General features: G+C 62.9%; 40 protein-coding genes and 1 tRNA gene (2 of these 41 cut by a window edge). 5 read left to right on the top strand and 36 right to left on the bottom strand.

Annotated elements, in window-relative coordinates; all coding sequences use genetic code 11:
• The 12 genes from MWL89_RS04750 to MWL89_RS04695 form a co-directional block, all read right to left on the bottom strand.
• Positions 1–381, bottom strand: partial view of a methylenetetrahydrofolate reductase gene (locus tag MWL89_RS04750; RefSeq protein ID WP_102378766.1) — the beginning only. 504 nt of this gene lie to the left of the window's left edge; the window shows 381 of its 885 coding nt (coding positions 1–381); its start codon is at positions 379–381; its stop codon lies beyond the left edge, outside the window.
• Between the two features lie 474 nt (positions 382–855).
• Positions 856–1,722 carry a TspO/MBR family protein gene (locus tag MWL89_RS04745; RefSeq protein ID WP_244411955.1) on the bottom strand — a complete coding sequence of 289 codons (867 nt, stop codon included), beginning with the start codon at positions 1,720–1,722 and terminating at the stop codon, positions 856–858.
• 261 nt (positions 1,723–1,983) lie between these two features.
• Positions 1,984–3,273, bottom strand: a complete 1,290-nt coding sequence (locus MWL89_RS04740) for a U32 family peptidase (RefSeq protein WP_244411954.1) — start codon at positions 3,271–3,273, stop codon at positions 1,984–1,986.
• Positions 3,274–3,296: 23 nt separating this feature from the next.
• Positions 3,297–4,790, bottom strand: coding sequence for a cysteine--tRNA ligase (gene cysS, locus MWL89_RS04735; protein ID WP_244411953.1), 1,494 nt, complete (start codon positions 4,788–4,790; stop codon positions 3,297–3,299).
• Complete coding sequence (gene cysE / locus MWL89_RS04730; RefSeq protein WP_102378769.1) at positions 4,787–5,509, bottom strand: serine O-acetyltransferase; 723 nt, start codon at positions 5,507–5,509, stop codon at positions 4,787–4,789. The genes cysS and cysE overlap by 4 nt, the downstream gene beginning before the upstream one ends.
• 83 nt (positions 5,510–5,592) lie before the next feature.
• The gene (gene ispF, locus MWL89_RS04725) at positions 5,593–6,111 is read right to left on the bottom strand and encodes a 2-C-methyl-D-erythritol 2,4-cyclodiphosphate synthase (RefSeq protein WP_102379587.1); all 519 of its coding nucleotides are present in this window, start codon (positions 6,109–6,111) and stop codon (positions 5,593–5,595) included.
• 116 nt (positions 6,112–6,227) lie between these two features.
• Positions 6,228–7,070, bottom strand: coding sequence for a 2-C-methyl-D-erythritol 4-phosphate cytidylyltransferase (gene ispD / locus MWL89_RS04720; RefSeq protein WP_244411952.1), 843 nt, complete (start codon positions 7,068–7,070; stop codon positions 6,228–6,230).
• A 92-nt stretch (positions 7,071–7,162) separates the two neighbouring features.
• Positions 7,163–9,727 carry an ATP-dependent Clp protease ATP-binding subunit gene (locus MWL89_RS04715; protein ID WP_102378771.1) on the bottom strand — a complete coding sequence of 855 codons (2,565 nt, stop codon included), beginning with the start codon at positions 9,725–9,727 and terminating at the stop codon, positions 7,163–7,165.
• Between the two features lie 141 nt (positions 9,728–9,868).
• Positions 9,869–11,383 carry a lysine--tRNA ligase gene (gene lysS / locus MWL89_RS04710; protein WP_303202869.1) on the bottom strand — a complete coding sequence of 505 codons (1,515 nt, stop codon included), beginning with the start codon at positions 11,381–11,383 and terminating at the stop codon, positions 9,869–9,871.
• 121 nt (positions 11,384–11,504) lie between these two features.
• Positions 11,505–11,975 carry a transcription elongation factor GreA gene (gene greA / locus MWL89_RS04705; protein ID WP_102378773.1) on the bottom strand — a complete coding sequence of 157 codons (471 nt, stop codon included), beginning with the start codon at positions 11,973–11,975 and terminating at the stop codon, positions 11,505–11,507.
• Positions 11,976–12,149: 174 nt separating this feature from the next.
• Complete coding sequence (gene tatA, locus MWL89_RS04700; protein WP_102378774.1) at positions 12,150–12,428, bottom strand: twin-arginine translocase TatA/TatE family subunit; 279 nt, start codon at positions 12,426–12,428, stop codon at positions 12,150–12,152.
• 120 nt (positions 12,429–12,548) lie between these two features.
• Positions 12,549–12,625: transfer RNA gene (locus MWL89_RS04695), tRNA-Pro, on the bottom strand.
• A gap of 604 nt (positions 12,626–13,229) precedes the next feature.
• On the opposite strand from MWL89_RS04695, the gene MWL89_RS04690 reads away from it, so the two are divergent.
• Positions 13,230–17,387, top strand: coding sequence for a hypothetical protein (locus MWL89_RS04690; protein ID WP_244411951.1), 4,158 nt, complete (start codon positions 13,230–13,232; stop codon positions 17,385–17,387).
• A gap of 132 nt (positions 17,388–17,519) precedes the next feature.
• Here MWL89_RS04690 and MWL89_RS04685 read toward each other — a convergent pair whose 3' ends face one another.
• The 16 genes from MWL89_RS04685 to MWL89_RS04610 form a co-directional block, all read right to left on the bottom strand.
• Positions 17,520–17,960, bottom strand: a complete 441-nt coding sequence (locus MWL89_RS04685; protein WP_102378777.1) for a PaaI family thioesterase — start codon at positions 17,958–17,960, stop codon at positions 17,520–17,522.
• Positions 17,961–17,976: 16 nt separating this feature from the next.
• A complete protein-coding gene (locus MWL89_RS04680) occupies positions 17,977–19,065 on the bottom strand; it encodes a coiled-coil domain-containing protein (protein ID WP_244411950.1) in 1,089 nt (362 codons plus the stop codon).
• Between the two features lie 275 nt (positions 19,066–19,340).
• Positions 19,341–20,441 (bottom strand): coiled-coil domain-containing protein, encoded by a 1,101-nt coding sequence (locus tag MWL89_RS04675; protein ID WP_244411949.1) that lies wholly within the window; start codon positions 20,439–20,441, stop codon positions 19,341–19,343.
• 112 nt (positions 20,442–20,553) lie between these two features.
• Entirely contained in the window at positions 20,554–23,661 is a 3,108-nt protein-coding gene (locus MWL89_RS04670; protein WP_244411948.1) for a bifunctional diguanylate cyclase/phosphodiesterase, read from the bottom strand.
• Positions 23,662–23,691: 30 nt separating this feature from the next.
• Positions 23,692–25,155: an extracellular solute-binding protein gene (locus MWL89_RS04665; RefSeq protein WP_244411947.1), complete on the bottom strand. Its 1,464-nt coding sequence runs from the start codon at positions 25,153–25,155 to the stop codon at positions 23,692–23,694.
• A gap of 225 nt (positions 25,156–25,380) precedes the next feature.
• Positions 25,381–26,535: an ATP-grasp domain-containing protein gene (locus MWL89_RS04660; protein ID WP_244411946.1), complete on the bottom strand. Its 1,155-nt coding sequence runs from the start codon at positions 26,533–26,535 to the stop codon at positions 25,381–25,383.
• A complete protein-coding gene (locus MWL89_RS04655) occupies positions 26,532–28,385 on the bottom strand; it encodes a lysylphosphatidylglycerol synthase transmembrane domain-containing protein (protein WP_244411945.1) in 1,854 nt (617 codons plus the stop codon). Before MWL89_RS04655 ends, MWL89_RS04660 begins: the two co-directional genes overlap by 4 nt.
• Before the next feature lie 210 nt (positions 28,386–28,595).
• Positions 28,596–29,387 carry a J domain-containing protein gene (locus MWL89_RS04650; protein WP_244411944.1) on the bottom strand — a complete coding sequence of 264 codons (792 nt, stop codon included), beginning with the start codon at positions 29,385–29,387 and terminating at the stop codon, positions 28,596–28,598.
• 504 nt (positions 29,388–29,891) lie between these two features.
• Positions 29,892–31,250 carry a hypothetical protein gene (locus MWL89_RS04645; RefSeq protein ID WP_180995097.1) on the bottom strand — a complete coding sequence of 453 codons (1,359 nt, stop codon included), beginning with the start codon at positions 31,248–31,250 and terminating at the stop codon, positions 29,892–29,894.
• 339 nt (positions 31,251–31,589) lie between these two features.
• Positions 31,590–33,164 carry a bifunctional phosphoribosylaminoimidazolecarboxamide formyltransferase/IMP cyclohydrolase gene (purH, locus tag MWL89_RS04640; protein ID WP_102378783.1) on the bottom strand — a complete coding sequence of 525 codons (1,575 nt, stop codon included), beginning with the start codon at positions 33,162–33,164 and terminating at the stop codon, positions 31,590–31,592.
• A gap of 1 nt (position 33,165) precedes the next feature.
• Complete coding sequence (locus tag MWL89_RS04635; RefSeq protein WP_244411943.1) at positions 33,166–34,158, bottom strand: XdhC family protein; 993 nt, start codon at positions 34,156–34,158, stop codon at positions 33,166–33,168.
• Positions 34,151–34,789: a phosphoribosylglycinamide formyltransferase gene (gene purN / locus MWL89_RS04630; RefSeq protein ID WP_102378785.1), complete on the bottom strand. Its 639-nt coding sequence runs from the start codon at positions 34,787–34,789 to the stop codon at positions 34,151–34,153. Before purN ends, MWL89_RS04635 begins: the two co-directional genes overlap by 8 nt.
• A gap of 47 nt (positions 34,790–34,836) precedes the next feature.
• On the bottom strand, positions 34,837–35,997 hold the full coding sequence (purM, locus tag MWL89_RS04625) for a phosphoribosylformylglycinamidine cyclo-ligase (protein WP_244411942.1): 1,161 nt from the start codon (positions 35,995–35,997) through the stop codon (positions 34,837–34,839).
• A 47-nt stretch (positions 35,998–36,044) separates the two neighbouring features.
• A complete protein-coding gene (purF, locus tag MWL89_RS04620) occupies positions 36,045–37,514 on the bottom strand; it encodes an amidophosphoribosyltransferase (protein ID WP_244411941.1) in 1,470 nt (489 codons plus the stop codon).
• A complete protein-coding gene (srtB, locus tag MWL89_RS04615; RefSeq protein ID WP_244411940.1) occupies positions 37,511–38,725 on the bottom strand; it encodes a class B sortase in 1,215 nt (404 codons plus the stop codon). Before srtB ends, purF begins: the two co-directional genes overlap by 4 nt.
• 361 nt (positions 38,726–39,086) lie before the next feature.
• Positions 39,087–40,838, bottom strand: coding sequence for a polyphosphate--AMP phosphotransferase (locus tag MWL89_RS04610; protein ID WP_341801931.1), 1,752 nt, complete (start codon positions 40,836–40,838; stop codon positions 39,087–39,089).
• A 132-nt stretch (positions 40,839–40,970) separates the two neighbouring features.
• On the opposite strand from MWL89_RS04610, the gene MWL89_RS04605 reads away from it, so the two are divergent.
• Both MWL89_RS04605 and ppk1 read left to right on the top strand, forming a co-directional pair.
• Positions 40,971–41,972, top strand: a complete 1,002-nt coding sequence (locus MWL89_RS04605; RefSeq protein WP_244411939.1) for a Ppx/GppA phosphatase family protein — start codon at positions 40,971–40,973, stop codon at positions 41,970–41,972.
• A gap of 68 nt (positions 41,973–42,040) precedes the next feature.
• Entirely contained in the window at positions 42,041–44,689 is a 2,649-nt protein-coding gene (gene ppk1 / locus MWL89_RS04600; RefSeq protein ID WP_425226285.1) for a polyphosphate kinase 1, read from the top strand.
• A 33-nt stretch (positions 44,690–44,722) separates the two neighbouring features.
• Here the strand turns inward: ppk1 and MWL89_RS04595 are convergent, their stop codons facing one another.
• Positions 44,723–45,484, bottom strand: a complete 762-nt coding sequence (locus MWL89_RS04595) for an IclR family transcriptional regulator (RefSeq protein ID WP_244411937.1) — start codon at positions 45,482–45,484, stop codon at positions 44,723–44,725.
• Positions 45,485–45,756: 272 nt separating this feature from the next.
• Here MWL89_RS04595 and MWL89_RS04590 point away from each other — a divergent pair, with 272 nt between their 5' ends.
• Positions 45,757–47,340: an FAD-dependent oxidoreductase gene (locus MWL89_RS04590; protein WP_244411936.1), complete on the top strand. Its 1,584-nt coding sequence runs from the start codon at positions 45,757–45,759 to the stop codon at positions 47,338–47,340.
• Positions 47,341–47,609: 269 nt separating this feature from the next.
• Positions 47,610–48,095, top strand: coding sequence for an HsmA family protein (locus MWL89_RS04585; RefSeq protein WP_244411935.1), 486 nt, complete (start codon positions 47,610–47,612; stop codon positions 48,093–48,095).
• On the opposite strand, the gene MWL89_RS04580 is transcribed toward MWL89_RS04585, so the two are convergent.
• The 7 genes from MWL89_RS04580 to MWL89_RS04550 form a co-directional block, all read right to left on the bottom strand.
• Complete coding sequence (locus tag MWL89_RS04580) at positions 48,092–48,799, bottom strand: ECF transporter S component (protein WP_244411934.1); 708 nt, start codon at positions 48,797–48,799, stop codon at positions 48,092–48,094. The two genes, MWL89_RS04585 and MWL89_RS04580, sit on opposite strands and share 4 nt — an antisense overlap.
• A 68-nt stretch (positions 48,800–48,867) precedes the next feature.
• Positions 48,868–49,077, bottom strand: a complete 210-nt coding sequence (locus tag MWL89_RS04575) for a hypothetical protein (protein ID WP_244411933.1) — start codon at positions 49,075–49,077, stop codon at positions 48,868–48,870.
• A 95-nt stretch (positions 49,078–49,172) separates the two neighbouring features.
• A complete protein-coding gene (locus tag MWL89_RS04570; protein WP_102378794.1) occupies positions 49,173–50,216 on the bottom strand; it encodes a TAT pathway signal sequence in 1,044 nt (347 codons plus the stop codon).
• Positions 50,217–50,426: 210 nt separating this feature from the next.
• Positions 50,427–52,004, bottom strand: coding sequence for a helix-turn-helix transcriptional regulator (locus MWL89_RS04565; protein WP_244411932.1), 1,578 nt, complete (start codon positions 52,002–52,004; stop codon positions 50,427–50,429).
• Between the two features lie 109 nt (positions 52,005–52,113).
• Positions 52,114–53,448: a phosphoglucosamine mutase gene (gene glmM / locus MWL89_RS04560; protein ID WP_244411931.1), complete on the bottom strand. Its 1,335-nt coding sequence runs from the start codon at positions 53,446–53,448 to the stop codon at positions 52,114–52,116.
• Positions 53,449–53,453: 5 nt separating this feature from the next.
• Complete coding sequence (locus MWL89_RS04555) at positions 53,454–53,948, bottom strand: phosphoribosyl-ATP pyrophosphatase (RefSeq protein WP_102378796.1); 495 nt, start codon at positions 53,946–53,948, stop codon at positions 53,454–53,456.
• Positions 53,949–53,998: 50 nt separating this feature from the next.
• Positions 53,999–57,671, bottom strand: partial view of a DNA-directed RNA polymerase subunit beta' gene (locus MWL89_RS04550; RefSeq protein WP_244411930.1) — the 3' portion only. The gene runs 746 nt beyond the window's last position; only the last 3,673 of its 4,419 coding nucleotides appear in the window; its start codon lies beyond the right edge, outside the window; its stop codon occupies positions 53,999–54,001.

The raw sequence follows: 57,671 nt of genomic DNA, 5'->3' as shown, positions 1-57,671 counted from the left end.
GATGATGTCTTTGGCGTAGAGGAAATCCTTCGCCTCGCTTCCCGCGACACGATCGCCGCGCAGGGCGAGAACGTTCTCGATCCCTTTCGCTTTCATATCGGCGATACGCTCGGCCAACATCGCTTCGGTCAAACCGATGCACGTGAGATGGGCCATAACGGGAACACCGAACTCCGCCTGGATCATATGGGCAACGTCGGCCGTCGCACTCGAGTTTCCGCTTCCCCCAGCCGAATACGTAACGCTGATGAAATCGGGCTCGAGCGCCGCAAGCTCGCGTGCCATCGTATGGGCGGCTTCGAGGGAGAGATCCCCTTTCGGCGGGAATATCTCGAACGATATGGGCTGAGTGCCCTGCGTGAATGTGTCTGCTATCTTCATGCGAGCATTATAGCAAGACGGATCGGCCGCCGAGCGAGGATGCTCGATTCAATCGAAACAATCTGACGAGCCTTGCTATCGACCCATGCCGCGATCTCGCATTGAGGCCCTGCACGGCGATCCCATCGAGCGGCCTCGCGGTGCCACCTGCGGGCAGAGCGGGGCTCCGGTCCGCTTCCGGTATCGGTCGCGCTCGAATCGTGGCAGAAAACGGAAGCTTTTCGTCACCATCCGGCGCCGCCCAGCAATTGCTTTCCAGGTCGTTTCGCTGAACTGGAACGAATCGGAACCCCCGCATCAACCCTGCGAGTGCTTCCGCATCGGGGGCTTCATGGCAACGAAAACCTGTCGTTTTCCGCCAAAACCCGCCGTTTCTCGCGCATCTACCCGAGGGGTCGTCCGCAGTTGCCCGGCGGGCGCCGTTCGCAGCCGGCGGTATCGATTGCGGAATCGACCCATGCCGCTGCGCGCGCCCTACTTGCGCGGCTGCAGCCGATACTTCTCCCACGGAAAGTAGACCGCAAGCGCGCCGAACCCAGCGAGCATGATGGTGAGCACGGCGATGGCGATGTTCGCGTTCATCAAATGCACGCCGATACCCACGACCGCCCACACGATCACTGCGCCGAACGCGTAATCGTCGTACGTGCGCTTCATGTACACGGCGAGCGCGAAGAACGCGATCGCAAGCACCAGCGTGCTCGCAGGCTGCAAGATCGACTGCTCGGCTCCCGTAAAGCGCGTGATCACGTGCGCGATATCGGCGACCGTAGCAACGCCGAGCCATGCGAAGTACAGCGAGATGGGAACCCTGTCCACCAGTCGGCTCGACTGGGTGTTGACCCGAACGTACAGCATCCCGACAACCGCAAGCAAAGCGGCGATCACGATGATCGAGGGCACGAACGCCTCGAAGTGCCACAGCGCAAGCCATGCGATGTTGAGCGCGCACGATACGGTGAAGAGAGAGGCGGTCTTCCCGATCTGCAACGAACCCAGAGGCTCGTCGTGCGAAGCATCGCCCGAATAGGCGACGAGCCAAACCGCGAGGGCGAGATAGATGACCGACCATATGGAGAACACGTAGCCCGCCGGCGTGAACCAAGCGAACACCTCGCCCGACACCTCGGCCGACGTGGTGCCCCCGAGAGCGAATACCTCGAATGCGGCGTTGCATGCAATCGTTACGACATACGCCGCCCACACGAGAGCGATGCTCGTTCGCGTCGTGCGTGCCCTGTTGATCCCGTAGCGGCCAGCGTCTCGCCACGTTCCTCCCGTGGCCTGCGCCACCGATTGTCTTCGCTGATGATATGCTGCGCTGCTCGCTGAATCGCCCATCGCTGCTCTCCCTTCTTTGCGGCAATACCTGATGCCGTCTCTCATGTTTAGGAAGAGTCTACCAATCGGAAGGGATCCGTCGGTCTCGATGGCGTAGCGGGTGGGTATCGGATCGGTTCGCAGGCAACCGATCTGTAACGGGTGCGCCGGGAAGCGATGGCTCGCGATCGCCGCAAGCGCCCATACTGCGGTAGCTCGCAAACGACGCGGTCGTCCCGAGGGTGCGGCAGCGTACCGAAGCGCGCACGCGATCCTCGTCAGCTACTTTCTCACGCGCAGTATATCCTTCGACTGCAGGGGAAACGGGCTCGCTATCACGTAGCGATCGGTTGCGCGGTCGGCTACGGAAACGGGCTCCGCGATCTCGGCCGCCGCTTCCGGCGAGGCGTCCGAACGAAACGATTCAAAGCCCGTTTGCGCAACGGACGCGAAAGCGGCCACGACATGCCGCACATCGGCGGCGACGAGCGTGCGCACGGGGCGCGCGGGCGAAAGCACTTCGAGCTCATCTCCCTCGAAGAAACGGTTCCGCAGGTCGATGCGCACATCGAACAAGCCGTCCTCTCGCTCGGTGCACGATTCGACGGTGCCCGCCAACGCGTGGGTCTGCGCGTACTCCGGACCGTACGGCGCCTGCTCGGCGGGTCCGTAGAAAAAACCCGTCGAATACGGGCGATGGCTCACCGCTTCGAGGTCGCGATCGAACGTAGCCGGATCGGCGCCGTCGAGCACTTGGCGATACGCGTTCACCACCGTAGCCACGTAATACGCCTTCTTCACCCGCCCCTCGATCTTGACCGAATCGACACCCGCTTCCGCAAGGTCGTCGAGATGATGGAGCATATTGAGGTCTTTCGAGCTCAGGATGAAGCTTCCGCCTTCGTCCTCCTCGATGGGGAAGCGCTCGTCGGGCCGCGTTTCCTCCACAAGCGAATACGCCCATCGGCATGGCTGGGTGCAGTGCCCTTTGTTAGCCGACCGGCTGTTGAGGTGATCGCTGATGAGGCAACGCCCCGATACGGCCATGCACATGGCGCCGTGCACGAACGCCTCGATCTCGAGCTCGTCCGGAACGGCTGAGCGCATGGCTGCGATATCGTCGACGCTCATCTCGCGGGCGCAGACGATGCGCTTCGCTCCGAGTTCGTGCCACAGAGTTGCCGCCTCCGCATTCATGCACGACGCCTGCGTGCTGATATGGATGGCAACCCCGGGCGCGTATCGCTGCGCAAGGCGCACAGCGCCGAGATCGCTCACGATGAACGCATCGACGCCCGACTCCGCAAGCGCCTCGAGGTAGGCGGGCAGCGCTGCGATGTCGTCGGCCGTCATCGCCGCATTGAGCGTCACGTACACCTTTACGCCCGCCGCATGCGCAAGCGCGACCGCGTCCGGCACGGCAGCCAATGCGAAGTTCGCAGCGCGCTGGCGCAGGCCGAACCGATCACAGGCGAGATACACCGCATCGGCCCCGAAGTGGATGGCGTATTCGAGCTGGTCGATGCCCCCCGCAGGGGCAAGCAGCTCGGGCTTTTTCCGAGAAGACGGCACGAGCGCCCGCTTACCGCACAGGTCTAGCCGAGCGAGACGCGCGCACCCTGCGGCGTATCCTCGATCGTGAACCCGAGCGAGCCGAGCCCGTCGCGCACCTTGTCGGCAAGCGCCCAGTTCTTTTCCTTGCGCGCATCGGCGCGGCATGCAAGCAGCGCATCGACCGCTTCGACGGGGCTCGCGCCGTCGTACGCGGCGAGTTCGCGAGCGAGATCAACGACCTCGACGGGATAATCCTTGCCCGCTTCATCTTCAACAAGCTCGATGCCGAACACGCCCATGAGCTCGACGATGGCGTCGTGCGCCTGGCGCAGCGCCGCCACATCGGTGAGCGAAACCGTCTTATCGCCGAGGTGCGCGTTGAGCTCGCCGACGAACGAGAATATCTCCCCGAGCGCGCCCGCCGTGTTGAAGTCGTCGTCCATAGCGAGGACGAACGCTGTGCGCAGCTCCCTTGTCTGGGTCATAATCGTACGGGTGTCGAGCGGCGAGGGCATGTCCTCGGCGTTCTCGACAACCCACTCGAGGTTCTTCACCGTGTTCATGATGCGGGACAGCGCCGCCTCGGCTTCGCCAATGCGCTCGTCGGAGAAATCGAGCGGACTGCGGTAGTGCGTTTGCAGCATCAGCATACGCAGCACAGCGGGTTTCGTGGTTTTGAGCACCTCGCGCAAAAGAAGGAAGTTTCCGAGCGACTTGCTCATCTTCTCGGAATTGATCTGCAGCATGCCCGAATGCAGCCAGTAGTTGGCGAAACGGCACCCGCAAGCGGCCTCGCTCTGAGCTCGCTCGTTCTCGTGGTGCGGGAACACGAGATCGGCGCCGCCGCCGTGGATGTCGAACGGAAGCCCGAGGTACTTGCGCGACATGGCCGAGCACTCGATGTGCCAGCCAGGACGGCCGTCTCCCCAGGGCGACGGCCACGAGGGCTCGCCGGGCTTGGCGGCTTTCCACAGCGCGAAGTCGAGCGGGTCGCGCTTGTGGTCCTCGAGACCAGCGGCGCATGCGCGCAGTTCGCGATGGCCCGATTCCATCTCGTCGACGTTGCGGTGCGACAGCTCGCCGTAGGCCGGGTACGAACGGACCGAGAAGTACACGTCGCCGTCGACGTCGTAGGCGTGACCGGTTTCGATGAGCTCGGACACGAGTCCTATCATCGCGTCGATCTCCTCGGTGGCTTTGGGCCTGATATCGGGATCGAGCACGCCCGCCGCTCGCATGTCTTCGATGAACGCCTCGGTGTACTGGGCCGCCACCTCAGATGCAGGCCTGCCCTCTTCGTTCGCCTTCGCGATGATCTTGTCGTCGACGTCGGTGATGTTCTGCACGAACGTCACGTCGAAACCGCGCCATATGAAGTAGCGGCGAATGATGTCGAACGCGATGAAGGTGCGGGCGTTGCCGATATGGATGTAGTTGTAGACGGTCGGGCCGCATACGTACATGCCGACTTTCCCGCGCTCGACCGATTCGAAACCCACCTTGCTCTTGGTTTGGGTGTTGTATACCTTGATCATGCTTTCTCTCCCAACCTTCGTTCCAACTCGTCGATGCGCGCGGCCAGTCGATCGAGCGCATGTTCATCCTGATCTTCGCGCAGTTCGCGCTCTAGCTCGTCAATGCGCTCGGATAGCCGCTCGCACTCCTCCGTCACCGGATCGGGCAAGCACTCGCGATGCTTCGCCGCATCCTTCTTTTCGGTTTCAACGCGCTTGCCGTCGCGCATGACGATCTTGCCCGGAATGCCGACGACCGTGCAGTTCGGCGGCACGTCGCGCACGACGACCGCTCCCCCGCCCACTTTCGAGTTATCCCCGATGGTGATGTTGCCGAGCACCGACGCCCCCACGCCCACGAGCACGTTGTTGCCGAGCGTGGGATGGCGCTTGCCGGTTTCGTTGCCGGTACCGCCGAGCGTCACGCCCTGGTACAGCGTCACGTCGTCGCCGATCACCGTGGTCTCGCCTATGATGACGCCCATGGCGTGGTCGATGAAGAACCTCCTCCCGATCACGGCGGCGGGATGGATCTCGACACCGGTCATGAAACGCGTGAACTGCGACGAGATGCGCGCAAGGCTTTTTGCGCCATGCGTCCACAGCCAGTGCTCCACCACGTGGGACCAGCGAGCGTGAAGGCCAGGATAAGTCAGCCAGATTACAAACGAGTTCTGAGCGGCAGGATCGCGCTCCTTCACCGCCAAGATATCTTCGCCTATGGTTTTGAATATGTTCATAGATCATCCGTCTTCCAGTCGAATGTGCATTGTAGCATTGCATGCGAAGCGCACATGCTCACGTGCGCAGATTGGTCGCAGTGCTAGCAACATCGACAGACGAGACAAACGGCGCGCGCCGAGATGCCCTCCTCGCGGCCTTCGAACCCAAGATGCTCGGTCGTCGTAGCTTTCACGCCCACCGATTCGACGGGAACGCCCATCGCGCGGCTGAGGTTTTCGCGCATCGCATCGCGATACGGCGAAAGCTTGGGAGCCTGCGCAGCGACCACGCTATCGACGTCGAGTATCTCATAGCCCCGCTCGCGCACAAATGCGGCCACGGCAGCGAGCAGCTTGAGGGAATCGGCGTCTTTGTACGCCGGATCGGTATCGGGGAAGAGCTTGCCGATATCGCCTCCGCGCACGGCCCCCAAAAGCGCGTCGGCGATGGCGTGGGCGAGCACGTCGGCATCGGAATGCCCGAGCAAACCCCGCTCGTGGGGAATATCGACGCCGCCCAAGATGAGCCTGCGGTTCTCGGCGAACGCATGCACATCGAAGCCGAGGCCGGTTTTCAGGCCGGCGAGTACGGCGGGAACCGTCGTGGCGGCTGCGGGAATACCCGCAGCCGGAGCCGCCGCTGCGTCGCCGGGCGCATCGGCGGGCAATGCCGCCCGGCCCGATACATCGGCAGCAAAACCCTGCGGCTTGCCCGCATCGTGTCGGTCGCCGTCGATCACTGCTCGGCATCCTTCATGTACAGGGCGCGAACGGCCGCGGCGAGCATGAGGTAGTCTTCGGGAACCGTGAGCTTGATGTTGTCGCGCTTGCCCTCGACGACGAGCACGCGCCCGCCGAGACGTTCGATGAGCGACGAATCGTCGGTGCCCATGAACCCGTCGGAAAGCGCCGATGCGTGCGCGCGGCGGTAGATGCCGGCACGGAATACCTGGGGCGTCTGCGCGTTCCAGAACACGCGGCGATCGGGGGTCCCCACGATAACGCCGTTCTCGACGACCTTCAGGGTGTCCACCGCGGGATGGGCCACCACGGCACCGTCGCAATCGATGTTGCCCTTGAGCACGTTGATGGCGTGCAGGATCAGATCGGGCGAGATGAGCGGGCGGGCGCCGTCGTGCAGCACCACGTATTCGAAATCATCGGGCACGCATTCGAGGCCCGAAAAAGCCGATTCCTGACGGCTCGGGCCCGACGGCGCAACCACGACGGGCGTGACGAAGGGGAACGGATCGACCGCGCGTTTGAGGTACTCGTCTTTGCGATCGTCGGGGCAGACGATGACGATGAGGCCTATATCTCCCACCGCATCGAACGCCTCGGCCGACCAGGTGAGGATGGGCTTGCCCGCTATCTCGACGAGCTGTTTGCCCCCCTCTTTCCCAAAGCGCTCCCCCGTGCCGCCGGCAAGGATGATGGCTGCCGTTTTCGGGTTCTCGTCGACCTTGCCCTCAAGACCCCCCATGCTCTGCGAAAGCGCGTCGAAATCAAGGTCGTCGAGCAGAAGCTCGGGCCTTTTCAGCACCTGAGGTGAGAACACGGGGTCGATGGTCTTCGCCATGTGGTTTCATACCCTTCTTCATCGGCGATGCGAGGAAGCCGTCGCGTTGCTGCGACGGCTTCCGCATGTTCGTTGCCTTGCCAAAACCTGCGTTAGTCTGCGGCGCCGCCCGACATCGAGCCGCCGCTCGAGACGCCCGCGTTGCCCAGATCGAAGTTCGTCAGGAGCAATTCGGTGTCCTTGGCTATGCTATCACGTTTGCGCGGTGCAGGTATAGAGCCGCTTCCCGCCGCAAACGTCAGTTCTCCGTCTTTGAAGTCGACGTCGATGACCGAACCGCTCGTCCACCGGCCCTCGAGTATCTGCTCGGAGATCGGATCTTCGAGCAGGCGCTGAATCGCACGGCGCAACGGGCGCGCGCCGAACGTCGCATCGGTGCCTTCTTTGGCTACGTGCTTGCTTGCGGCCTCGGTCAGGTTGATGGTCATGTTCTGCGAAATCAAGCGCTCGCGAAGCTCGGCGACCATGAGGTTCACGATCTCGGCGATCTCGGCTTCGGTCAGCGATTTGAACACGATGATCTCATCGATGCGGTTCAAGAACTCGGGCCTGAAGAGCTTCTTCATCTCGCTCATCACGCGACTCTTGATCTCCTTGTCGGACAGCCCCGTGTTCGCATCGCTCTGGAAACCGAGCGGCGTGGACTGCGCGATTTCGCGCGCACCGACGTTGGAGGTCATGATGATGATCGTATTGCGGAAATCGACCGTACGGCCCTGGGCGTCGGTCAGGCGCCCCTCTTCGAGGATCTGCAACAGGATGTTGAATACATCCGGATGCGCCTTCTCGATCTCGTCGAACAGCACGACCGAATACGGGCGCTGGCGCACCGCTTTGGTAAGCTGGCCGCCTTCGTCGAACCCGACGTAGCCCGGAGGCGACCCCACGAGCCTCGAAACCGAATGCTTCTCCATGTACTCGCTCATATCGAACGACAAAAGCGCGTCCTCGGAGTTGAACAGGAACTCGGCGAGCGCCTTTGAAAGCTCGGTCTTGCCCACGCCCGAAGGCCCGAGGAAGATGAACGAGCCGGCAGGGCGCTTCGGATCCTTCAGGCCCGAACGGCTACGGCGGATCGCCTTGGAGAGGGCGGTAACGGCCTCTTCCTGGCCGATGATGCGCTCGTGCAGCACGCTTTCCATGCGCAGGAGCTTCTCGGTCTCGGCTTCGGTGAGGTTCGATACCGGCACGCCCGTGGTCATGGAGATGACGTCGGCGATATCCTCGACCGTCACCTGGTTGATCGACTTCTGGGCGTCCTCTTCCCACTTCTTCTCCGCTTCGACGCGCTTGCTGCGCAGCTGCGACTCCTCGTCGCGCAGGCTTGCCGCGCGCTCGAAATCCTGCGAGGCGATGGCCTCGTCCTTCTCGGCGCGCAGGCGGCGGAGCTCGTCGTCGAGCTCGCGCAGCTCCTTCGGAAGCGTCATGTTGCGGATGCGCATGCGGGCGCCCGCCTCGTCGAGCACGTCGATGGCCTTATCGGGAAGGAAGCGGTCCTGGATGTAGCGGTCGGACAGCGCCACGGCCGCCTGCAGCGCCTCGTCGGTGAAGTGCACCTGATGATGCGCCTCGTAACGGTCGCGCAGGCCCTCCATGATGCGCAGCGCCTGCTCCTCGTTGGGTTCGCCGACGGTGATCGGCTGGAAGCGGCGTTCGAGCGCAGAATCCTTTTCGAGATGCTTGCGGTACTCGTCGATCGTCGTTGCGCCGATAACCTGGATTTCGCCGCGCGACAGCGGCGGCTTGAGGATGGCAGCCGCGTCGATGGACCCCTCGGCCGAACCCGCACCGATGAGCGTGTGGATCTCGTCGATGAACAGGATGACGTCGCCCTCGTCCTGGACTTCTTTGATGCACTTCTTCAGGCGCTCTTCGAACTCGCCGCGGTACTTGCTGCCTGCGACGAGCGCGGAGATGTCGAGCGTGACCAAACGCTTGTTGCGCAGGATGTCGGGAACCTGGTTGGAAACGATGAGCTGCGCCAGGCCCTCTGCCACGGCAGTCTTGCCCACGCCCGGTTCGCCGATCAGGAGCGGGTTGTTCTTCTGGCGGCGCGAAAGCACCTGCATGACGCGCTCGATTTCGCCCGCGCGTCCTATGACCGGATCGAGCTTGCCCTCGGTCGCCTTCTTGGTGAGATCGGTGCCGAACTCCTTGAGCATGCTGTCGGACGAGGTCGCCTGCGCCTCGAATGCGCCGCGGCCCGCATAGACCGGGCTCTGGCCCACGAGGTCGTTCAGCGCCGAGCGCACGTTGTCGCCCGTGACGCCCAGACGGCCGAGCACTTCGAGCGCGGTGCCGTCGCCCTCGCGCACGATGCCGAGCAGCAGGTGCTCGGTGGAGATGTAGCTCTGGCCCATCTGCATGGCCTCGCGCAGCGAATTCTCGAGTACGCGCTTAACGCGGGGCGTGAAGCTCAGATGACCCGATACGTCGGTGTCCTCGTCGATCGCAACGACCTGGCGGATGGCTTGGACGACGGCGTTGTACTCGACGCCCAAACGATCGAGCGCCTGGGCGGCAAGGCCGTCCTCCTCCTGTATCAAACCGAGCAGCAAGTGCTCGGTGCCCACGTAGGGCTGGTGCAAGGCACGGGCCTCATCCTGAGCCAGGACGAGGACCTTGCGGGCCTTGTCGGTGAATTTCTCAAAGCTCATACATGCCTCTATTCTCGCTAACTTTAGCTTTCCGCATAATATTAGCACTCAAGTCAAGTGAGTGCTAAAACGACACCTGGCCGTAACGCTCTCTCACAACTTCACCAAAAACCCGCCGTGCGCGTCCCGAAAACGGCCGCGCTACTTCGCCTCGTCGCGCATGTGCGGGAACAGCAGCACGTCGCGGATCGATGCCGAGTCGGTCAGCAGCATGACCAAACGGTCGATGCCGATGCCGACTCCGCCCGCGGGCGGCATGCCGTATTCCAGCGCACGCACGTAGTCGTCGTCGTAGCCCATCGCCTCGTCGTCGCCGGTCTCCTTGGCGGCAACCTGCGCCTGAAACCGTTCCGCCTGATCGACGGGGTCGTTCAGCTCGTTGAAAGCGTTTGCGTACTCGTGACCGCAGATGAAGAGCTCGAAGCGTTCGGTGAGGTTCTCGTTGTCGGGCTTCTTCTTGGCGAGCGGCGACACCTCGAGAGGATGGTCGATCACGAATGTGGGCTGGATGAGCTTGTCCTCGGCCGTCGCCTCGAATATCTCGGCGATGAGCTTGCCCTTGCCCCATGCCTCCTCGGCCTTCACACCGTACTTCTCGGCGATGCGCACAAGCTCGTCGCGCGACATGCCGAAGTCGACCTTCTCGCCCGACTCCTCTTCGATGAGCTGGATCATCGACTTGCGCGGCCACTCGCCCGACAGATCGATTTCATTGCCCTGGAACGTGATCTGCAACGTGCCGCATGCGGCCATGGCGGCCGCCTGGATGTAGCCCTGCGTGAGTTCCATCATGCCTTCGAGGTCGGAATACGCCTGATAGGCTTCCATAGTCGTGAATTCGGGGTTGTGGAAAGGATCCATCCCCTCGTTGCGGAACTGGCGTCCGATCTCGAACACCTTCTCGAAGCCGCCCACGAGCAGGCGCTTCAGATGCAGCTCGGTGGCGATGCGCAGGTAGAAGTCCTTGTCGAGCGCATTGTGGTGCGTGATGAAGGGCTTCGCGTTCGCCCCGCCGAGGATCGGGTGGAGGATCGGCGTCTCGACCTCGTAGAAGCCCTGCGACTCCATGTAGGAGCGGATGGCCGAAATGATTTTGAAGCGCGCTTCGAACGTCGAGCGCACCTCGGGGTTCATGACCAAATCGACATAGCGCTGGCGGTACCGGGTCTCCTTGTCGGCCAGCCCGTGGAACTTCTCGGGCAGGGGCCGAAGCGACTTCGACAGAAGCTCGAACGACTCGACGGCAACCGAAAGCTGCCCGCGCCTCGTGCGGATCATCGTTCCGCATGCGCCGATCCAATCGCCCACGTCGAGATCCTTGAGTTCGGCGTACGCTTCTTCGCCGAGCGTGTTGATGCGGCAGAACAGCTGGATGTCGGCCGTTGCGTCGCGCAGTTCGAGAAACATGATCTTTCCCTGATCGCGCTTAGCCATGATGCGGCCCGCGATCTGCACCTCGTCTTCGGTGGACTCGCCGTCGGGCAGCTCGGCGTACTTCGCATCGAGCTCGTCGATGTGGTGGCTGTAGGCAAACGCGTGGCCGTAGGGGTTCTTGCCAGCCGCGATCAGCGCCTCCCGCTTCGCGCGGCGAACCTCGATCGGGTCGTCCTCGATCTGGTCGATTCCTTCTTGGGCAGTACTCGTCGTCTCGCTCATGTGCTTCCTTCTCGTATCGTTCGAAAACGCAAACGGGCCCTCGATTCCCAGGGCCCGAAAGGTTCGGCTCCGCTCCTGCGAATCCGAAGTATGACGGCCCTCTTCTGTCGGGGCCGCGTTCTTAGTGGTCTATCTTGACGATCGTCATCACGATCTTCTTGCCGGTGGGGCCCTGCGTTTCCACCACATCGCCCTTCTTGTGGCCCAGAAGCGCCGAGCCGACGGGCGATTCGTTGGAAATCTTGCCCGCAGCGGCATCGCTCTCAGCGCCGCCCACGATCGTGAACACGCGCTCGCGGCCGTCCATGTCGACCGTCACACTCGAGCCGATGTTGACCTTGCTCGAACGCTTCGGAACGGTAACGACCGTAGCCTCGCTCAGGATGCGGCTGATCTCGGCGATGCGAGCCTCCATCATACCCTGTTCGTTTTTGGCGTCGTCGTATTCGGAATTCTCGGAGATATCGCCGAACTCGCGGGCAACCTTGATGCGCTCGCCGATCTCGGCGCGCTTCTCCGTCTCGAGGAAATGAAGCTCGGCCTCGAGCTTCTCTTTTCCTTCCTGCGTGAGGATAAAATCCTTGTCTGCCATACCATCACCTGTCTGTTACAAAAAACATGCACGCATGTCCTGCGTGCGCTTACGTGTATCGGCCCGCTCGGAAACCGAGTCCTCGCTTAAGCGGCGAACCTAGGGCTCGGTATATGACAACGCGGCACGTGCACATAGAGCGCACATGCCGCGCAACATACTCAATGTGTGGTGCTACTCGGCCTTCTTCTTTGCAGCCGGCTTCTTCGTCGTCGTAGTGGTCTTCTTCACCGTCTTCTTGACAGGCTGCTCTTCTTCAACCTCTTCGACTTCTTCTTCCTCTTCTTCGACCTCTTCGACGTCCTTATCGCCGCCGCCGATGCCTTCGCGGAGGTTTTTCACGGTCTTGCCGAGTGCACTGCCCAGCTTGGGGAGATTCTTGGGCCCGAAGATAAGCAGGATCACAACAAGGATGATCAACAGCTCGGGAACGCCCATTCCGAGAATTTTCATACAGTCCTCCACTCGTTGATGCGGGACGCACGACCCGCGCAATCTAACCACGTCAGATTACCACAATACACATAGATAAGGGATGCATCTTAATAAAAAAGAATACATCCCGAGTCTACATGGTCGGGATGACAGGATTTGAACCTGCGGCCTCTGCGTCCCGAACGCAGCGCTCTACCAAACTGAGCCACATCCCGATGCTGTTGTTGCAGCGGCAGTTATATTATCACAACCATTGAAAAAGAAAAGCCCAGATACCTAAAACTTATTGCGCTGCACGGCCCCGACCACAAGCGGCGCACCGCCGTCGCCGTATTGGAAGCGTTCGCGAAACGATTCCTCCCTTGACGGCTTTAGCCGAGAAAATCGCGTTCAACCAGCAACTTTCTTGAATACCGTAGACTAAACCCCCCGTTTACCTTATTATTATATGACCGAGTTGATTATATATTAAGGAAAAGCGATGAGACGAAATCTCCTGACAGCATGCCTGGCGACCGTCCTCGGCGCCTCTCTGTGCACCGCCCCCGCCTTCGGCACCCCTGCAAACGGCAGCGAAATCTCCACCCCCCCCCGAACCCCACGTCGCTAGAGGAGCCATCGCCTCAAACCGAATCGAACCCCGAAGAACCGATCGAACCCGAGCCCGATGAGCCGACGGCGTTCGACGGACCAGGGTCCGAGCTCCGAGACAACCCGTCCGCCGCAGACGATGACGGGCGCAGCGGCCTTGCTTTCCCCAATGCGGCAGGCGAGCCCCAGGATACGTCGAGTGCGACATCGGAGGATTCGGCGGATACCGTGCTCCTTATCGGGGACGGCCAGCCATACGCAGGCTTCGCCGAGGCGATCGAGGCCATTCCCTCGGCAGATGCGGGCGACGTCGTCTTCAAGGTGACAAGCGATCTGTACCAAGACTACCGCGAGTACCTTTCGCGCGCCATTGCCTTCGAACTGCCGGCCGACCGCGGCATAACGTCCTTCACGATCACATCCGATGCGACGGACACGGTTACCGTCGGCAACGCGGGCAACGGCTTCTACAGCATCCACCTCTACACCTGCGGTATCGCAACCACCATCGAAGCGCCCCTGAAGATGAACGCCTACATCTACGGGGGCGCGAACGGCACGCCCCTCTCGGCCGATACGCGCATTGCCGTTTGCGAAGGCGCTCACGTTTCGCGCATCTACGGCGGCAGCCTGAACGCCGATCTCGCCGGCAGCTCGACGATCGTCGTGGGGGGCACGGCGGATGCCGCATTCGGTGGATGTCGCGCATACGCGTCGGCCGACGGCCTACCGAGCGCCTCCGCCGTCATGAGCGGCTCTTCGAGCATCTCCGTCACCGAGACGGGAAGCGTCAAAGCGGTATACGGGGGCGGCGAGGCATGCTTTCCCGACAGCGGAGACGCGCCGCTTACGGCAACAGCCGACCTGAACGGCTCAACGTCAATTGCGATCGACGGTACTAACGATGAGGCGTACGGGGGAGGCAGCGCAGGCGCAGCCTCCATCGCGCTCGACAGGCTTTCCAACACGACAGCTGCGGCCAACGTTACCGGCGACTCCGCCATCGTCTTCGGGGCAAAGGCGCAGGCCTTCTCCTCTTCATCCTCGTTCAACAAGTTGAAGGTTTGGGGAGGAGGCCTCGCGACAGGGACGAAGCTCGACTCGAATCGCGCCACCGCCGATGTACTCGGCTGCGCGCGCATCACGGCGCTCGAGGACGACACGGCGGCCCTGGGCCAACCGAATGCGAAAGCATTCTCTCGCTTCTACGGCGGGGGTTGCGCACTTTACCGCAACGCACAGGCCAGCGTAGGATCAACCGAGATAAAAACGGCTCGCTGCGGGTGGGAATCGGCAGCAGGCATCATCGGGGGCGGCTATGCCGGCAACGGGGGCACTGCTGACGTTCTCGGCACGGCACGCGTCGAGGTGTTCGGCTTCGAAGGGCAGCGGTCGGGATACGAAAACGCAAACCTCATCGCAGGCGGCGGTCTTGCTGAGAGCAATGCGGACGACTGCGCCACATCTGCCAAAGCGGGCTCGACCGAAGTGGTCGTTCATGCGAGCGCGAACCTCGTGTCGGGCAGTTCGACGGGCATGAACATCGTCGGCGGCGGCATCGCAAAAGGCAATAAGTGCTCGGCCGATGTAATCGACGGCGCCCGCATCACCGTCGATTCCGACACCCTCGTCTCGCAGGGCATCGTAGGCGGGGGCATCGTCTGGGGCAGCGAATACGACGGTCGCCCGCAAGGAGCTCGCAACGCATCCGCCGATGTAGGTGCAACATCGATCAGCCTCGGAAGCGGCGCTACGGTAGGCGGCCTCTTTGTGGGCGGCGGGTACGCCTACAAAGAGGCACTCAACAGTACGGCGAACGTGCGGGACAATGTCGAGGCCACCATCGAAGACGGCTGCACGCTCAACGGCAACTTCACGGTTGGCGGCGGCATGGCGAATGCGGCGAACGACTGCGAAGCCGTTGTCGAAGGAAGCGTTGCGACCACTTTCGGTAGCAACGTTTCCACGAAATCGTTCGTGGGCGGCGGGTTGGCTTACAACAAAGCGAACAACTGCACGACGAGCGTTCGCGGATCGGTCGATACGGCGTTCGACGCGAATTACACTATGACGGCAGGCCAGTTCATCGGCGGCGGATACATCTTCTACAACGCTACCGACTGCACCTCTGCCGTGCAATCGGTTCGCACGGCCATGGGCGACAACGCAAACCTCACCGGGAAATGGATCGCCGCGGCGGGACGCATCGCCTCGAACTCGACGGGGGACGCCCGCACGGGAACCGACACCATCGGCAGAGCCGTCGCATTCGAGGCCGGAAGCGATTTCAGCGCGTACGTCTTCTCAGCGGGCGGATACATCGACGGCGCCATGTCGGGAGCAAGCACCGTGGAGGTTGGAGGCAACGTAGCAACATCGTTCGCCGGAGGCGACATCAAGTTCTATTACGGCGGTGCGTACCTGAGCGGCTCGAACGGCAACGGCGCCATCGACGGCAACGTGGAAAGCAGGTTCAACGGCTTTTCCTTCCCGTCGCAAGACGGCACCATGCCAAAAGCCGGATCGGACATCACGGGCGATGCGAAGATGGTTTTCGAAAATACGACGCTTGCCTCAGGCTACTCCGCATCATCCGCTTCGAATATCGGAGGCGACCAGATAGTCAACTTCCTCGGCACTTCCACGCTCAGCGACTTCGTCTACGCAGAGCACGACAGCGGCGTGCTGATCATCGAAATAGGCGACGACGAGGGCACGCCGACTACGGCCACGATGAGCGGCATCTACTCCCCCAACCATATCGGCGAAACGAACGTTCTCATCCACACGGACGCCACGCTTGTTCCGAACACAACTTCAGCCAACGACAGCGGCGCTCCGTACCACCTCATGGGCGTTTATGACATCGAGCTGGAAGAGGGCGGAAACCTGCTCACCTACAACGAGAACCCGACAACCATCTACGGCAGCTTGAGGGGGGCATCGTCGGCCGACGGGGAGCACGCGACGATCACCATGCCCGCTAGCGCCGCCCTCTCAAGCGACGAGCACGGCGCAGGCACCCTCGAGGGAAATCTGACGATACGGCCCACGGGCACCGTAGCAGACGGCATGGTGCTGCTCGATTTCGACGGGTCGAGCGACGGCACCGCTTCGCTCGACAGCGAAGCAGGCAAGACACGATACCTCGCCCCCGACAGAGAGACGCAGCCGGGACGCACGCGCTGGACCATCGCAACGGGCACCGCCGTCACGGTGAAGCAAGCCGATCACGGTAGAATCGATCCGGGGGAAGCATCCCTCGGCAAAGGGGAGCCCGTCACCTATACATTCACGCCCGAATACGGTTTCCGGGTTGAAAGCGTGCTGATCGACGGCGAGCCGATCGCCGATTCCGGCGTGACGGACGGCCGCACGGTCACCTATACGTTCACGCCGTCGGGCAGTACCTGCGAGGTATCCGCCGTATTCGCAGCTCTCGAGAAAGAAGACCTGCACGACGAGATCGCAAAGCTTCCCGACTCGTCCGGCAACCCCGTCACCGGAAAAGACGATAGGAACGCCATACTCGACGCCAAGCTCGATTACGAAGCGTACATCGAGGCCAACCCCGATACGCCCCTCGATCCCAACGTACTCGACAAGCTGCACGAAGCCCTGCTCCGGCTACCGGAAATCGAAGTGGAGATCGTCGTTGAGGCAGCAGTCGATGGAACCGTCGAAATACCTGAAGACTGCCTGCACCGCTTCGCGTACCAGCTCGACCGAGACGAAATCCAAGCGCTTCGCGACGGCAGCGTCGAACTCCTCAAGATACAGGCCGTCGTCGACGAAAACACGTCAGAGCCCCAAGCGGGCGAAGACGCCGCCCTATCCGCTGCGCTGGGCAGCGGCTGGGCCCTCGGCAAGCACTTCGATGTGAGCGTCACGAAGCTGGTGTACGGGAAGAAGAGCGACGCCGAGCCCCTGTCCAGCGAACCGCTGCACAACCTCGAAAAGGGCATCACCATGACGTTTTCCATCCCCCCTGAACTCGCTGCCCCCGAGGGGGTTGCGCGAACCTACGCCGTCGTGCGCGTCCACCAGGAAGACGACGGCGGCTGGGAGGCAACCGTGCTCGCGGACGAGAACGGGGCCGACCCCTCTTCGGTCACCATCACAAGCGACCGCTTCTCCCGCTATGCTATCGTCTATCGGGAAGATGCGGTTTCGAGCGATCCGATATGGCCCGGTAAGCCGATGTCACCCGGAAACCAGGGTGACCCGGCCACCGAACCCGCCTTCGAACCGAACGGGTCGCGCGGCAGCACGGGAAGCATCGCCGCCGTCGGCGACCGCACGCCCGCTTTCGGCATCACGGTCGTATGCGCCGGTGCGATCGCCTTGCTCGGTATCGCCCACCGCATACGAAAGCGCATTTCCTAGCGCTCGAAAACGACGTTGAGGGCAGAGGACCCCGCTTGCGTGCGCACGTTCGGCGCCAAGCGGGGTTCGTCGTTTCAGGAGACGGGCCAGTCCTCCGGGGCAAATACACGCACACGCTTGCGCAAATGCCGCCTACGCCCGCCCTGAGGCCTTGGCAGCCGCGCGCTCGCGATCCTTTTCGGCGAGGCGTTCGAGCGAGACGATCTTGGTCACCACAACGCCTTCCGAGAGGATATCGCCCTCGTCGTCATAGGCGGCCACCTTCCAGAACTGCTTCGACCCCTCGACGCGATCGAGTTCGGCAACTCCTGTCGCCGTACCGCTTTTTCCGCTTTTCCGATGGCGCACGTGCACGTCGATGCCGAAAGGCCGTTCGCGATCGAGGTCGGCGAGCTTCCCCGCCGCAGCGCTCGCGGCTGTTTCGAGCAGGGCGATGGTCGCTCCCCCGTGCAGGAACCCGTAGGGCTGGAGAACACGCGGGTCGATGGGCATAGTGGCAACCGCCCGGGCAGAAGAAAGCTCGGCATACTCGATGCCGAGCGTTGTGATGAACCCTGGATCCGCCGCTTCCATGGCGCTTCGAGCCAGCCTAGTAGCGAACGTAGATCATTCCGGGCTGAACGCCGCCGATCACGACGCCCTGACCGGGCGATGCCGCATGGATCATCTGGCCGCCGCCGATGTAGATGCCGCAATGCGCCTCGTTCACCGCGATATCGCCCGGCTGCGGCTCGTACACCTCCGGCCAGCCGAGGAAGGTGTAGGTGGAGCCGAGGCGCGAATAGCTGCCGGTCAGGCAGTAGCTCACGAAGCCGGAGCAGTCGAACTGCCCGGGTGCGCACGCGCCCGAAACGTACTGGCCGTTGCCCACGTAGCTGTAGGCGCGGTCGACGACCGCGTTGCCGGTCACCGCGTTGTAAGGGGGCTCGACGCCCGGATTGCCGGGGTTCGACGAGCCGCCGCTGCCGCCTCCCTGCGTCTGGTTCTGCGCGTTCTGCTCGATGGCCTCCTGTGCAGCCGCGGCACGCGCGACCTCCTGCGCGGCCTGCTCTTCGGCGAGCAGCGCAGCCGCTTCGGCGCTGAGGGAATCGTAGGTTTCCTGCATGGCCGTTGCCGCAACCTCGGCCTCTTCCTTGTGCGCGCGGGCCTCTTCGGCCTTCTCGGTCGCGAGGGCTTCCTGGCGGGCGTATTCGGCCTTCTCGTCCTCGACCTGGGAGCGCAGATCCTTGGTTTGCTGCACCATATCCGCATCGTTTTGGTTCATCCTGTTCAGGAGCTCCCAGTTGGTGGTGAACTCCTCGAACGTCGCCGATCCGAGCAGCAGATCGATGAACGTCAGGCCGCCGTTGCGGTACATGCTGTTCGCGCGGTCGCCGAGCCTGCCCTGCAGATCGGCTATTTCGGCGTTGAGTTCGTCGATGCGCGTCTGCGCATCTTCCATGCCCGCCTGGGCTGCGTCAACGTCGGCGAGAGCCTCCACGTAATCGTTGGATGCTTGGTTGAGGTTATCCTGCAGCGAATTGAGCGTAACGAGCGCTGTCTGCGCTTCGGCTTGCTTATCGGCCGCCGTCGGCTCGGCGAATGCGAGCGCGGGCATTCCGAGCGACACCGCAAGCGCTGCAGCGATTGCAAGCCTGAACGGACCCTTGAGACGACGATGCTCCCCTTGATTCCCCATACGACCTCCCGATCGGAAACTCTCGTTGAGAGATATGCTTTCGGTAGTGTACCAAAGCAGCGGCGATTCCATCCGACCGTCGCGTGAATGCCTACAGTAAGCCCACAGCAGCTTCATGCCGACGGGGCACGTCCGCACGCCCGTAGGCAACCGTCCCGCTCGGCTCGGGCATCCTGCGCACCGAGGCCGAGGCTCCAAAGAGAAAGCCCGCGTATGCGGGCTTTCGGTGTGCCGTATCGCCTGCCCCGTTCGCCGGGACGCGGGGGCGACGTGCTCTAGTAGCGGACGTAGATCATGCCGGGCTGCACGGAGCCGATGACGACGCCCTGGCCGGTGCCGGCCGCATGGATCATCTGGCCGCCGCCGATGTAGATGCCGGTATGGCCGGAGTTCACCGCCACATCGCCCGGCTGGGGATCGGATACTTGCGGCCAGCCGAGGAAGGTGTAGGTGGTGCCGAGGCGCGAATAGCTGCCGGTCAGGCAGTAGCTCACGAAGCCGGAGCAGTCGAACTGCCCGGGTGCGCACGCGCCCCACACGTACTCCGCGTTGCCCACGTAGCTGTAGGCCCGGTCGACGACCGCGTTGCCGGTCACCGCGTTGTAGGGGGGCTCGACGCCGCCGCCGGTGCTTCCGCCGGTACCGCCGCCGGTGTTCCCGCCGTTGTTGTTCTGGTTCGACTCGGCTGCGGCCTGTTCGATCGCGGCCTGCGCCGCAGCCGCGTCGGCGGCTTCCTGCGCAGCACGTTCCTGCTCGAGCAGTTCGGCCGCTTCGGCGCTCAGGGAATCGTAGGTCTCCTGCATGGTTGCAACGGTTGTTTCGGCCTCTTCTTTAATGCGCTTCGCCTCGTCGGTCTTCTCGGAGGCGATGGCCTCCTGGCGGGCGTATTCGGCCTTCTCGTCCTCGACCTGGGAGCGCAGATCCTTGGTTTGCTGCACCATATCCGCATCGTTTTGGTTCATCCTGTTCAGGAGCTCCCAGTTGGTGGTGAACTCCTCGAACGTCGCCGATCCGAGCAGCAGATCGATGAACGAAAGGTTGCCGCTGCGGTACATGCTGTTCGCGCGGTCGCCGAGCTTGCCTTGCAGCTCGGTTATCTGCTCGTTGGCCTCGTCGATGCGGGCCTGAGCGTCTTCCATGCTCGCCTGAGCTGCTTCGAGTTCGTCGAGCGCCGTGAAATAATCGTCCGATGCCTTGTTGAGGGTATCCTGCATCGCGTTCAGCGAAGCGAGCGCCGTCTCGGCCTCCGCCTGCTTATCGGCCGCCGTAGGTTCTGCGAACGCCATAGCGGGCGCTCCAAGCGATATCGCCAGAGCCGCCGCAAGAACCGTGAGAAACGCGCCCTTGACGCGACTTTGCGCTTTTTGCTCTCTCATACAACCTCCTGATTGAGCGTCTTTTCGTAGACACACTAGGCGGTAGCTTATCAAAGCACCGCCGAATCGGACCAAATTTGAACCCAATGCCTACAGTAAGTCCACAGAGGTTTCACGATCTCTCGTTAAGCCTTCTGATGACGTCTCCCATGCCGGCGTCCACATCGGAGGGTTCCGCCGAGGGCTTCCCGACCGCGAACCCCTGGATGTAATCGACTCCGAGCTCGATAACCGCAGCGAGCTCGGATTCAGTTTCCACGCCCTCGGCGATAACGGAAACGCTGCGGTCGTGAGCGTATCCGAGCAGAGACCTCAAGATGTCCTGGCGGTTCACGTCCGAATCGATGCCGCGAACGATCGACATGTCGATCTTGACGTAAGACGCCTCGAGCTCGAGCAGCGTCGCATCGCCGTTGTAGCCCGCACCGAAATCGTCGATAGCCAAACTCGCGCCCCAGCGCCGCGCCAGCGATTCTTTGTAGCCGAACAGCTCGCGTCCGAAATCGCCTTCGGTGATCTCGATCACCAAACGCTCGAGCAGCGGCCCGAACCGGCACTCGATATCCTGTTCGTCTTCGAGCGAAAGGCTCTGCGTGCCGATGCTGTTCACGAACAGCTTGGCGCCGGTTCCCGGATCGCGCTCGACGAATATCGAAAGCGCGCGGAAGAAGGTCATCTGCTCCACGCGGTAGAGCTTCGACTGCATACGCGCAAGATCGATGACGATGGCGGGCGATTCGAACGATTTCAGCAGGGGGCGCATGAGCGCCTCATACGCGAAAACAGCGCCGGTGCGCGCATCGACGATCGGCTGGAAGTAGTAGTCGACAAGCATCTCGTCGAGGAGCTTGTTCAGATCTTCGCGCTTGTCGAGCAGCGACGACTGGATGTCGTAGTGCTTTTTCTCGAAGAAGCACAGCTCGCCCTTGCGGTAGTGCTTTGCCGTGTACATGGCAAAATCGGCGAAATCGCGCAGTTCGTCGTACTCGACGGCATCGCGCGGGTACAGCGCCACGCCGATGGAGCCGCGCACCTTGAGCATGCGCCCATCGGGCGCCTCGATCACGGTTTCGCCCAAACGCCTCTTCAGCTCCCCGAACCGCGCGGTCGCCTCGGCCTCGTTTGAGCAGCTGCGGATGAACACGAGGAACTCGTCGCCCGAGACGCGGGAGCAGAAATCCCCGTCGCGCACGATCGACAGCAGCGCAGCGCCTGCAGCCTGGATGTACTGATCGCCCCAATCGTGCCCGAACGAATCGTTCATGAATTTCAGATTGTCGAGGTCGAGCATGCCCATCGCGGCGAACCGCAAGTTTCCTTCAGCAAAGATGCGCACGAGCTCCTGCTCGAACGCACGACGGTTCAAAAGCCCGGTCAGAATGTCATGATCGCGTTCGTGCTCGATGCGCCGCCTCGTACGGATCTCGTAAGTGACATCCTCCACGATGCCGACTGCGGTTCCCTCGTCCGCGTTTTCGGTCACCACGAACCGTAAAAAACGATCGCGATGCGGCAGGGCGATGATCTTCGCTCCCTGGGCATCGTCTTCCGAATACGGAGCATACGCCCGCATGAGCCGCTCGAAGCTCTCCGCGGGAAGGGTGCCGCGCGTAAGATCGCTTTGCCTGATGTCCTTGGGCGCATCGGGGAAATCGAATGCCCCGAGCGTTTCGAAGAACCGATCGGTGTAGGTGATCTCGAGCGTCTTGAGGTTGCATTCGAACGCGCCGACCGCATGGTCGGACAGCGCCATGATGCGCGACAACCGCTGCCCGGCCGCCGCAAGACCCGTCCCGAAGAAGCTGATGGAGTCGGCAAGTTCGTCGATCTCGCGCACGCCGGTTGCCCTGAACACGAACTTGTCGGCCTCGTCGGTCGAGCGGCCTTCCCCGACGCCGCGTACTTCATCCATAAGGCGGCGCAGACGCGACGAAGAGAACCACGCCGTCAGCACCGCGAGCAGGACGCCGGCCCCGAACGATGCTCCGAGAATGGCGAAAAGGTTCGATTCGAGCGACTCGGATGCGCGGAACAGCGTTCCTTCGGGCACGATCCCCATGAGGTACCACTGCTGCGAAGAAAACGGGGAATTCGAGTCGTAGAGCTTGATCATGCTCGCATCGGCAACAGCGGCCTCCCTGCCAACCGATTCGTCGGCAGACGCAACCAGATAGCCCCGATCGTCGGCGGAAACCGTCAACGATCCTCCCCCGACGTAGATGTTCTGCACGGCGCCGGTGGACGATACGACGTCGAGATCGAACGACTCCCCCGGCACCGCTTGCACATCGGACGAAACGAAACCCGACGACGCGTCGCCGACAACCAGAAGATAGGACCCTTGTCCCGCATCGTCGAGATCGCGGTACGGGAAGTACGTGGCAAGGCGGTTGACGCTCACTTCGACGCCGAATACGCCGAACACCCGCCCGCTGGCATCCTTGACGGGAATGCTGTAGGTGATCGAACGGTTGCCCGTGTCGCCGATATCGACGGGAAGCCCCCAGTAGCCCAAATCGTCGGCTGCCGCGTTGGGATATGCGCGAGCAGCCGCAAGCGGCTCGGTGAAGAAGGCCGAGCCGTCTTCACCCGACGGCATGGTAAGCGTTGCCTCCCACGAGCTTGCAAGCGCTATGTCGGTGCGCTTCGCCAGGCTGATCGGGCATGCGGCGAGCAGCAGATCGGAGTCGTTTTCGAGATTGACGTCGGGATTGGAATCGAGGACGTACAGTGCGCTGCGACTCGCCGCCTCGCCCTGGGAGCCGTCCTCGGCACTATCCGCCAAGACGAAGTACGCACCATCGATCTCCGAGCGCCTGACGAACGAGATCACGTCATCGGCCGCCCGGTCGATGATCTCAAGTGCCAGGGGGGAGGCGGCGCCGATATCGGATGCATCCGCCCCATGCTCCGAGAGCACCGCCGAAACGGTGTCGGCGAGTTTTTGCGCCGTCTCGCCCGTCTCGGACCAGCGCATCACCATATCGTTCTCGAGGTACCCCGCACGGCTGCTCACCCGTTCGGCAAACAGGTTGTAGGTGTCCTCCTCGAGCATGGTCAGGCTGTCGCTGCGCAGGATAACGAAGTAACAGACGATCGCCTGCACCACAAGCGCCACAACCAGCGGGGCAACAACGAGCGCACGAAACGAAATGCCTCGTTTCGAGAGGGGTTTCGGCGCCTTCGCCACGTCGCTTTGCTGTCGTTTCGGTTTACCCATGCGATCCTTCGGGGGCGATGAGCATGATCGCTATGCGCTCACCGTTGCCATAAGGTCTGCCGTAAACGATTCGAGCCATGCCTCGAAGTTCTCGTCGGTGTTCAGGCGCGCCACGGCCTCCTCGCGGCCCTCTCCCGCCGCGACCGCCTCGACGACAACGGCGCGATCGGCAGCCGCTTTGTCGGAAAGCGAGTTCTCGAGCACGACGCGGGCCTCGACGCCGCCTTCGAAGGGAGCGTTGGCGTACACGCCGTCAGAGACGGTTTGCAGCGTCGCTTCAAGGTTGATGAGATAGTTTTCGTGCGTTTCCTCCATCTCGTTTGCAGCAGCCGCGATATTCTCGTAAGTGCAGGCCTCTTTGGTTACGGGAATATAGCCCGCCTCGATGGAGAAGCTCGTGTTCTGCTCCTTCTCGGTCAGCCACTTGAGGAATTCGACGCAAGCGAGCTCGGTGCGCTCGTCGCTCTTCGTCACCACGAAGCCCGCTCCTTGCTGCGGAGCGCAGGCAACGCCTTCGGCGAAACGCGGTGCCTCGAGCGCACCGAATTCGATCGGATAGCTCGTCTGATCGTCGACGGTCACCTCGGAGGGAAAGTACACCACCGAAGAGGACGACCCGAGATAGCTCACCAAATCGCCGGTTTTTATGGCATCGGAACGATAGCGGCCTTCAGCCGAAAAGTACCCGTTGACGAAGGGTACGTAGTAGTTGTCCCACAGGGAGCGCATCGTGTCTTTGTCGATATCGGGCGTGCACACGCCGTCCTTCACCGCAAACAGCTCATGACCGAGCTGCTTGGAGCCGGTCAGCAGGTAGTTCGCGATCGAGTCGCGACCGAAGAACGGCTTGCCGTCGTCGGCTTCGGGCGTTTGGGCGTCGGTCCATTCGTAATAGCGCTGCGCGAGCGCCGTGATTCCCTCGATCGTCTCGAACTCGTCGAGCGTCGAGCCGGTCTCCTGCGCGAAGACCTCCCAATCGGTCATGTTGATCTGAATGGTTTCGGTCGCCTTGCTGATGGGCAGCACCTTCAGCCCCCCGTCGCCCGCGAAATCGCCCTCGGCGAGGAAGCTGTCGATGAACGCGTTCTTCTCCTCGGCGGTAAAGTACGGATCGAGATCGGCCACCTTGCCCATGCCGTCGATGACGAACGCCGTATCGGAGTACGAAAGGAAGATGGAGGGCATCGGAGCCGAACCGACGAGCTCCTCGGCGGAGGCCGTCACCGCAGCCGCCAGATCGTTCACGCCGCCCTGGCTCGCATGGGTAACCGAAACGCCGATTTCCTTGCCTTTGGTGGCGTTGAAGTCGGCGATGAGATCCTCGAACGCCTGTTGCTGATGGCCCGCGTAGTAGGTCCACACTTCGACCTGTACCGGATTGGCGGGGTCGAGCTTCTGCTCCGTTGCCGCTTGTTCCTGCGGCGACGAGCACCCCGCAAGTACGAGCAGCGCCGACAACGCAGCCGCAACAAACGTACGCGTACCGATTCGCATAAGGTGATCCCCCTGTCCTCGAAGCGAAAAGCACCTAGGGCGCTCCTCGCCGCTTTATACATGACTGCAACAGTAATATATTCGCATCATTGTAGACTATACCAGAGAAATCCGATCGGAAATCGGCCAAACCATCGGTGGAATCGGCGGTAACGCACGAGCGAGGCTCCGCCTCGTGCGGAAACCTCGTTCGCATGCCAGCGCGTATGCCGGGTAAAACGGCAGCTAAGCGGTAAGAAACTCTTTGAAATCGGTGTTCACGAGAAACGCGCGTTCCGAGGGGTCGTCCTCGTCGGTTTCGAAGAAGAGGAACCCGAAACTTGCAGTTGCCCGATAATCCATCTTGCGCAGCGCGAGCACATGCGAGAACTTCGCGCAGAACGCATCGTAATCGAACGTCTCGTCGCCGGTGAGATCGGACGGGCAGCCGTTGAGCATCGACATGACGTAAAGCTTGCCCGCCTTGCCTTCGGCAAGCGCATCCCAATCGGGAGCGCGGTCTTCGAGGTAGTATTCGTAGGTCCTGAACCCATAGGCGTACCAGCTGATATCGGTACCGCCAAGCCCGGCGAAGCGCAGCGGGTTGAATTCGATGGGGCGAATCACGCCGTCCTGCACGCGAACCTCGACGTGCACGGGGAAATTCTTCGCACCCACGTACCCGTTCACACGATCGAGCCATGCGGTGAACTCGGGGGCCATCTCGGATACGATACGCGCGCTCGTGCAGTACAGGCGGTCGCTCGTGTCGGCGGGCGAGGCGAAATCATGGCGGAGCACGTCGAGCACATGCGCTTCGCCCTCGGCGTCGAAGAACGCGTCGATGGCGTACTCGGTGCCTTCGATGTAGCCTTCGAGCACAAACGAACTCGCTCCGATCACGCTCTCGGGATACATGTCGTGCCAGGTTGCGGCGTTGCGGTCGATATCGTCAAGCGCGGCATCCCAATCGTTTTCATCGGCGATCGGGTATACGCCCACGCTGCAGAAGCCGACCGAGGGCTTGAGCACGAACGGAGTCTTCAACGACGCGAAATCAAGGGAGCGCAACTCGTCGGCCGTGCAGGTCATGAAAAAGAAATCGGGGTCGAGCGGAGCGAGCACGCGCCGCATGAGCGCCTTGTCTTTGAACACCTCGATGGGATGCACGACGGCTTCGTTTTCCGCGTGCTCCGAAATCCACGCAAGCGCGTTTTCCGAGGAGGTGTAGAGCCGCTCGCCCCCCTCGATGCGGCGGATCGCCTCGTCTTCGGGGCACAGCGCGATGTCGTGATCCGCAGCTATGCTGCGCGCCATCCGGTTGTCGAGAACCGGATGCCCTGAATCCTCCAGCCATTCGATCAGGGTTTCTGAGACGAACGGTTCCTCGAGCATGATCATCGAAAATCCTCCTTATCGTCGCCCGCGCTTTCGTTCGGGCGTGCTGTCGGTGCAGAGCTGTGCGTTCTTCGCTTCAAGCGTTCGGTTCGCGCATCGCGCTCGGCCTGGCCTCGGGCCGGTTCGCGCTGCTGTTCCGCCATCCTACCACGCGCCGAATGCGGGTCAAGGTCGGCCGTGTCGAGAGAAGCCCGCCGACGGGCGCGGTCGCGTTCGGCGCGCTTCGCCGCGCGCCTTTCTGAAACGGCGCCCCGGGGAAACGGCGATTTAGCCTCCCCCGTCGCAGTAGCGAGGCTTCCCTCGTCATGAGCCTGCTGCCGTATGGTCGCTCCTGTCTGGGCCTTCTCCCGCCACGTCGGCTCAGGCGCCTTCTCGAAACGGCGACTGCGCTTTTCCCGCACGCCCTCGCCTGCAGCTTGCGCCGATGCGGTGTCCTGTGCCCCCGGATGGCCCCCCTCCGCCTTTCTCGACCGCCGTCGGGGCATCTGGAGAGGGCGATCGAACGCCGCGCGCTTCCAGAACAGCCACAACACGAGCACGACGATGGCCGCGGCGACCTTCGCGGTATCGACGAAGAGGAACTCGCCCCCCGCGATCAGGATGAGCAGGGTCACCGACAGCGCCCACGCCGTGCGGAACCGCAGCACGAGCCCTGCCGCCAGAACGAGCAGGACCACGCTTCCCCCGATGAGCACGGGACCGGTCAGAAACGAGCCGATGTCGATCCACGAGGTGAGCGCGCTGTAGGGTTCGAACGATTTGGGAATGAGCGAAAGCCCGATGTTCACCAACCCGACGATGCCCACGAGCGTTCCCGAAATCCAACCGATGTCCTTTGCGCGCTGCTCTTCGGTCGCATTCTTCTTACCTGCGAAGAACCCCGATTGGGAAAGCAGCACCGCGCCGATGCAGAACGGCATCCAGAACATGATGCCGCGGTACACGAGCGCGATGGCGGTAGCCGTCGCAAGCGAGCACCCGTGCGCCGTCAGTATCGCCGCGATGGCGGCTTCGACCACGCCCACGCCCTGCGGCGTGGGGCTCAGGATGACCGAGATGGCGGCAACGGCAAACGCGGCCACGAGCGCCGAGACGTTCTCGAATCCGAACGCGTAGCCGATGGCCACAAGGCACGCCATGTTGAGAACGGCCGAGAACGACGCATAGCCCACGGTGACGAGCGTTCCCACCGGGTTGTGCGCGAGAATGCCCGCCGAATCGATGAACGAGCTCGCCGTGCGCCTGCCCCACCCGGGCTTCATGCGTTTCTTGAGAATGCCGAGCACCCGATTGACGAGCTTCTCGACGATGAGAAACACCCGAAACAGCACGCGCGGCTTTTTGTACCCCACGACGAACATGCTCGAAAGAACGAGGAGCACGCCCGCAAGCAGCAGGCCTCCGATGAGGAAGAGCGTGTTCATCGTACCCGAAACGAGCATGGTGACAAACCCGATCACCGATATCACAAGCACGGCGGCGAAGTAGCCGATCTGCGAGAGAATCGCGCCGCTCGTCGCGGTGCCTGCATCGGCTCCCCTGCGATGCGCGTCGTCGATGATGAACGCCACGCCCGTTGCTCCCGAAAAGAGGCAGAACGTGTTGATGAACACCAGCGAGAAGATGAGCACGATGTTATGCCAAAGCCCCGTCTTGAAATCGACTGCCGCAAACGCGGCGTCGTAGGACAGCGCTTGGACGATATGGCGGGCAAGCATGAGAACGATGGAAACCGCAATGGGCAAAAGGGCGCCGGTTTGCAGGGTGCGCACGAACTCCGCAAGGTAATCCGCGTTGGCAATGAGCACGCAGCACGTCACGATGCCCAAGACGAGCAGCAGCGCCTTCTTCACCCGGTATCCTTTCCTGCGATTGAACGAAAGTCACATTATAGCAATCATCGACTGCTTCGGTTCCCGATCTGCGGAGAATCGCCGCCGGGACGCCGCGCGAGCGCCGAGGACCCAAGCGGCGAACCGTAAGCGCATCGGAAAGCCCGCAGAGCAGGCAGCCGCGCAGGCAGTCTCGGCCAGCGCGCAACCGCGGCCCCGAGCGCCCATCCTCTACTTCGCTGCGGCCGCCTTGCGCGCGGCACGGTACGCGTTAACGGCGTTGCGCACGTTCACGATGTCGAACAGCACCGCAAGCGCAAAGAAGATCGCGAGCCCGAACGTAACGGCCCCCGCACGCGGTGCGATGAGCATCAAAAACGGCGCCCCGACAAGGGCGATCGGGAAAAAGAACGCCACGAGGCAGCTCCCGAGCCGTTTCCATAAACCGTAGATGATCGAGGCGGCAACGTAGAGGAACAAACCCGATGCAAGCGAGGCGAGCACGCCGAGTACCGCAAGGCACGCAAGCTTGATGGCGATGACGCCGAGTTCGTTGCGCAGGTTCTTCTGCGCCTCGTCCAGTTTCTCGGCGGGCGTCTTCTGCGGCCGGGCGGCTCCGAACGGATCGAAGGGGTTTCCCGCCTGCGTCGCGGCATCCCATGATGTCCAAACCCAGGTGGTCTGGCCCTGTCCTGCGCCGAACGGCCAACCTTGGAACGGATCGCCGTACGGGTTCGAGGAACCGGGCGTTCCCCCCGCCCCCTGCCCGCGCGAAGGCGAGCCGGCGTAGGGATTGGCGTAGGGGCCGCGTCCGAACTCGGGCTCCCACTTGCGCGAGATGAGCACATCGCGCGCCTCGTTGATGCGCTTGGTCTGCTCTTCCGCCCACGCATGCTTTTCCGGATCCTGGGCGTACTTATCGGGGTGATGCTCGATCACCTTGACACGATGGGCCTTTTTGATCTCATCGTCGGTCGCCCCGTCTTGGAGGCCGAGAATGCGCAATGCTTCGGATTTCTTCATGCTCCCACTATACGCAACGCGATCAGGATAGCGTGATGCGAACCGACCCGCTGTTGCCGTTATGTAGGAAATCTACACGCGCCCGACATAGATCACCCGAGAGCGAACCGCATCGGGGGCGCGGGCGACGGATGCGTCCGGCCGGCGATTCGGTCCGGCGGGCCAAGCGATGCGCGATTACGCCTTCCGCGACGCCCGGTTGGCCTCGGTGCCCGGTTGGCCTCGGTGCCCGGTTGGCCTCGGTGCCCGGTTGACCACGATGCCCGGTTGACCACGACGCCCGGTTGGCCTCGGTGCCTCCGATGTCCGCGAAGGCGAGTTATGCGACGAAAAAGAGTCTGGTTTTGCCCTCATTGATCGCATAACCGCAGGTCGTAATTCTCTTCGATACCGAAAAGAGTCCGAAAACTTCGCACGAAGGCGGTTGGCGGACAGCGGAGCGAAGGCGGTTGGCGGAAGGCGGTTGGCGGAAGGCGGTTGGCGGAAGGCGGAGGAGGAACCGCCCTAGCGGGAGTCGGAAGCCGCATCTCCACCCGACTCCGCAGCCGCTTTCGCATCGGAGTCGGCGGCAGGTGCCGGATCCGCCAATTCCCCGGTAATGCGCTCCTTGATCGTGAGCTTGCGCGGTGCGAACGGGTGCGGCAGGGGGATGTCGTGGCCGATCGAGCGCAAAGCGATGTCCCAGAGCGTCTGGCTCCCCCCGTAATAGAGGTAGCGCCTCTTCAAAGCGGGGAGCTCGTCTTCGTCGACCGCGCCGTCGGCGGCGAACTTGTCGATGATGGCGTTCGATACGTCTTTCGCCTTCCCCTTGCGCAACGCGACGACCGCATTGGCCACGAACACGCCGACCGTGTACGGGAGCACGAACGCCTTGATGAGCGCTATGAGGTCATCCGATTTGTACTGGGCGAGCGAACTCGATTGGCTGTCGAGCACGCTCGAATCGATGGCCGAGGCAAGCTGGCCCGACGCGCTCTCGGCGGCGAAGCGCTGCACGTCGACGAGCCAGACGCCGGCGAACACGATGACCGCGGCACCGAAAGCCGCCGCCACGAGGCTGATGCCCTTGAGCCAGCGCGAGACGCTCCGCATCCAGTAGAACGGCACCGAATAGGTGTAGAGCAGCAGCAAGAGCGCCGCAAGCACGATGGACGCTGCGATGATGATCGAATCCTGCTTCAGGAAGTAATCGGTTGCCATACCGAGGATGCGTTGCACCTCGTAGAGCCAATCGAATCCGCTCTGCAGCATGCCCTCGGCAGAAAAGCCCAGGGCGGTCAGCGCCTTCATCGCCCACGAAAGAAGGATGCTCGCGACTACCACCACGATGAAAAACGCAGGCAGGGTGACCGTGATGCTCGTAAGCCCGCGCAGCACCGTTTTGTCGAACCGGAGCGCCAGGAAGTAGAACAGGAGGAACCCGCCCACGAGCACCGCCGTGAACGTGAGGTAGGTTGCTATGGCGTCGGGTATGACGATCTGGGGAAACGTTCCGAATACCGCACGGGCGACCAAACCGATCGAAACCGCCGAGACGATGGCCGCGCTTCCGAGAGCCCACGCCCGCTGCAGACGATCGGCTTGCGTATCGAGGCACGGGCGACCCTCGTCATCGACGAGCGTCACCAAATCGAGCGAGACGATCGCCCGAATCGCGAACGCCGTCTTGAACCCGAGGGCAACGGCGAGCGGGGCGAACAGGATGAGGCCTACCCACGGGGGAAGGGCCAGGCATACGCCGCCGAAAACGAAAGCGGGAAACGCGATGCGAAACAGACCCGCGTAAGGGCGCTTCACCCATGCGAGCAGACGCCCGCATAGCGAGCGGACCCACACGGCTCTTCTCTGTACGCCCTTGCCCATACATCGAGTGTATTGCCCGATCCCGCTGCGGGCAAGCAACGGGTGCTCAACAAGCCGGGGCAGGACGCCGCAAGGCCGGGGAGATCCGCGAAGCGCACGCAAGACGCCGCGTCGCAGCGGTTCGCGAAGCGCACGCAGGCTGGCCGCAAGCATGCGCTCGGCCGAGCGCATGCGTTGCTTTGCATGGGGCCGAAACGCAAGGAGACCGGACGCAAGGTCCGGTCTCCTGATGCCGTCGCACAAAGCGCCTGCCGCGCCCAAGGCGGGATGCCCCGCATGCTTCGCAGCCGACCTCCCCCCGTGCTTCGCGAACCGCTGCGACGCGGCGATGCAACGGCTCTAGTGCCTGAAGTGGCGATGCCCCGTGAACACCATCGCAATGCCCTGTTCGTCGGCAGCGGCGATGACTTCCTCGTCGCGGATCGAACCGCCCGGCTGGATGACCGCCGTGATGCCCGCCTCGGCGAGCGCGTCGAGGCCGTCACGGAACGGGAAGAACGCGTCGGAAGCGGCAACCGCCCCCCTCGCTTTCTCGCCCGCCTGCTCGACGGCGATGTGCGCCGAGTTCACGCGGTTGGGCTGACCTCCGCCCACGCCGACCGTTGCATGGCCCTTGGACAGAAGGATCGCGTTGCTCTTGACCGACTTGCACACCTTCCACGCGAACACGAGCTCTTCCATCTCGGCCTCGGTGGGCTGGCGCTTGGTGGCAACCGTAAACGACGCCGGCTCTTCGGCAACCGCATCGGAATCCTGACAGAGAAGGCCGCCCTCGACCGAGCGGAACTCGACTTCGCCGCCCGCAGGGTTCACGCCACCCGTGGCGAGCAGGCGCGCGTTGGGCTTCGCTTCGTACATGGCGAGCGCATCGCCTGCGAACTCGGGGGCGATGATGGCTTCGACGAACTGCTTGTTCTCGAAAATAGCCACCACCACGTCGGAGGTGACGGGGCGGTTGAACGCCATCACGCCGCCGTAGGCGGATACCGGATCGCACTCGTGGGCCTTCTTGTACGCAGCGACGATATCCTCGTCGACGCATACGCCGCACGGCGTGAGGTGCTTGACGATCACACATGCGGGCTCGTCGAACTCGCGGACCGCAGCCCATGCGGCATCGAGGTCGAGGTAGTTGTTGTAGGAGAGTTCCTTACCCTGGAGCTGACGGGCATTCGCCAGGCTGTGATCGGCCATCTTGTACGCATCGCGACGATAGAACGCCGCTTCCTGATGCGGGTTCTCGCCGTAGCGCAGCCCCTGCACCTTCGAGAGCGCAAGATCGATGCGGGCGGGGAACTTCGCATCCGCTTCGCCCGCGATCTGTCCGGCCAGCCATGCGGCGATCGACCCGTCGTAGGCGTTCGTGGTTTCGAATACCTGCAAAGCGAGCCCGAGACGCGTATCCCGCTTTGTGGCACCGCCGTTGGTGCGCATCTCGTCGAGGATCTCATCGTACATATCCGGACGCGTGACCACCGCGACCGACTCGAAGTTCTTCGCGGCGGAGCGCAGCATGGAGGGGCCGCCGATGTCGATGTTCTCGATGCAGGTAGCGAAGTCGGCGCCAGAATCGACCGTCTTCGTGAACGCGTACAGGTTCACCACCACCATATCGATCATCTCGATGCCGTGCTCGGCCGCCTGGGCCATATGGTCGGCGTTGTCGCGTTTGGCGAGAAGCCCGCCGTGCACCTTCGGGTGCAAGGTCTTCACGCGACCGTCCATCATCTCGGGGAATTCGGTCACATCGTCGATCGGCGTGACGGGAACGCCCGCCTCGGCAAGCACGCGCGCCGTACCGCCCGTCGAGATGATCTCGGCGCCGAACTCGGTTGCGAGCGCCGACGCGAACTCCACCACCCCGCTCTTATCGGTAACCGAGATGAGTACTCGCTTGACCTTTGGATCTTCCACCTTAGCTCCTTCCCAAACTGGCTTCGTGCTTCGCACGGGCCTCTTCGCTGTATCTTTGCTGGTACCTGACGTCCACGAGCTCGGCCACAATCGCTATGGCCAGCTCGGCCGGCGTCTTCGCACCGAACTTCAAGCCTATCGGGCGCTTCACGCGATCCCATTGCTCATCGGCCATGCCCGCCTCGCGCACAAGCTCGTACACGCGGCTGTTCTTGCCGGCGCAACCCATCATACCCACGTAGTGCACGTTGTTCTCAAGCGCCCATATGCAGCCCTCGGGATCGAACATGTGCCCGCGCGTGAGCACGCACACGTAATCGGACGAATCGGCCTTGACGGCACCGAGCTCGTCGAAGTTCCCACCCGAAAGCACGATGCGACGCGCATCGGGAAAGCGGCTCTCGCTCACGTACGCGGGATCGTAATCGACCACGCACACGTCGAAGCCGACGTGCGCGGCAAGTGCGGCGACCTCGCTTGAAGCGTCGCTCGCGCCGAGCAGCCACACGCGGACCGAATCGAACAGCGGCACGCTTGTCCAGGTAAGGCCCTCGAACTGCTCGTTGTGCATCGAAGGGCCGCGCGTCACGTCTTTCATCTGGAAGAAATCGCGCGGCGACCACTCCCGCGAGGCGACGCACTGCTTCGCGTCGTTGCAGAAGAACACGAGCGGATCGCCGTCGGCCGAACCGACATCGCCGTACTTCTTCGTCACCTCGTTATCGGTGTTCGCGACCGCTTCGGCAGGATCGTAGACGACCTTGAACCCGAGCCACGCGAGCTCGCCCTCGTCCATGGCCCGCGCCGCACGCTCGAACGTGGCGATGTCGGCTTTGTTCAGGCTTGCCGCAACGATGTCGAGATAGTCGGGCGAGATGCGCTCGTTGCCCTCGGTTGCTTCCGCGGAGAAGCAGGGGAAGTCCTCGGCCGTGAGCGTGGGGGTCAACCCCTCGGTGAGGTCTTCGATGATCCTTGTGAGCGTTTCCCTATTCACTGATGCGCACCTTCCTATCTTCGGTAATCGTTACGCGCCCGGCGGCGAGCCAGCGCAGCACCTCGGGGTACAGCGCGTGCTCCGCCTCGTGGATGCGCGCCTCGAGCGACTCGAGGGTGTCGTCTTCGCGGACCTCGACGGCGCGCTGCGCGATGATCGGGCCCTTATCGTATTCGGCGTTCGCGAAGTGCACGGTAATGCCCGTGACCTTCACGCCCGCATCGAAAGCCTCCTCGATGGCGTGCGCCCCCATGAACGAGGGCAGCAGCGCCGGATGGAGGTTCAGCACCTTATCGGGGAACGCCTGCAGCACCTCGTCGGTCAGCTTGCGCATGTAGCCCGCCATGACCACGTACTCGGCTCCAGCGCGCACGAGCTCGGTTGCGATGATCTCGTTGGCCGTTGCCGGATCGGCGTAGAGCTCCTTGTTGAGCGAGCAGGTGGCTATGCCGTGCTCTTTGGCGCGCACGAGCCCGTAGGCTTCGGGGCGCGACGAGATGACCACGACGATTTCGGCGTTCAGGCTTCCGTCCTCGATCGCATCGATGATGGCGGCCAGATTGGTTCCGCTGCCGCTGAGGAGCACGCCTATCCTGAGCGGCTCCGCCTCTCTGTTCAAACCCCCACTCATTGCTTCCCTTTCGACTCGAGCATCCGTACAAGCAAAAATCGCATGGGCTACTCCTCGTCGGACTGCCCGTCGGCTTCGGCGAACAAGGCGCCGTCGTTGGCGTAGACGACCTTGCCCTCGCCTTCGACGATGCGCCCGACACGGTAGGTTTTCTCCCCAGCCGCACGCAGCGCCTCTTCGACGGCATCCGCCTTGGCCGGATCGACGATGAGCACCATGCCGAGCCCCATGTTGAAGGTCTTGAGCGCCTCGGTCTCGTCGAGCTTCGCCGCACGGCACACGAACGATGCGATGGGGGGCACCTCCCACGTGCCGAGCGTTACTTCTGCATCGACGGTGGCGGGCAGGGCGCGGTCGAGGTTCTCGGAAATGCCGCCGCCCGTAATGTGGGCGAGCGCGCGAACCGCCTTGGGGTGCGCCTTAAGCACCGACAGCACCTGCTTGACGTAGATGCGCGTGGGCTCGAGCAGCGCTTCCTCGACGCTTTTCCCGCCGAGTTCTTCGCGCTCGAGGCGCAACTCGTAATGGGTCTTGTCCTCCACGCAGACCTTGCGGGCGAGGGAGTAGCCGTTGGAGTGCAGACCGCTCGACGCCAGACCGATCAGCACGTCGCCCGCCTGCACCCGTTTGGGATCGAGCATCTCGGGGCGATCGACGACGCCCACGCAGAAGCCCGACAGATCGTAGTCGTCAGCCTCCATGACGCCGGGATGCTCGGCCATCTCGCCGCCGATGAGCGCGCAGCCCGCCTGCTTGCAACCCTCGGCTATGCCCGAAACGACCTCGGCCACCGCTTCGGCCTTGAGTTTGCCCACGGCAACGTAGTCGAGGAAGAACAGCGGCTCGGCACCGGTTGCCAGGATATCGTTCGCGCACATGGCGACCAGATCGATGCCCACCGTATCGTGCTTGCCCGCCAGCTGGGCCACCTTGAGCTTCGTGCCCACGCCGTCGGTCCCCGATACGAGGATGGGGTCGGCCATGTTCTTCGCCGCTGCGATGGAGAACAGGCCCCCGAATCCGCCGATATCGCCGATGACCTCGTCGCGATAGGTTTCATGAACGGCACCCTTGATCGCATCGACGGCTCGTGCGCCCTCGGCGGTATCGACGCCGGCCTGCGCGTAGGTCGTGGCGTCTTGCGCCCAGCTCGGCATGGCGGGGGCGTCGTCCCTCTCGACGGCGCTTACGGTGATTCTCTCTGTCATCTCATCTCCTTGTAAAAAGCCTCGACCTGCACCTGGATGCAAGCCGTTTACTGCAATCCTGAAGCTTGCGCAAAATCCGCTTTGGTCAGAAAACTCTTCCTGCTCGTCGATTCGGGAATCGCCACGGGGTACTCCCCCGAAAAGCACGCCTCGCAGAACCCGTCGTGGTTCGCCTGGATGGAATCGCGCAGACCCTGAAGCGATATGAAGGCAAGCGAGTCGGCGCCGATGAACGCGCGCATCTCCTCGTTGGTCATGTTGGCCGCTATGAGCTGGTCGCGCGTATCGGTATCGATCCCGTAGAAGCACGGCCACAAAACCTCGGGGCTCACGATGCGCAGGTGCACTTCGGTCGCACCCGCCTCGCGCAGCATGTCGACGAGCTTTTTCGAGGTGTTGCCGCGCACGATGCTGTCGTCGATCACGACGAGGCGCTTGCCCGCTATGACCGAAGGCAGCGGATTGAGCTTCAAGCGGATGCCGAGCTGGCGCATGGCCTGGGTCGGCTCGATGAACGTGCGGCCGACGTAGCGGTTCTTCACGATGCCGTCGGCGTACGGGATGCCGCTCTCGTGCGCATATCCCATCGCGGGAGGCACGCCCGAGTCGGGCACGCCGAGCACGAGATCGGCTTGTACGGGGGCTTCCTGGGCGATGATGCGGCCCATGTTGCGGCGGGCCTGGTACACGCTCATGCCGTCGATTACGCTGTCGGGTCGGGCGAAGTACACGTATTCGAAGATGCAGGATGCGCGCCTTCCCGCGACAACGCCCTGTTCCGAATGCATGCCTTCGTCGTTGAAGCGGACGATCTCGCCCGGCTCGACGTCGCGCACGTACTCGGCCCCCACGATGTCGAGGCCGCAGGTCTCGCTCGAAACCACCCAGCCGCGATCGTTCGGCAGCTTGCCGATGCACAGCGGGCGGATGCCGTTCGGATCGCGGAACGCATAGAGCGAATCGGGGCTCGCGAGCACCATGGCGTAGGCACCCTCGAGCGCTTCCATCGCGCGGCGGATGCCGCTGCGGAGATGGTGGGTTTTCCGGGTCACCACGCCGATGGCCTTGGCAGCCACCTCGCTATCGGTGCCGGAGCGAAACTGCACGCCCTCGTCGATGAGGCGCGTGCGCGTTTCGTTGGTGTTGACGAGCGTTCCGTTGTGGGCGAGCGCGATGAGCACGTCGTCGATGGCGGAGATATGCGGCTGCGCAGCTTCCCACGATGCCGACGCGCCGCTCGTCGAGTAGCGCACGTGGCCCACCGCCACGAAACCCTCTAAAGCGGCAAGCGTCGACTCATCGAATACCTGGGTCACCAGGCCGAGGTCTTTCGCCACCATGATGGTCTCGCCGTCGCCTACCGCGATGCCGGCGCTCTCCTGGCCCCTGTGCTGCAGAGCCTGCAGCCCGAAGCACGTCATGCGCGCAACATCCTCGCCCTTCCCGTACACGCCGAATACGGCGCATTCCTCCTCGAGCCTGTCGGGGCGCTCCCAGGAAAACGCGGGCACGCTCATGAAACGGCCCCCGCGGCACCCTCTGCCGCCGCGGCATCCTCGGGATCGATGGCACCGCCCGCATCGCCTTCGCCCTGCGCAGATGCGGCATTGGCGGGCACGGCGCTGTCGGCTACACTCGCGAACAGCACGATGCGGTCATTGGTCGCCGAATAGTCGGCGCAGGTGACGAACGCGAACATCTTCTCGACTTCCCCAGCCGTCACCGTTGCGGGATCGGGCGCCGATACGGTACGGTCCATCTTGTCCTGAACGTAGGCCTGCAGCTCTTCGGCGTCGGCGAAGGTGGGCTGGGCGAGCGGATCGGATGCATCGACCACCACAAGCGAGAACGTGGTGAGCTTGTAGTTGCGCTCGGGCGTGAAGATGTAGACCGTACGGTGCTCGTTGAACACCGACTCGTCGCGGAAGTCGGCGAACTGGGCGAACATCGAGCCGTCGTTCATGTGGTGGCCGTACACGATGTTGTTGGCATCGGAGAAATCGGCTGTGTTCTCGGCTGCGAGGAAGATGGCGCCGTACGAGGCGAGCCAGTTCGTCTCACCGTAAAAATCGGTCTTGAGGTACTTGTCGTTGTTGTCGGTGTGCACGATCGGGTAGTTGACCATCGTGCCGGGCACGTAGACCCACCCCACCGTATCGGGGTTGATGGCCAAAAGCGCGTCCCAATCGATGACGACGTCGGAAAGCGCTACGCCTTCGATGTCGGCCGGCTCCTCGAACGCCTGCGATGCGACGGTGTTGTACTTATCCTGCCCCTGCCAATAGCTGAACGCGATAACCCCCAAGGCGATGAGCGCCCCGATGAGCACGACGAGGGCGATCCAGAAAACGACCCGCCACGGGCCGCCCTTCTTCTTGCCGGATTTGCCCTTCTTGCCGATGATATCGCTGCCGTAGCGGGCGCCGCCCGCCTGGGCGGCCGCATTGCCCTGCTGAGCGGATCGGCGCTGCCCGGCCTGGGCCTGCCTGTTCACGCTCGGGCGGCCACGGCCGCCCTGGGAAGCAGGTTGCGGATCCTGCGCCTGCTGCCGGGGGTCGCGCGCCTGCGAACCCGCGCGGTACTGCTGGTTCCGTGCGCCTTGGCGCGGTTGCTGTCGGGGAGACGAGGGGCTCTGCTGACGTGCTTCGGGCGGCATTCCGGAGTTCGCGTCAGGCTGGGCATGGCGCGCCCGCGGGGATGCGTCTTGATTGTGCCGGTTATCAGCCATAAAGACCTTTCGGTAGCAGCTCGCGTAAAACTAAGAAGCGTTGCGCATCGGTTTTGCGCTACGCTTCTTCTCTCGGTTCGATTCCATGATAAGCAAAACGCCCTCGAAATGAGGGCGCAACATGCAGTTCTGTACGTAATATCCACGGCCGATGGCCGCGATGCTACTTCTTCATTTCGTCGAAGAAACCCTTCGCAATGAAGACGACGATGATGAGGACGATGATGGCCACGATGACCCAGACAGCCTCGATCGGAATAGTCCCGAAGATTGTTTCCATGCTCTAAACCCCTTTGTACAAGCACCGGCTCGCGGTGCCGAGCGCGTCGAAAAATAATACAGCGACAATAGTAACGCGGTCTCAGTTTTCGCGCAAGCGCTCTGTTAACGCTTCGTTGATGATCTGAAGCGACTTTACGCGTGCGTAGCGCTTATCATCGCTCTCGAGCACCACCCAGGGAGCATACGGCGTCGACGTGAGGCGGAACATATCTTCGACAGCAGCTCTGTACTGCGGATACTTTTCGCGATTGCGCCAATCCTCCTCGGTGATCTTCCACTGCTTCGCCGGGTCGCCCTCGCGCGCCTCGAAGCGCGCGAGCTGCTCGTCCGGGCAGACGTCCACCCAGAATTTAATGAGGATCGCTCCCCATTTCTGCAACTCGCGCTCGAATTCGTTTATTTCGTCATAGGCGCGTGACCATTCCGTTGCCGAGGCGAAACCTTCCACCCGCTCGACGAGCACGCGCCCGTACCAACTGCGGTCGTAGATTCCCACATGCCCCGCTTTCGGCAGCCGCGTCCAATACCGCCACAGGTGCGGGTGCGCGAGCTCCGGCTTGGTGGGCGCAGGGCTCGTGAAGATGGTATAGGCCCGCGCATCGAGCGCCTGTGCCACGCGCTTGATGGCACCGCCCTTGCCCGCGGCGTCCCATCCCTCGTACATGACCATGAGGGGAATGCGCGCCAAGTACATTTCTTGCTCGAGCGCGGCAAGCCGTCTCTGCTCCTCTTTGAGGCGGCGGCGGTACTCCTCCTCCTCGAGCACGAGCGTATGATCAACTCCGTCGAGGCGGGGCACGCGTCCGACGGTTTCGAACCGCGAGGCGCGCGGGGCCGCCAGCGAAGCCTCTTGCGCCTCGAGCTCGGCGGCCTCGCGTATCAGGCGCTTCTCTTCGTCGCTTCGGGCGCGGGGATCGCCTCCGCCGAGCGTGCCGGAAGAGTTGGCCTGCGCCCTGATCGCAGCAGCCGCCGCTTCGGGGTCGTCGCCGCGGCCGAGCGCCACTTCGAAGGCGCTGACGAGCGTCGCCGCTATGTCGAGGTTGGCGCGACGCTTGTCCTCTCCGTTCACGAGCACCCACGGGGCGAACGGGAAATCGCTTCCCTCGAGGAGACGATCGTATATCTTGTAGGACTGCTTGTAGTTCTCGACGCTTTTGAGCTTGTCCTTGCTGACCCGCCAGCTCGTGGCAGGATCCTCGTGGAGCTTCGCAAGGCGCTTTCTCTGCGCTTGCTGGGAGACGTGGAGGAAGAACTTCACGACCACGTAGCCATCGTCGACGAGCTGCCGCTCGAACGACTCGACGGAGGCGAGGTGGTCTTCGATCGCGGCGGCGCTGCTGCCCTTCTTGAGCTTGGCGGCGGTAACCTCGTCGGGGGTTTCGCCGAATTCGATGTAGAGCATGTGCTGCAGCGCGGCGGTATACCATCCGCGATCGTACAGCGTCATATCGCCGCGCGGGCCAAGCGCTTTCCAGAACTGCTGCATGAGCGGATAGTACCCGCTCACCCCCTCGCGCATGTCCGCGAACAGGCGCGCTTCCTTCGTGTCGAGGTCGGGGGTTACGTACACCGAGGTCGCTCGCGCATCGAGGTTGTAGAGCAGATCGGATATGCGGCTGCCTTTGCCCGCTCCGTTCCAGCCCTCGAACAGGACGGCGAGGCCGACGCCCTTCGCGCGCGCCTCCTGCTGCAAGACGACGAGGCGTTCAACCAGCTCGTCGTAGATGGGCTTGTACTCCGCTTTCGACAGCTTGTCCAAACCGAGTTCGACCGTTTCGAGCATGGCTTCCTCCCACATCGCTTCGAGCCGTTTTTCCGCAGCTCCGCTCATTGCCGAGCATACGCATCATAGCACAGAGTAAAATAACGGTAACGCCGGGCGAGCGATGCGCCCCCGCCCGCAAGGCAACGCTACAATGAACGGAAGGACCGCGCCGAAACCAAGGGAAGAACGAGGAGCAACATGCCGAACTACGGAGTCATCGACCTGGGATCGAACACGATCCGCCTGTGCGTCTACGAGGTCAAGGACGACTCCAAGCGCGCCTACGCCCGCAAAGACTTCCGAACGCTTCTGAACAACAAGGTGATGGCGGGGCTCTCGGCGCACGTCTCCGGCGGCGTGTTCACCGAAGCGGGCGTGGCCCATGCGCTCGATGTGCTCGCCGGGCATGCCAAGCGCCTCAGGTACTTCGACTGCAAGCGCACCGACGTATTCGCGACCGCCGTACTGCGCAACTGCGCCAATTCGGCCGATGCTGTGCGCGCCATCGAGGCGGGCAGCGGGTTTTCCATATCGCTGCTCTCCGCCGAAGACGAAGCCCATCTGGGGTTCGTCGGAGCAACGTGCGACCGCCCGATCGAGCGCGGCACGCTCATCGACATCGGAGGAGGATCGACCGAACTCACCCGCATCGTCGGGGGAGCCGATCACGACAACGCGAGCATCGGCCAGGGGTCCCTTTCGTCCTTCGCGTCCTGCGTAAAGGGCATCCTGCCCACGCAAGCCGAAGCCGAAGCAATCGAAGAAGCGCTCGAGGAACGGCTTGCCGGGATGAACGCGGACAGGTACCGCTGCGAAACGCTCTACGGCATCGGAGGCAGCGTACGCGCAGCTGCGAAGATGTACGCCGAGGCGTATGGCGGCGGCGTGCGCCCCGAATCCCTCACGCCCGAGGATTTCGATGCGATCGTCGGCGCGTGCATGGCCGATCCCGACGGGTTTGCCCACACCGCCCTCAAAGCGGCGCCCGACCGCATCCATACGCTCGTTCCCGGATGCCTCATCATCCGCCGTCTCCTGGCCGATTTCGGGGCGGGCTCGCTCGTCGTCTGCAAGAAGGGCGTGCGCGAGGGATACCTGATCGAGCGCATGCTGCTCGACGGCAACGGCGCCGCCCGACGCGGCGCCAAGCCGAAAGGCCGTGCAGCGGCCGAAGCCGGCACCACGAAGAACGGGAGGTAACCATGGATACGCTCGACGCCAAGAATCGCACCGTCAGTTCGCTCGGAGATGGAAACACCGTGGCTGAAATGCTCTCCGAAAGCAGCATCTCGCCCGAAGGAGAGGGGCATGCGCCCGCCCCCGCAAGCCCGTTCATGCAAAACCGCGAACTCTCTTGGCTCACATTCAACCAACGCGTGCTCGACCAAGGCGCCGACGCCACCGTGCCCCTGCTCGAGCGGCTCAACTTCGTCTCCATCTTCTGGAGCAACCTCCAAGAGTTCTTCATGGTGCGGGTCGGCAGCCTCACCGACCTCTCGCTCGTCAAGAAGCGGATCATCGACAGCAAAACCAACATGACGCCCTCCGAGCAGCTCGATGCGATCTACGAACGCTGCCACGAGCTCTACCCCATCCAAGAGCAGACGTTCGCCCAGGTGCGCGATCTGCTTGCCGCCTACGGCATCCGCCACCTCACCGAAACCTCGCTCGACGAGGAGCAGCGGGCGTTTCTGCACAGGTACGTGGAGTTCAACGTCATGCCGTTCCTCTCGCCGCAGATCGTCAACTCGCGCCACCCGTTCCCCCATTTGGAAAACGGCGCCCTCTACGTAGTCGTGCGGCTCGACGAATCGGCAATCGAAGCCGACAAGAGGAAGGACGCCGAGGCGAAGGCGGAAAAGCCCGAACGCGCGGAAAAGGAAGAGAAGGCGGGCAAATCGGCGGCAAAGCAAACCAAAAAGGCCAAGAACCTCGCCGCAGAGGGCGTCACGCTCGGCATCATCCCGATGCCGCGCCAGTGCGAACGCGTGATCCAGCTGCCCGGCGAGGGCTTCCCCTTCATCCTCATCGAAGATGCGCTCGAGTTCATGGCCGCCGACGTGTTCTCCATGTACACCGTGAAGCACACCAACGTCATCTGCGTCACGCGCAACGCCGATCTCGATTCGACCGAGGGAACCGACGAGAACGACGAGGATTACCGCGAGCACATGAAGCGCATCCTCAAGAAGCGTTCGCGGTTGGCGCCGGTACGCCTCGAAAGCGAACGCAAGCTTTCCAAAACCGTATCCGACTTCTTGCTCGAAAAGCTCAATCTCAAACCCCACCAGGTGTTTACGACAAGCTGCCCGCTCGACATGAGCTACACGTTCGGACTCGCTGGGCGCGTCGGCCCCAAGCTCGCGGCGAAGCTCGTCAGCCAGCCGTTCTCGCCGCAATGGCCCGCCGACCTCGATCGGAACCGCCCGATCATCGAACAGGTAGCCGAAGCCGAGACGCTGCTCTCCTACCCCTACGAGAGCATGGATGCGTTCGTACAGCTCCTGCGCGAAGCATCGACCGACCCGTCGGTCATATCCATCAAGATCACGCTCTACCGCCTGGCAAGCCAGTCGCATCTGGCCGAGGCGCTTATCACCGCGGCCGAGAACGGCAAGGAGGTCACCGCGCTGTTCGAGCTGCGCGCCCGATTCGACGAGAGCAACAACATCGAATGGTCGCAGCGGTTCGAGCAGGCGGGCGCGAACGTCATCTACGGCTTCCGCGATTTCAAGGTGCATTCGAAGATATGCTGTATAACCCGCCAAACCGAAAACGGCGTGCAGCACATCACGCAGCTCGGCACGGGCAACTACAACGAGAAGACCGCCAAGCTCTACACCGATCTGTCGTTCATCACCACCGACGAGACGATCGGGCGCGATGCGACCGAGTTCTTCCGCAACATGGGACTCGAAAACGCCTCGAACAACTACGATATCCTCTGGGTCGCCCCGCTCCAGATCAAACCGATGCTGCTCGCGCGCATCGACCGCGAGATCGAACGGGCGGGTGCCGGGAAGCAAAGCGGGCTCTTCTTCAAAACCAACTCCATCACCGACAAGGACATCATCGAGAAAATCGCCGAAGCGTCGCAGGCGGGCGTACCCGTCACGCTGTTCGTGCGCGGCATCTCGTGCATCGTACCCGGCGTCGAAGGTTACACCGACAACGTGCGGGTCGTCTCTATCGTGGGGCGCTTGCTCGAGCACAGCCGCATCTACGGGTTCGGGCCGCACGATACGATGGACCTCTACCTGTCGAGTGCCGATCTCATGACCCGCAACATGGAAAAACGCGTCGAAATCGCCTGGCCGGTACTCAACGAAAGCCTGCGCCGCGAAATCACCGATTACATCGACATCTCGCTGCGCGATACCGCGAAACTGCGCGAGCTCCTGCCCGACAAGAGCTATACGCCGCTCGGATACTTCGCACCCGTCGGCGCAGACGGCGAAAAGAACCTGTTCGATTCGCAGGAGTACTTCATCGAAGATGCGAAGATCCGCAAGCTTGCCGCGGCAGCCGAGATCGCCGAACGCGATGCGAACCGCGCGAAGGCCGCAGAGCTCGCCGCCCGGGAAAGCGCGCTCGAGACCGGTGGGAACGGTGCCGCGCAGGGGAGGTCCGAGACGGATATCGAGGTGCCGGTACACGCATCGGATGCACGGGCCGCCGTGCAGGCGGCGACGCAGGAGCCCCCGTCCTCGGAGCATGTACCCGAGCCGACACCGACCGAACCGCAAGCGGCCGAGCGGGAAGCGGGCAATCGGGACGCTGCGCGATCAGGGCGGCTAACCGATCCGGAAACGCGCGGACAAGACGCCAAAGCGTCTGCGCCGAGCGTCATCTACGTGGAGCGCGCCAAGCCGAAGCGGCCGGGCCTCTTTTCCCGCTTGTTCGGAAACCGAAAGTAGCGCGCCGCCGCCGGCCGATCGAAGCCCCGCGTCCTACTCCGCATAGCCCATGCAGCCGGAAACGCGCTGGGCTGCGAGCACCACCTGCTGGGCGATCTGCTCGATACGGTCGTCGGCGATGGTCTCGATCGTGCCGCTCACGCCAACCGCCGCGATCGCATCGCCGCGGTAGTTGAACACCGGAGCGGCGATGCAGCGATGGCCGAGCTCGTACTCTTCGTCGTCGATCGCCCAGCCCTGCTTGCGCACCCGGTGCAGGTACCGTGCAAACTCGTCTTTGCGCGTGAAGGTGTTCGGGGTGTACGCCTTGAACTCGTAATCGTAGAGCACCTCTTCGAGCTGCTCGCGCGACAGGCATGCAAGAAGGCATTTTCCCATCGAAGAGCAATAGGCCGGGGATCGGTACCCCACCGTCGTGTAGGCGTCTTCACCCCAATCGGGCGCCTCCTTCTCGATGTAGGAAACGTAGCCGCCGTCGAGTATTCCCAGATGGGCCGTCAATCCGAGCGTTCGCTTCAGCAGGGCGAGATAGGGCTTGGCCTCGGTGGTGAGCTCAAGCGAGTTGATGTGGTAGGAAAGGGTGTCGAACATCTTGGGGCCGATGGTGTAGAGCCCCTCGAGCGTTTTTTCCGCATAACCGCGATCGAGCATCGTTCCCAGGATGCGATGCACCGTCGACTTGCTCATCGAAGTCACCTGCGCGAGATCGGTCAGACCCATCGGGCCGCGCGATCGGGCGAGCGCCTCGAGGATATCGAACGCCCGGTCGAGTACCTGTACGCTGTTCTCACCCATGTCTCCCCTCCCCGGAGAATGCCTTCTTGTTGCAGTATACGCGAAAACTGCGGCTCTGCACCGCGATGTAACACAGGGAAACAGGAGCGCGCCGCCCGGGCCTGGCGGCGATCCGCGGAGCGCGCCGCCAAGCCCAGGTGCATCCATCGTGTTCCGCATCGTGGAACACCGGTTCCGTATGGTGGATTCCGCGCATTGTGGCGGACGATGCTCCTTTCTATACTTCGGGCATCGGAAGTACGTAAGGTACGAAACAACGAGGGGGCATCATCATGGAAAGCACGGACATGCAGGGATTGTCGCGCAGAAACTTCATCGGGGGCGCAGCGCTCGGACTCGGGGCGCTCGCCATGGGAAGCCTGGCGGGATGCGCGCCGAAGGCCGCAAACGGAGACCCGGATGCCGGTAGCGGATCTGCCGCCACCTCATGGGACGGCGAATACGACGTCATCGTCTGCGGCGGTGGCGGCGGCGGGCTCACCGCGGCATACTCGGCGCTCGAGAACGGCGCCGAAAAGGTGATCGTCTTCGAAAAGGGATCCCAGTGCGGCGGCACGACGGCGCTTGCCGAAGGAGCCGTTCAAGCGGCGGGCACCAGCTGGCAGAAAGACAAGGGCATCGCCGACGATACCCCCGACTTGCTGTACCGGTTCTGGAAGACCGACAGCGAGGGGCTCGTCGACGACGATCTCATCCGTTGCATGGCCGACAACGCCGCCGACAACGTGCAGTGGATGGCGGACAGCTTCAGCATCACGTTCGCCAACGTGTTCGGAGCCTACCCCGCGCCCTATCTCGACGAGGCCCTCCTGAAAGACCGCATCCACTTGATCGCCGACGCAGCGGATCCGACCAAGACGGGCGGCGCGATCTGGACGACGAACGCGCAGAAAGCCGTAACGGAAAAAGGCGGCGAAATAGAAACCGGCATCGAAGTGAGCGAGATCATCATGGACGGGGATGCCGCAGCGGGCGTCGCCGTCAAAAACGGCAAGCGCTACAAAGCGAACAAGGGCATCGTGCTGGCCATGGCCGGCATCGAGCACAACGAGGATCTCGCCAAGCGCTACAATCCGCAGCACTACTGGGATTTGACCACGCAAAGCGTGATCACCGCCCCCACCGACACGGGCGACGGCATCGTAATGGGCATGGCCGTCGGCGCGCAGACGATCTTCCACGGCTGCGTCGATCTACTGCTTCCCACCTGGTCTTACACCAACAACCAGAACCCCGAGATTCCCTACATCCTCGTGAACATGCGCGGTACGCGCTTCGTCCGCGAAGACACAACCTACGCGTTCCATTGCCGTGCGCTGTTCAACGAGGCGATGCAATGGGGCGGCGCGGGGGGCGCAACCTACATGGTCATGGATGCGAAGATGACGGATTCGGACAAGATGTGCGCGTGGTCGGACAACGCCGAAGGCGGCGCGGAGGCTCGCGAAGCGGCGCTCGAGGACGGCACCCTCGTGCAGGCCGACACGCTCGAGGGGCTTGCCGAGGCCATCGGCGTACCCGCCGAGAACCTCGTTTACACCGTAGCGAAATGGAACGACGACTGCGCTGCCGGAGCCGACAGCCTCTACGGCCGCACGAAACAGCTCACTGCGCTCGACGAGGCGCCGTTCTACGCATGGAGAACGCAGAACTCCAACATCGGATCGATCGGAGGTCTGCGCATCAACACCGATGCCGCCATCCTCGACGAGGCGGGCAACCCGATCCCGCACCTGTTCGGGGCGGGCGTGAACACGGCAGGCTGGATCGGCCCCTACTACCCCGGCTCGGGCACCTGCTTGCAGGGTACGCTCAACTGGGGGCGCATCGCAGGTAAATCGGCTGCAGGGGCGTAAAGGCGAGACAGGCGACAGCGCGCGCTTCACTACCACGGCGGATCCGCTGCATAACGCGGATCCGCCGTGGGTTTCGCTTGCCGCAGAACAACCTTCACCGCAAGATGGCGAGACGCGATGGCGCGGCTTTGGCCGGCTTCCCTTTACTGTACGGCAACAGAATTGTGAACATTGTTCATTATTGATTGACAACGGGTCGGAACATCCTAATATGAACAACGTTCAATTTAGTGAACGATGTTCATATCGTTAGAAGAAAGGATGCCGCCATGACCCTCACGCTCATCGCCGCAACAACCGCAATCTCGCTTGCCCTCGTCTGCTATACCGCAGGCGTATTCAGCGAACGCAAACGGGGAACTTTGACCAAGGGAAGCCTCGCGCTGTTTTGGCTGGGGCTCGCGCTCGATACGACCGGCACCACCCTCATGACCGTCATGGCGCAAGACGGTGGAGCCGTTCTGGGGATGCATGCAGCCTCGGGCGCACTCGCCATCGCGCTCATGGCCGTGCACGCCATCTGGGCAACCGTCACCTTCGCCCGCAAGAACGAGGTGGGCATGAAGCGCTTTCACACCTTCAGCGTCGTCGTATGGCTGTTCTGGCTCATGCCGTACGTGCTCGGCGTACTGCAGGGCATTCCGGTATTGCATCTGCAGAACCTGCAAGCGGGCATCGGGTCGCTCGCGGTGGCGGGAATCGCTGCTTTGATCGTACTCCGCAAACCCGCAACGAAGCGCCCGAGCGAGCGCTAAGGCCGACTCGTCCGTCCAAAGCGCTTCGGTGGCGATGCCGTCTCGCAAGAAGCATCGTCGCGGTCGCGCCCGGCAAGGTCGGCGGAAATCGGGGTGGCGTCCGAATCCCTCAACGGGAGCCCGGCCGCGAAGTCGGGTTCCTCCCCCCTCTCGTCCGCAGGTTCTTCCTCGGCGAGCAGAACTTCGAGCCTGCGGTAGGCCACGAGGGCGACTCCCCCGTTCACGCATGACTTGGCTACGTTGAAGGGCAGCAGCGCAGGGATGATCAGCGAAACGATGTCCTCGAACGCCGCCCCTTGGTAGATGGGCATGACTACGAAGTTGAGTATGATGGATACAACCGTCGCGCACGCTATGCCCGCAACGGCGCCGACAACCGCGCCTCCCAAGGAAGGCCGCTTGCGGTAGATCGATCCCATGGCGATGACGAGCGCCACCGACGCGAGGATGTTCATGAACGCGCCGAGAGGATCGGTAACGAGGCGCGGGATCCATGCGAGCACCGCCACGGCCGACCCGACCCACGGCCCGTACAGAAGGGCCGCAAGCGCCGCGATCACTCCCGAAGGATCGTACTTGAGAAACGGCGCCTGCGGGAGAATCGGCAGTTCGACGAAACTCAGCACCATCGCCATCATCACGAGAATGACAAGCGCGGCGATCTGCTTCGGAGAGCGTATGTTGAGCCTACCCAGGTTAGCCACGTTACCCGACTTCCATCACCCCTCGGCACCCGAGGATATCGACTGTTCCAGTATAGCGCCAAGAGCGCTCAGGTGCGCACATCGGTCTGCGCGGAAACCGACGCGGAGCAATCGTCTTCGACAACCGGCGCAAACGCTTTCGGAACGGACACGAACGACGAGGCGGCGACCGCGATCATCACGGCAAGCGCCATGAGCGCGAATCGCGGCCAGCGAAAGCGCGATCCATGGTGCGCTGCGCTTCCAGCCTGCATTGCATACGTCCCCTGGCCCATCATGGCCCCACTCCTTTCGAAAGCCATCGTATGCGGCCGAGGGCCGCATACGATGGCGACTTCGACGACTCGAAACGGGCGTTTCGAACGCGTTGGCGCTACACGGCCTTTGCGGCGTCGATGGCTGCCTGAGCGTAGTTCGTGGTATCGACGAGCGTAGCGCCCGTAACCGCATCGATCCCCGGCGCTTTCGCCGAGCTGATCGGCGTACCGGCAAGGTAGTCCTCGATCGCATCCACCGACGTGATCCAATCCTGGGTGGCGCCGCCCTTCTCCTTGAGCGACTTGCTGTACACCGGCGAGTTCACCGATTTCGACACGAGAACCTTATCCTCTGCCGCGCCTTCGCCGAAGCCCGCGTCGGAATTCGGCACCGGCTCGATGCCCTCGGTCCCTGCGGCCATGTACTGGAAATCGTCGATGCTCGCCGCGACGATGGTGTCGCCCTGCACCAACGCGATGGCGCTCGTGAAGCACTTATCGCCATGGGCCGCCGCCAAAATCATACCGAGCTCGAGATCGCTGCCGTCGCCCGTATACGTGCCCTTGGCGATGACGTCGTCGTTCTGCGCGATCTCGGCAACGGCGGCGAGGTAGTTAGGAGTATCGACGAGCGTCGCCCCCGACACCGCGTCAACGCCCGCGTGCTTGAGCTCGCTCGGCTGCTTGCCGACCGTCGATGCCTCGATGGCCTGCATGGACGTGAGCCACGGCTGGGTCGAACCCGCCTTCTCGGCCATGCTTGCCGAATACGACTCGTTGCTGAACGACTTCGAAGCAAGCACCATCCCCGCAGCATAGCCCTCGGCAAAGGCTCCGTCGGAATTGGGCACCGCAACGATTCCGTCCGTATCGGCGGCCATGTACTGGTAGTCGTCGACGCTCGCCGCAAGGATCGTCCCGTCCTCGGCGGTGGCAACGACGACCTGCGTGAAGCACTTGTCTCCGTGAGCGGAAGCGTATCCGCGATGGAGCGTTACGGCATGATCGCCCTCGGTGGGCGCTGCGGAACCGCTCGGCTTCTGCTCGCTACCCGAAGCCTGCGACGGAGCGCAACCGGAAAGCGCGGCCCCCAGGCACAGTGCGCTGAAAGATGCCCCCGCAACGATAAACGTGCGCCTGCTCATGATGCGATCGTTCATGTGATTCCTCCCTATGAGTGAAAACCAAGTTGATTTCGCCGGGCGGACGATGCGGGGATTCAAGGGATTCCGTTCGATGCCGTCGAGCCCTCGCCCATCCGCCTTGCTGGACGAAAGATTAGAAGCGAGGCGCACGTTTGTGAATCATCGCGTTGGGGGAAATCGCAATGAGGCTATTGATCTGGTGTTTTTCTATGGATGATTACCTGGTTACCCGATGGGAGCAATCGGCTTATCGACCGTCTCCCCAATTTCGTCTATACGGCTGATGAGCTCTTCGCGCGAAGAAACGTCGATCTTGCGGTAGATGCTCTTAACATGGCTGCGCACGGTGCTCTCGGCGATAACGAGCGTATCGGCAATGTACACCGATCCGTAGCCGCGCCCGAGGAAGCGCAGGATCTCGGCTTCGCGCGGTGTGAGGCCGCACGACTCGGCCACCATGGCGCACCGCGCTTCGAGCGTGACGATATCGTCCTTCGCCGCATCGGCGTCCGTCTCGGTTTCGGCAGCAGGGGCATCGGCGCCGTCGGATACGTCGATGCCCTCGATGACGATGCGCCATACGCGCGACGACGGCATGGCGATCAGCAGCACGACCGAAACCACAAGCAAGAACAGCAGGACGTTCAGCCGATAGGCGCCGAGCACGCCCGCATCGATGTTGGCATACGAGAGCTGCGCGATGAGGCACGCCGCGATGACGAGCATGCACGCCGCCGGCAGCTTCAACGATTCCATGCGGCTCATCATCGTGATGATCATGGCGCACATGAGAAGCCCGTAGACGAAGCAGAACACGTACACGCCCACGTTGAGGAACAGCCCGCGCAGCTCGATCATGGCAAAATCGCCCACCACGAACACCACCGCAGCGATGATCGGAAGGTACATGCGATAGCCCGCGTTCACCACCGCGCGCTCGCTTTTGGCGAGCAGGAGCACCGCTGCACACGCCACGGCGACGAACCCGCCCGCGATCTCGATGGGGAAATCGCCGTAGAAGGTATGGTGCATGTTCATGCCTGAAACGAACAGGAGAAACACCACGGCTGGCGTGACGATGAAAAAAAGCGTCCGGGACCAGGGCGATTTGAAATCGCTTCCACCCTCCCCCAAAAGCGATAGGTCGAGCTTCCCGAACACATCCCACCAGTTCGCCCCCGATGTGGTCGAGCGGCTCTCGGCGCCGCTCTGCGCAAGGGCCCCGCGCAAACATCCCGCCGTTCCCGCGGCGGCAAGCGCCAATAGGGCGATAGCGCGCACGGCATCGCCGGCAAGCGAGATCAGCGCATCGAGCACGAACAGGGCGGCGCCGAGCGCAACGAGGGATGCGAGGGATGCACGAAGGTCGGGAAGATGCACTCGGCGCGCCCACGCCATGCAGAGAACCGCACCGCCGGCACCGACGAAAGCCCCCGCGACGACGAGGAGGGAAGACGGCACGCCCGATGCGAAGCACGCCAAGCACGTAAAGGCCATGCCGACGAGGTACGCACCGCCGGCAGCGATAAGGAGACGGCGGCCCAACCGCGCATAGGCGGTCTTCAGAAGGCAAACGAAGAGCATCGCAAGCGAGGCGAACATGGCGGCAAGCGCCATCGCCGCAAGGAACGGCGTTGCCGAAAGGGGTTCGAGCAAGGGCTCGGCCGTCGCCTGGAAAAGCAGGGGCCGAAGGAGGTTCAAAGGCGCGAGGAGGAACGGCATGCTCGCGAAGAACGCCGTCAGCGACAGCAGCGAAAGCATGTCGAAACCCGCCCAACGATGGCCTGCCTGCCGAGCTCCCATGGCCGCCCTTCCATTCGCGTTATTGTCAGTACAATAGTACCACTAGCGCCCCCGCTATGCGGCGGCGCTCGCGAAAGACGATCCGATTGCCCGGCAGCGAGCCGATCGGCTACAGCTCCGCTTCGACGACCTTCGCCACAGCATCGGCGTAACGCCGAGCGGTTTCGAGATCGGCAGCCTCCACCATCACGCGCACGACCGGTTCGGTGCCGCTCGGACGCACGAGGATGCGGCCGTTGTCGCCGAGTTCGGCAGCCGCGTCGGAAACAGCGCGCGCCACCGGCTCGTTGCCGTCGAGCGCATGCTTGTCGGCGACCTTCACGTTCAGGAGCACCTGAGGATAGCGCTTCATCACGCTCGCCGCTTCGGCGACCGATTTGCCGGTGCGCTGGCACGCCGCAAGGAACTGCAGCGCCGTCACGAGACCGTCGCCCGTGGAGTTGTACTCGAGAAAGATCATATGCCCGCTCTGCTCGCCGCCGAGTGCAAGACCGCGCTCGCGCATGGCTTCGAGGACGAAGCGATCGCCCACCTGGGTCTGGATGACCTCGATGCCCGCCTCGCGCATGGCATGGGCGAACCCGAGGTTGCACATGACCGTGGATACGACGGCGTTCTCGGGCAAGAGCCCCCTACCTGCAAGATCGACGGCGCACACGGCCTCGACCACGTCGCCGTCGATTTCGCCGCCTTCCGCGTCGACGAACATGACGCGATCGGCATCGCCGTCGTGGGCAATGCCGATATCGGCGCCCATCTCGGCAACGAGCTCGCGCAACGGCTCCAGGTGGGTCGATCCGCACGACACGTTGATGTCGGTGCCGTCGAACTCGTCGTTGATGACGCGCACGTCGGCGCCCAGGCGCATAAGGGCTTCGGCGCTCGACACCGCCGAAGCGCCGTGGCCCACATCGAGGGCCACCTTCAATCCGTCGAAGCGCACGCCCTGCTCGGCCACGCTTGCAATGGCGTGCTCGATGTAGAGTTCGGCCGCATTATCGATCGGAATCGATACGCCCACGCCGCCGCCGATCGGAAGCTCCAGCTCGGACGCCTTGCCCGACACGATGAACTCCTCGATAGCGTCCTCGAGGTCGCAGGGCAGTTTGTAACCCTGCGCGTCGAAGAACTTGATGCCGTTGTACTCGGGCGGATTATGCGAAGCCGAGATCACGATACCGCCGTCGCAGTACAGCTCGCGCACGAGCAGCGCTACGCCCGGCGTGGGGATGATCCCCGCCGAAAACGCCGTACCGCCCATGCTCATGATGCCGGCGACCACCGCCGCCTCGAGCATATCGCCGCTTTGGCGCGTATCCTTGCCGATAACGATGTTCCTGCCGAGAAACGCCACGGCCGCCTGGCCGAGCTTGAACGCCGTCTCGCAGGTGAGTTCCTTGTTCGCGATTCCGCGAACACCGTCCGTTCCGAATAATCGAGCCATCGGCACTATTTCCCCCGTTTCACGTAGTCGTCGAACAGCATGACGCCGCCCTGCGGGCGCTCCTCTTTCGTCATGCGGGTGTTGAGTTCGGCTGCGAACTCGTCGAGCCCGATACCGTAGCGCTCGAGCACGACGAGCAGGTGGTACACCACATCGGCCGCCTCGTAGCGCAGATGATCGACCGCCTCGTCGTATTCGGCGGGAAGCTCGGCGCACACGGAGCCGCCGTCTTCTCCCAAGCCGAGAGCGAGCGCCTCCGCCGATTCCTGGGCGACGAGCATACGGCACTCGACGTCTTTGACGGCAAGCGCCGTTTCGTTCGCCTCTTCGACGACCTTCTTGACGAGATCGTCCTCGCACCCCTCGAGCAGCCGATGGGTGTAGCTTTCCGCTCCCGCCTCGCGGCGGGCGGCGATGGTGGCCGCAAGCGCCTCGATCGTCGCACCGATCTGAGACGGCGGAACTGCCCCGCCCTCGGGAATATAGGTTTTGTCAGCCATGAAATGCACCCTTAGAGGAAGGGGGCGCTCGGTGGCGCCCCCTGACCGAACTATTTCTCTTCGTCGGAGCCGGACTCGTCGCCGAGGGCGTCATCGTCCTCGGAGTTCGAGAAGCCGAACCCGATCGAACCGACGGAGCCGAGCAACGCGTCGAGCTCCTCGAGGTTGCGCTGGTACGAACGCGGCGGAAGCGCCTCGCCGAGCATATCCTCGCCCTCGGTGTTGAATGTCGGAGGCTCGTCGCCGCCGATGAGGATCGTATCGTCCGGGCTGAACACCATATCGAGCAGCTGGCTCATGTCGTCGCTCGTTGCAGCGAGGTCGTCCTCGATGACGTGGAGCAGGTTGTGCTGCTCCAAGCCCTCTTTGAGCTCCTCGATCGCCTTGACGCCGATGCCCTCGATGCGCAGCAGATCCTCCTCGGTATGGCCCACGAGATCGGCAACCGTCTCGATACCTGCCTCGGAGAACTTGTTTGCCCACCGCTGGGATACGCCCAGATCGTCGTAGATATAGAGACGCGCATCTTCGTCGGTGAGGTTGGGCGTGCGGTGCCCGAGCGACATGCCGCTGTAGTAGTTCGTGTAGTTCGTGCCCATGTTGAGGTAGCTGTCGCCGTCGAGCGACCAATCCTGAGGCTGCGGCAGCAGGTCCTCGATATCGCGCAACGCGTCGGGCGCGAACTCGGGCAGCGTATCGCTCGTCACGCGATCGACCGGACGGCCCTTATAGGTGAGGCCGACCTTGCGGTAGCGCGGCAGACCGGTACCGGCGGGAATCGGCTTGCCGATGATGACGTTCTCCTTCAGGCCCGCAAGGTTGTCGACCTTGCCCTCGATGGCGGCATCGGTGAGGACCTTGGTGGTCTCCTGGAACGACGCGGCCGAAAGGAACGAATCGGTGGCAAGCGACGCCTTGGTGATGCCGAGTAGAAGCGGCTGGCCGACCGGCGGCTCCTTGCCGTCGAGAACGAGGCCGTTGGCAACTTTCTCGAACTCGAAGCGGTTCACCTGGCGGCCCGGCAAGAAGTCGGACTCGCCCGCGTCGGTTACGGCTACCTTGCGCAGCATCTGGCGCGCGATAACCTCGATGTGCTTGTCGTTGATATCGACGCCCTGGCTCACGTACACGCCCTGCACCTGGCTCACGATATAGCGCAGCGTCGTGTTCGGGTCGGTGAGGCGCAGAAGGTCGTGCGGGTTCACCGAACCCTTCGTGAGCTGCTGGCCGACCTTGACAAGGCTCCCGTCGAGCACACCCGGAAGCATCTGGGCGCGCGCAGACACCACGTACTCGCGGAAGTTGCCCTGCTGGTCGTGGATCGTGAGCGTCTTGGTCTGCTTGTCGCCCGAAATCTGCAGAGTACCTGCGATTTCGGCGAGGACCGCCTGGCCTTTCGGCTTGCGGGCCTCGAACAGCTCGGTAACGCGGGGCAGACCGTGGGTGATGTCCTCGCCCGCGACGCCGCCGGTGTGGAACGTTCTCATGGTGAGCTGCGTGCCGGGCTCGCCGATCGACTGGGCGGCGATGATGCCGACCGCCGTGCCGATGTTGACCGGACGCGACGTTGCGAGGTCCCAGCCGTAGCACTTCTGGCACACGCCCTGATCGGCGTGGCAGGTCATGACGGTACGGATGATGACTTCGGTGATGCCCGCATCCTCAAGCGCTTTGATCTGCGACATCGACGTCACGTACTCGCCTGCGCCGACGACGATCTCGCCGTTCGCATCGACTGCGTTCTCGAGCAGGCAACGGCCGATGAGGTTCTCGTCCAAGTCGCCCTTCTCGTTGTAGATCGGGTACGGCACGCCGTCGGAGGTGCCGCAATCGATCTCGCGGATGATGACGTCTTGGGCGACGTCCACGAGACGACGGGTCAGATACCCCGAGTCGGCGGTTCTGAGCGCCGTGTCGGCGAGGCCCTTACGGGCACCGTGCGTGGAGATGAAGTATTCGAGTACCGAGAGGCCTTCGCGGAAGTTCGCCTTGATCGGGCGGTCGATGATCTCGCCCTTCGGGTCGGACATGAGACCGCGCATGCCCGCAAGCTGGCGAATCTGCTTGATGTTACCACGGGCACCGGAGAACGCCATCATGTAGATGGGGTTGAACTTGTCGAAGTTCTCGGCCATGGCCTCGCCGACCTCTTCGTTGGCTTCGTTCCAGATGTCGACGACCTGCTTGTGGCGCTCCTCCTGGCTCATGAGGCCCATCTCGTAGTCCTCGTCGATAGCCGCAACCTTCTCGTCGGCGCGGCTGAGGATCTCGGGCTTGTTCGGCGGCACGGTCGCGTCGTACACCGACACGGTAACGCCAGCGCGCGTCGCGTAGTGGAAGCCCGCGTCTTTGAGGCCGTCCAGGATGGCCGGCACCGAAGAGAGCTCGTAGCGGTTGCACACGTCCTCCACGAGGCGGCTGATTTCCTTCTTGTTCATCTCGTAGTTGAGATACGGGTAATCCTCGGGCAGCACGTTGTTGAACGTGATGCGGCCGATCGTGGTCTCGATGCGCTCGCCGGCCTTGTGCTCCTCGAACTCGTTGTAGGAGGTCGCGACCGCGGTGTCCTTGGAAAGGCGCACCCAGATCTTAGCCTGCAGGTCGAGTTCGGCGCGCGCGTCGTAGGCGTTCATGGCGTCGTCGAAGTCGATGAACGACCTGCCCTCGCCCTCGAAGCCCTCGCGAGCGGCGGTGAGGTAGTACAGGCCGATGATCATGTCCTGCGTGGGAACCGTCAGCGGGCGGCCGTGAGCAGGCGATTTGATGTTGTTGGCCGAGAGCATGAGCACGCGGGCCTCGGCCTGCGCCTCGTTGCCGAGCGGCACGTGCACGGCCATCTGGTCGCCGTCGAAGTCGGCGTTGAACGCGGTGCAGACGAGGGGATGGAGCCTGATGGCCTTGCCTTCGACGAGCACGGGCTCGAACGCCTGAATGCCCAAACGGTGCAGGGTGGGTGCGCGGTTGAGAAGCACTGGGTGCTCGGTGATGACCTCTTCGAGCACGTCCCACACGTAGCTGGCGCCGCGGTCGACCGCGCGCTTAGCCGCTTTGATGTTGGCGGCGTACTCGAGTTCGACCAGGCGCTTCATAACGAAGGGCTTGAAGAGCTCGAGCGCCATCTGCGACGGCAGACCGCACTGGTGGAGCTTCAGCTGCGGGCCGACCACGATGACCGAACGGCCGGAGTAGTCGACGCGCTTGCCGAGCAGGTTCTGACGGAAACGGCCCTGCTTGCCCTTGAGCATGTCGGAGAGCGACTTCAGGGGGCGGTTGCCCGGCCCCGTGACGGGGCGGCCGCGACGGCCGTTGTCGAACAGCGAATCGACGGCCTCCTGCAGCATGCGCTTCTCGTTGTTCACGATGATCTCGGGCGCACCGAGATCGAGCAGGCGCTTCAGGCGGTTGTTGCGGTTGATCACGCGACGGTACAGGTCGTTCAGATCCGACGTGGCGAAGCGGCCGCCGTCGAGCTGCACCATCGGGCGCAGATCGGGCGGGATGACCGGGATGACGTCGAGGATCATGTCGGTGGGCTTGTTAACGCTCTTGAGGAACGCATCGACGACCTTGAGGCGCTTGATGGCCTTGGCGCGCTTCTGGCCCTTGCCGGTCGAGATGACCTCGCGCAGCTCGTCTGCCGTCTTGGCCAGATCGATTGCGTCGAGCAGATCGCGCACGGCTTCGGCGCCCATGCCGCCCTTGAAGTAATCGGAGTAGTTCATG

The sequence above is a fragment of the Raoultibacter timonensis genome, from assembly GCF_022845715.1.
GTDB classification, from domain to species: Bacteria; Actinomycetota; Coriobacteriia; order Coriobacteriales; family Eggerthellaceae; genus Raoultibacter; species Raoultibacter timonensis.
This window is presented reverse-complemented; position numbering and strand designations above follow the sequence as displayed.

Bases quoted from the DNA above. Each gene is read 5' to 3' on its own strand.
- MWL89_RS04745 (WP_244411955.1), bottom strand. From the start codon at position 1,722: ATGGGCGATTCAGCGAGCAGCGCAGCATATCATCAGCGAAGACAATCG.
- cysS (WP_244411953.1), bottom strand. From the start codon at position 4,790: ATGATCAAGGTATACAACACCCAAACCAAGAGCAAGGTGGGTTTCGAA.
- cysE (WP_102378769.1), bottom strand. From the start codon at position 5,509: ATGAACATATTCAAAACCATAGGCGAAGATATCTTGGCGGTGAAGGAG.
- ispD (WP_244411952.1), bottom strand. From the start codon at position 7,070: ATGGCGAAGACCATCGACCCCGTGTTCTCACCTCAGGTGCTGAAAAGG.
- MWL89_RS04715 (WP_102378771.1), bottom strand. From the start codon at position 9,727: ATGAGCTTTGAGAAATTCACCGACAAGGCCCGCAAGGTCCTCGTCCTG.
- lysS (WP_303202869.1), bottom strand. From the start codon at position 11,383: ATGAGCGAGACGACGAGTACTGCCCAAGAAGGAATCGACCAGATCGAG.
- greA (WP_102378773.1), bottom strand. From the start codon at position 11,975: ATGGCAGACAAGGATTTTATCCTCACGCAGGAAGGAAAAGAGAAGCTC.
- tatA (WP_102378774.1), bottom strand. From the start codon at position 12,428: ATGAAAATTCTCGGAATGGGCGTTCCCGAGCTGTTGATCATCCTTGTT.
- MWL89_RS04685 (WP_102378777.1), bottom strand. From the start codon at position 17,960: ATGGAAGCGGCGGATCCAGGGTTCATCACAACGCTCGGCATCGAGTAT.
- MWL89_RS04680 (WP_244411950.1), bottom strand. From the start codon at position 19,065: ATGGGGAATCAAGGGGAGCATCGTCGTCTCAAGGGTCCGTTCAGGCTT.
- MWL89_RS04675 (WP_244411949.1), bottom strand. From the start codon at position 20,441: ATGAGAGAGCAAAAAGCGCAAAGTCGCGTCAAGGGCGCGTTTCTCACG.
- MWL89_RS04670 (WP_244411948.1), bottom strand. From the start codon at position 23,661: ATGGGTAAACCGAAACGACAGCAAAGCGACGTGGCGAAGGCGCCGAAA.
- MWL89_RS04665 (WP_244411947.1), bottom strand. From the start codon at position 25,155: ATGCGAATCGGTACGCGTACGTTTGTTGCGGCTGCGTTGTCGGCGCTG.
- MWL89_RS04660 (WP_244411946.1), bottom strand. From the start codon at position 26,535: ATGATCATGCTCGAGGAACCGTTCGTCTCAGAAACCCTGATCGAATGG.
- MWL89_RS04650 (WP_244411944.1), bottom strand. From the start codon at position 29,387: ATGAAGAAATCCGAAGCATTGCGCATTCTCGGCCTCCAAGACGGGGCG.
- MWL89_RS04645 (WP_180995097.1), bottom strand. From the start codon at position 31,250: ATGGGCAAGGGCGTACAGAGAAGAGCCGTGTGGGTCCGCTCGCTATGC.
- purN (WP_102378785.1), bottom strand. From the start codon at position 34,789: ATGAGTGGGGGTTTGAACAGAGAGGCGGAGCCGCTCAGGATAGGCGTG.
- purM (WP_244411942.1), bottom strand. From the start codon at position 35,997: ATGACAGAGAGAATCACCGTAAGCGCCGTCGAGAGGGACGACGCCCCC.
- purF (WP_244411941.1), bottom strand. From the start codon at position 37,514: ATGAGCGTGCCCGCGTTTTCCTGGGAGCGCCCCGACAGGCTCGAGGAG.
- srtB (WP_244411940.1), bottom strand. From the start codon at position 38,725: ATGGCTGATAACCGGCACAATCAAGACGCATCCCCGCGGGCGCGCCAT.
- MWL89_RS04610 (WP_341801931.1), bottom strand. From the start codon at position 40,838: ATGAGCGGAGCTGCGGAAAAACGGCTCGAAGCGATGTGGGAGGAAGCC.
- MWL89_RS04605 (WP_244411939.1), top strand. From the start codon at position 40,971: ATGCCGAACTACGGAGTCATCGACCTGGGATCGAACACGATCCGCCTG.
- ppk1 (WP_425226285.1), top strand. From the start codon at position 42,041: ATGCTCTCCGAAAGCAGCATCTCGCCCGAAGGAGAGGGGCATGCGCCC.
- MWL89_RS04595 (WP_244411937.1), bottom strand. From the start codon at position 45,484: ATGGGTGAGAACAGCGTACAGGTACTCGACCGGGCGTTCGATATCCTC.
- MWL89_RS04590 (WP_244411936.1), top strand. From the start codon at position 45,757: ATGGAAAGCACGGACATGCAGGGATTGTCGCGCAGAAACTTCATCGGG.
- MWL89_RS04585 (WP_244411935.1), top strand. From the start codon at position 47,610: ATGACCCTCACGCTCATCGCCGCAACAACCGCAATCTCGCTTGCCCTC.
- MWL89_RS04575 (WP_244411933.1), bottom strand. From the start codon at position 49,077: ATGATGGGCCAGGGGACGTATGCAATGCAGGCTGGAAGCGCAGCGCAC.
- MWL89_RS04570 (WP_102378794.1), bottom strand. From the start codon at position 50,216: ATGAACGATCGCATCATGAGCAGGCGCACGTTTATCGTTGCGGGGGCA.
- MWL89_RS04565 (WP_244411932.1), bottom strand. From the start codon at position 52,004: ATGGGAGCTCGGCAGGCAGGCCATCGTTGGGCGGGTTTCGACATGCTT.
- glmM (WP_244411931.1), bottom strand. From the start codon at position 53,448: ATGGCTCGATTATTCGGAACGGACGGTGTTCGCGGAATCGCGAACAAG.
- MWL89_RS04555 (WP_102378796.1), bottom strand. From the start codon at position 53,948: ATGGCTGACAAAACCTATATTCCCGAGGGCGGGGCAGTTCCGCCGTCT.